We start from the raw sequence: 56,394 nt of genomic DNA on the forward strand, positions 1-56,394 counted from the left end.
CGAGCCAGCCGAGGCCGCCCTCGACGATCGTCCGGAACACGAAGACCTTGGCGAAGAGGCCGGCCAGCCCCGGCGGCAGCCCTGCCAGGCAGACCAGGCAGAAGGCCAGCGCGATGCCGGCCGCCGGGCTGCGGAGGACCAGGCCGCGGTAGTCGTCGAGCTCGTTGCGCGGGGCGGCCCTGGAGACGAGCATGACGACGGCGAAGGCCCCGAGGTTCATGGCCGCGTAGATGACCAGGTACGCGACGGATGTGCCGATCGCGGCCTGAGACGAGGCCTGGGACGGGACCGCCGTGGCGGCGATCGCCAGCGGGGCCAGGATGTAGCCGGACTGGGCGACCGAGGACCAGGCCAGCATGCGGACGGCCGACCGCTGACGCATGGCGAGCAGGTTGCCCACGGTCATGGTCAGCGCCGAGATGACCGCGATCACCGGCCCCCAGGTGGACGACTGGCCGGCCAGCCCGGTGACCAGGACCAGGATGAGCCCCGCGAACCCGGCCGCCTTGGAGATGACCGAGAGCAGGGCCGCCACCGGGACGGGCGCGCCCTGGTAGACGTCCGCCGCCCAGGAGTGGAACGGCACGGCGGCGATCTTGAACGCGAACCCGGCCGCCACGAGGACGACGCCCACCGTGACGACCGCGGGCAGCCCGTGGGCCGTCTCCAGGGCTGTGGAGTGCGTGCCCGCCGCCCCCGGCGCCGGGATCCGGCCGCCCAGGACGGCCGCCACACGGGACAGGTGGACCGCTCCGGAGACGCCGTACAGGAGGGAGACGCCGAACAGCATGACGGCCGTGGACACGACCGACACGACGAAGAGCTTGACCGCGGCTTCGGAGGCGCGGCCGTCGTAGCGTTTGAGCGCGGTGAGGGCGAACACCGGCAGCGAGACCAGTTCGAGCGCCACCACGAGCATGATCAGGTCGCGGGAGGCGGGCAGGGTCACCGCGCCGACGAGGGTGCACAGCAGCAGGAAGTACCACTCACCGGCCGGGATGCCGCCCCCGGCCAGCTCCGTCATCGACATCAGCACGACCACCAGGGCCGCGACGAGCACCAGCCCGGCGAAGACCGTCGTGAACCGGTCGGCGACGAACGAGCAGAGCGTGCCCGCTCCCCCGGTCGCGAGGTCCGGCGGCACGCAGAACGTCGCCCGGGACGTGCCGCCTGCGGCCTGCGCGATCACGAACCCGAGGGCCACGACGACCCCCGCCAGGGTCACCAGCCCGAGCGCGGTGCGGGTACGCGTCGAGGCAGGCAGGAACACGTCGAGCAGCAGCACGAGCCCGGCCACCACCGCCAACGCCAGCGGCGGCGCGATGACGAAGTAGTCGATCTGCTGAGTCATGGCAGGGCTCCCAGCAGGGTCTGCGCCACCGGCGTGGTGAGTGAGAGCAGGAGACCGGGCCAGAGCCCGAAGAGCACGATCAGGACCACCAGCGGGGCCCACGCCGCCGCTTCGTAGGACCGGAGGTCGTCGATGCGCTGCGTGGCGTGGCCGGCTTCGAGGGTCGCGGTCGCCGGCTGCCCCGGGAGCGACTCCGCCGAGCCGAGAGGCACAACGGGACGTTCGTCCGGAGTCTCCCCCTCCGGCGGGGTCTCCCGCTGCCCCGCGGCTCCCGACGGACGGCCATGGGTGACGCGGGACAGCATGAGCACGAAGTACGCGGCCGTCAGGACCGCTCCCAGGCCGCCGATCACCATGTACGTGCGGAAGAGCGCACGTGGCAGGCCGCTCGCCGGCTGGAACGACCCCAGCAGCGCCAGCATCTCCCCCCAGAACCCGGCCAGGCCGGGCAGCCCGAGCGAGGCGATCGCGGCGAACGTGAGCACCGATCCCAGTCGCGGCATCGTGGCCAGCAGGCCGCCGCCCAGGCTCGGCATGTCGGCCGTGTGACAGCGGTCCTTGATCCCACCGGCGAGGAAGAACAGCAGGCCGGTGATCAGGCCATGGGCGACGTTCGCGAACAGGGCACCGTTGACGCCGACCGGGGTCAGGGTGGCGAAGCCGAGCAGGACGAAGCCCATGTGGCCCACGGAGGAGTAGGCGATCATGCGTTTGAGGTCACGCTGTGCCAGGCAGGCCAGGGCGCCGTAGACGATGCCGACCACGGCGAACGCCCCCAGCCACGGCGCCACGGCGGCTGCCCCCTCGGGGAGGACGGGGATGGCGATCCTGGCGAAACCGTACGTGCCCATCTTCAGCAGCACTCCGGCCAGCAGCACCGAGCCGACGGTCGGGGCCTCGGTGTGGGCGTCGGGCAGCCAGGTGTGCAGGGGCCACATCGGCGTCTTGACCGCCAGGCCCACACCGATCGCCACGAACGCCAGGATCTGCACGGACCTGGACATTCCTGCGCCGTGGGCGGCGGCCAGCTCGGCCATGTCGAGCGTGCCGGTCCGCGCCCAGACGAGCAGCAGGCCGAGGAGCATCACGACCGAGCCGAGCAGCGTGTACAGGATGAACTTGACCGACGCCGCCCGGCGCCCGGCGCCGCCCCAGATGCCGATCAGGAAGTACATCGGGATCAGCACGATCTCGAAGAAGACGAAGAAGAGCAGCAGGTCGAGGGCGAGGAACGTGCCGATCATGCCGACTTCGAGCACCAGCAGCGTGAACACCAGCGCCCTCGGCCTGTTCCCCAGGAACCGGCTCGGCGTGCGGGGCCGGCCCCAGGACAGGTAGCCGAAGCAGAGGAACGTCAGCAGCGCGGTGAGCACGATCAGCGGCAGGGAGATGCCGTCGACGCCCAGATGGAAGCGGAGCCCCAGGCCGGGGATCCACGGCTGGTCGACCGCGAACTGCAGGCTCGTCGGCCGCCCGTGGTCGAACGTGGCCGCCATGACCAGGGCCAGCGCCAGCGTGACCCCCGAGAGGATCAAGCCGTACGTGCGCAGGACCGGACGGAGCGCGCCGGGGGCGAGGAGGAGCACGAGCGCGCCGAGCAGGGGCACGGCGAGCAGTGCGACCGACAGCCAGCCCGTCATGTGAGCATCACCGCCCCCACCGCGATCAGGATCACGCCGGCGAGAACGCCGCTGACATAGAGCTGCACGTTGCCGTTCTGGGCCAGGCGCAGCCATCCGGACAGGCCGCGAGCGGTGCGGCCCGACCCTCGGACGGCGCCGTCGACGACCACGTCGTCCGTTCTGACGACCAGCCGGGCCAGGGCCGTGATCGGGCGGACGAACAGCGCCGCGTAGACGTCGTCGACGTAGAAGGCTCGCTCGCAGGGCACCCGTAGAGGGCCCAGCAGGCGGGCCGGGTCGGTGACGGGATCGCCGCGCCAGACGGCGTAGACGACGCCCGCGCCGAGCAGCGCGAGCACGACGCTGATCGCTGCCACCTCCAGCTCGACGTGCGGCTGCCCCGCGAAGCCCAGCAGCAGAGCGGGGACCGCGAGGAGCACGACGGGCACGAGCATGGTCTTGGGGGCCTCGGTGACGTCGACGACGTGGGCCGTGCCGGGCTCGGGCTCGGGGAGCGCCACCACGCGCGGCGGCCCGAAGAACGTGCGGAGCCAGGCTCTGGTGGCGTACGCGCCGGTGACGGCGACGGTCGCGAGGGCGCAGCCGTACAGGAGCAGGGCGGCGGCGTCCGTCAGGCCGCCGCCGGCCAGCGCGCCGTCCATGGCCGCCAGGACGCCGTCCTTGCTGAAGAAGCCGCTGGCCGGTGGGAGGCCCATCAGAGCGGCGAACCCCACCGTCATCGTCACGAACGTGACCGGCAGCTCGCGGCGCAACCCGCCCATCTGGGTCATCAGGTTGGAGCCGACGTGGTGGATCACCACTCCCGCGCACAGGAACAGCAGCGCCTTGAACGCCCCGTGGGTCACCAGGTGGAAGATCGCCGCCCGGTCGGAGCCCGCGGCCAGGCCGCCGGCCATGTAGGCGAGCTGGCTGACCGTGGAGTAGGCGAGCACCCGTTTCAGGTCGTCCTGGGCGAACGCGGCCAGTGCGGCGCCCAGCATGCCGATCGCGGCGATGACGGCCAGGACGTCGAGCGTGGGGCGGGCGGCGAGGAAGGCGGGAAAGAGCCTGGCCACGATGAAGATGCCGGCGGCGACCATGGTGGCGGCGTGGATCAGCGCGCTGATCGGGGTCGGGCCGGCCATGGCGTCCGGGAGCCAGGTGTGCAGCGGCACCTGGGCGCTCTTGCCGGCGACGCCGCACAGCAGCAGCATGGTGGCCGTCGTCAGGGTGGCCGCGGACATGTCGGGCACCTTCGCCAGCACGTCGGCGACCCGGAAGCTGCCCGCCGCCGTGCCGAGGACGAAGATGCCGAACAGGAAGCCGACGTCGCCGAGCCGGGTGACGAGGAACGCCTTGACCGCCGCGCGCGAATTGCCCCGGTCTTCCCACCAGTGGCCGATGAGGAGGTAGGAGCACAGGCCCATGATCTCCCAGCCCACGTAGAGGACCAGGAGGTCGCCCGCGTAGACCACCAGGAGCATGGCACTGGTGAACAGGCTGATGAACGCGCTGTAGGAGGGGTAGCGGGGATCGTCTTTGAGATAGCCGACCGAGTAGACCTGCACGGCCAGCGCCACCAGCGTCACCAGGACGCCGAGGACGGCCGACAGGTCGTCGGCCAGCAGGGTCAGCGAGATCGGGACGCCGCCGGTGATGATCGAGCCGTACGCGCGGCCCACGGGCGCCGAGGGGGTGCCGCCTTCGAGGAACGTGAAGCCCGGCCCCCAGGCCAGCCAGAGAGCCAGGACGGCCGACGCCGCCGTCGGGATGACGGCGATCCAGGCGGCTCGGGTGTTGGCGCGTTCGCCGGCGGTCTTCTCGGCCGCGGCGAGCCGCGCTCCGCCTGGTGGCTGTTCCTGGGCAGCGGGGCGGGCATGCGGCCAGCGGGAGAGCAGCAGGCCGGTGGCGGCGGCGAGAGCGGGCAGCAACACGGCCAGCAGCGGGAACGTCGTCACAGCTCGCCCCCTCGCCGGGCGCTGCGGTCGTCCAGGTGGGGCCGGCCTGCATCGGTCGGCGAGGCCGGATGGTGGTCGTTGAGAGAGGGCGGGGGGGTGCCGGCGGCCTGGCCGGAGGGAGTGGCGGTCGGGACCAGGTCAGGGCGTTCGTCGGCGGGCTCGGACAGGTCGCGGAGGTGGTCGAGGTCGACGGTCCGGCGGTTGCGGTAGAGGGCCAGGACGATCGCCAGGCCGAGGCCGACCTCGGCGGCGGCGATGACGATGACGAAGAGGGTGAGCACCTGACCGCTGTGCAGCCGGTCGCGCAGCCACACGTCGAACGCCACCAGGTTGAGGTTGACGGCGTTGAGCATCAGCTCGACCGACATCAGCACGAGGATCGTGTTGCGCCTGGCGAGCACGCCGTAGACGCCCACGGAGAACAGCAGCGCGGAGACGACCGCCGGGTAGACGATGTGCACTAGTGACCCCCGGTCTGATCGGGCGGCGAGCCGGGAATGTCCGTACGGGACAGCACGATGGCTCCGATCAATGCGGCGAGCAGCAGCACGGACAGCGCCTCGAACGGCAGCACCCAGGTGGCGAAGACGCTGGCGCCCAGCTCCTTCGCCGCCCCCTGGCCCGGTGTGAGCGGGGTGTACGCCGTGCGGAAACCGTCGATCACGACCGTGACCAGGACCGCGGCGGTCGCCACCGCCACCAGGGCGGCCACCGGCCGGTTGCCGCTGTCGAGGTCGGCGGAACGGCCGATCGGGGCACGGGTGAGCATGATGCCGAACAGCATCAGGACCACCACCGCGCCCACGTAGATGAGCACCTGGACCCAGGCCACGAACTCGGCGGTCAGCACCAGGTAGCCGCCCGCGAGCGCGCCGAAGGAGACCACGAGCCACAGAGCGGCGTGGACGAGTTGCCGGGTCGTGACGACGAGCAGCGCCGATCCAACCGCTACCGCTCCCAGCAGCAAGAAGACGATCTCTTGCCCGGTGGGTGACAGGTAGGAGGGCACCGCCTCGGTCACGACTCCTCCTCGGACTCCTCTGTGTCGTCAGGGCCGAGCCGCCCCGGCGGTCGGATGGACCTCGGGTCCGCCATCCGGCGCCTGCGGGGGCTCGCGGAAGAAGTCTGCTCGTCCGGGCCGGGTTCCGGAGACGGTTCACCCGCGCCTGTGGAAAACCCGTTCGAGGGCGGCTCGCCTGTGGATGAAGGCGTTCGCGGCGGGTGCTCGTCCGAGGCCGGGGCGTCCTGGTCGGGCGGGCGGTTCGGCTCCTCGCCCGCCGGAGCTGCCGCGTCGCCGTCATGGGCACGCGGCGCTTCGCCCTCCGCCGTGGGGGAAACGTCGCCCTCCGCCGTGGGGGAAACGTCGCCTTCCTCCGTGGGGGGAACGTCGCCTTCCGTCACGTCTGACGGGCTTGCCGCTGTTGACGGTTTCGGGGTCGTTGTGTCGGACGGGCGAGTGTCTTCCGGCTCTTTGTTCTGTGCATCGGCGGACGGTTCGGCCGCTTGCGGGCTTGGCGGGAGAGCGCCTGGAGGACGGATGCCTCGTACGTTGGACATGGGCCTGCGCGTACGCTCGCGGCGGCCCGCAGGAGACGGAGGCGCGGCAGGGCCTTCGCCGGGCGCGGCTTCAGGAGCTTCCGCGGGGCCGGCCTTCTCACCTGCTCGCTCTTCCCGGTCGGCGCCGGCGCGCGCTTCGACGCCTCCGGCCGACGGGCCCGCGTCGGCGCGCCCGGCAGACGGAGTTGCGCCGGCCTGTCCGGCGTCACCTGCTGCGGCCCCCTCGGGGCCAGGGACGGCTTCCCCGCCTTCGGGACGGCGCGCTGCTTCGGCGCCGGGGGTTGCGCTTACGGCGGAGCCGGTGCCGGGGGTTGCGCTTACGGCGGAGCCGGTGTCAGGGGTTGCGCCTACGGCGGAGTCGGGGCCGGGCGGGGATGTGGCGCCGGCCTCGGAGCCGGGGCCCGCGTTCGCGCCGGAGGCAGCCGCGCCCGGCTCTCCGCTCCCCGGGGGCACGGCTCCCGGCTCGGCGGCGCCCGGCTCGGCGGCGCCCGGCTCGGTCACGCCCTCGCCCGGGACCCCCGTCGCTCCCCTGCGGGCACGCTCGCCCTGCGGGCCGGCACCCGGTCGCGCTGTGCCCGTTCCCCGGGGGGTCGTTGGCGCTGCTTCGCCCGTGGCGCCCTCCCGCTCTCGCGGGGCGCGGCGGGCGGCTCCGGCAGGGCCGGGCGCTTCAGGAGCTGCTCCGGGGCGGGCGGTTCCGGTACGGGCCGCGGGACGGCGAGGGGCCGCCGTGAGCTCCTTGGGCGGTTCGGCGCCGGGATCGTGGGCGGGCGGCGGCGGGACGGTCTGGGTCCAGGACGCCAGCTTGTCCTTCTCATGAAGAAGGTTCCGGATGTCACCCTCGGCGTACTCGAACTCCGGAGACCAGAAGAGCGCGTCGAAGGGGCAGACCTCGATGCAGATGCCGCAGTACATGCACAGCGCGAAGTCGATGGCGAACCGGTCGAGCACGTTGCGCTGACGGGGACGCCCGCCCTCCGGTGCCGGGATCGTCTCCTTGTGGGAGTCGATGTAGATGCACCAGTCGGGACACTCTCGGGCACAGAGCATGCAAGAGGTGCAATTTTCCTCGACGAGGGCGATAACGCCTCGACTGCGCGGCGGAAGAGCCGGCTTGACCTCGGGATACTGCTGGGTGACGGATTTGCGCAGCATGTGGCGAAGAGTGATGGACAGCCCTTTCGCCAGTCCGACTCCCGGTATCCGCGCCATGGTTCAACATCATGACGTACTTGACGGCGGAGGTGAATGAGCCAAGACCGTTGTCCCCAGTTTTTCCACAGCCATCCACAGGTTCGGTGGAAGTTATCCACAGGCTGGGTGACTGTCCGATATGAACGACTGCATGGCGATAGTCTCTCGGCCATGCCGTACAGCCATCCGGTCCGTCCCAGCAGCGGGGCGTGGGCGGCCGCCATCGGGTGGGCCAGCCTGGCCCTGATCTCGTGCGGGCTGGCGACCCCGTTCACGATCGGGTTCGCGGCATTCTGGCTGCGGAGCACCTGGCAGGCCATCGGTGCCTGCGTCTACCTGGTCCTGATCGGCTCGTTCGTCATCGCCATCATGCTGTACGACGACTTCGACAACATCCCCGAGCCGATGTCCACTCTGATCTCGTTCGGGTTCGTGATCGCCTGGATCGGCGGGATCGCCCATTCGGCCGTCCTGGTGCCGGCGATGGCGCGGGCGCGGCACCGGCCACCGGTGCACGCGCAGGCCCCCGTGCGCACGCAGGCGCCCATGCACGCGCCCGCCCAGACGCCCACGCCGCAGCATCGGCCCGCCGACCTGCATCAACGGACCACGGCCCCCACCCATCAGCAGCATCGCGGGCAGCCGGAGTGGATCGGGCACTACCGGGTGCTGCACCAGCTCGGGCGCGGCGGGCAGGGCGCCGTCTACCTGGCCATGGCTCCCAACGGGGCGCGGGTGGCGGTCAAGGTGCTGCACGACCTGGTCGACGAGACGGCCCGCACCCGGTTCGCGCGGGAGGTGGACGCGGCCCGGCGGGTCGCCACCTTCTCCACAGCCCGGGTGCTCGATGTGAACATCAACGGGCAGCACGCGTACATCGTCTCGGAATACGTGGAGGGGCCGTCGCTGGAGCAACTCGTACGGCGCCACGGGCCCCGCGACGAGGACGGCCTGACGCGGCTCGCGTTATCCACAGCCGGAGCGCTGGCGGCCATCCACAAGGCCGGGGTGGTGCATCGTGACTTCAAACCGAGCAACGTCCTGATCGGGCACGACGGGCCGCGGGTGATCGACTTCGGGATCGCCCGGGCGCTCGACCGGATGACCATGACGTCCGGGAAGATGGTGGGGACGCCGCCGTACATGTCGCCTGAGCAGCTGACCGGGGAGCCTGTGGGGCCAGCGTCCGACGTGTTCAGCTGGGCGGTGACGATGATGTTCGCGGCCACGGGGCGTCCGGCGTTCGGCGAGGACACCGTGCCGGCCGTCTTCAACCGGGTGCTCACGGTCCACCCGGACCTGTCGCCGTTGCCGCCCGCCTTGCGCGGCGTGGTGGGGGCATGCCTGAACAAGCGCCCCCAGGAACGCCCGTCGGCTTCGGACGTGATGGTCGCAATCGTCCACTGACCACCGCCCCCGGCACATGCCACGACCACCGAACCAACCGACCGCAGGCGGAGGACCCCCGCTTACCGATCACCCACGGGTGCCACGGCCGAACGACTGCCTACTGGTAAGACCACCGAACGACCGCGAATCGATGATCGGATCGAACCACTGCAGGCCGGTGACCGCCGCCGAACGGCTGTGAACGATGATCGCCACCGACCACCGAAGGCCAGTGGCCGCCCCTGAGGACAATGGACCGATGACCACCGCCGCCTGACCATCCACCAGTGCCGCGAGTCGCCCCACCATCAAGCGCCGTACGACGAAAGCGGGTCACCCCTGCCCAAAGGGACAGGACGGGAGATGGAGTAGGGCGCCCCTCACGATCCGGTCGAGGGGTTCGTGGAGGGCGGCCCGATGAGGAGGGGGTCAGGGGAAGGCTTGGCGGAAGTGGGTGGTGAGGGTCAGGGGAAGGCTTGGCGGGAGTGGGTGGTGAGGGTCAGGGGAAGGCTTGGCGGGAGTGGGTGGTGAGGGTCAGGTATTCCTCGCGGGAGACCCGGTGCATCGCCAGCCCCAGCCCGTGGCGTTCGGTGAAGCGGTGGAGAGAGGCCGGGGGCCAGCGGCCGGGCAGGTGGAGCAGGGGATTCCCCGCGGGGTCGAGGAGGAAGACGCCGCACAGGTCGTCGTGACGGTACCGGAGGAGACTGCTGCCCGGTTCAACCGGAAGTTCGGTGATGACCCCCGAACGGCGGTACACCGACAACGTCCGGGACGACTTCATCCGCAGGTACGGCCCTCCAGGCGGCCCCACGACAAGGCCACGCCTCTCCTGCCACCGATGCACCCCGCCCAGCACAGGCCGTACGACGAGCAACGCGGGACTGAAGGCCACCATCAGCCATTTGGCCTCGATCAGTTCCATCAGGAAACGTCCGAAGGCCGAGAAGCCGCGCCAGGCGACCCACATTCCGGTGACCCCCAGATACACCATCAACGCCAGCCCGGCGATTCCCGCGCACACCCCCAGAGCCAGGTTCCATCGGGCCGTCCGCGGCGCCGGGAATCCGCGGATGCGTTCCCAGCCGGGGGCGCGGGCGGCGAGGATCCGGCGCGCCCGCTCGGAGCTGTCGTCCCGGCCGTCCCGGAGCGGGATGCCGGCCTTGGCGGCGAAGTCCCGCAGGTGGGGCGGGTGCCAGTCGCCAGGCAGGTCCAGCAGGACGAGCCCGTCGGGGTCGAGGGCGGCGACCCCTTTCAGGAATCGCGACCTCTTCCCGGAACCGTCTGTCGAATAGTCGTAACGGTAGAGCGACGCGGGCGACAGGGTCGTGGAACGGCCCCTGGCTTCGTCGGTGACGGTCAAGGTGCGGCCGTCGGAGCTGAGACTGACTTTCGGGCAGCGGGCGCCTTTCATCGCACCCGCGACGGGCAGGATTTGCGCGTTCACGAATCGTCCCCTCCATCCGGGCCCCCTGTGCCGGGCACGACGGATAAGGGCGGCATAAAGTTTCCGCCGGCGCGAAACTCAGATGAGGACCTTCACCACTCCGGTGAGCGCGAGCTGCACGAGCGCCAGCGGCACCAGTCCGGCCCAGGCGAGCTTCTGGAGCTGGTCCTCACGCAGCCGCGGATAGGTGACGCGCAGCCAGATCACCACGAACGCCAGCGCGAAGACCTTGATCAGGGTCCAGATCCAGCCCGGCAGGAACGGCCCGTGCCAGCCGCCCAGAAAGAGCACGGTGGTCAGAAGGGACAGGACGACGATCCCGGCGTACTCGGAGAGCATGAACAGGGCGAACCGCATGCCGGTGTACTCGGTCATCGGGCCCATGATGATCTCGGACTCGGCGATCGGCATGTCGAACGGCGGACGCCGCAGCTCGGCCAGCCCCGCCACGAAGAACACCACGCCGCCGATCGCCTGCCAGGGCAGCCACCACCACTGCCACGCCTCGACGATGCCGGGCATCGACAGCGTGCCCGCCGCCATCGCCACGGACGAGGCCGCCAGCACCAGCGGCAGCTCGTACGACATGAGCTGGGCGGCCGCCCGCATGCCGCCGAGCACCGAATACTTGTTGGCCGACGCCCACCCCGCCATGATCGCGCCGAGCACCCCGACGCCCATGACGGCGAGCACGAAGAACAGCCCGAGATCGAGGTCGACGGCGACCAGGCCGCGGTCGAGCGGAATGACGATCAGGACGACCAGGTACGGGACCAGCGCCACGCCGGGCGCGATCATGAAGACGCGGCGGTCGGCCGCGGCCGGGATGACGTCCTCCTTCTGCATGAACTTCACGCCGTCGGCGATGAGCTGCGCCCAGCCGTGGAAGCCGCCGGCGTACATGGGGCCGAGCCTCGACTGCATGTGGGCCATGACCTTGTGCTCGGTCTGGCCGACGATCAGCGGCAGCACCAGGAACACGACGAGGATGACGACGAAGCTCAGCACCACTTCAAGCATCAGGCGGACCCCAATCGGCCGGTACTCCGGGCGGAAGCGTCTTGCGGCGGCTCGGGGCGCCGTGCCCTGACTCGCCCGGCTCCTTGGCGCCCGGCCACGGCTTGGCCACGCGGGCGGCCAGCACGAAGTCCTTGCGCAGCGGATGGCCCTCGAAGCCGTCGGGCAGGAGCAGCGGCACCAGGTACGGGTGATCCTCGAAGATCACCCCGAACATCTCGTACGTCTCGCGCTCGTACCAGTTCGCCCCCCGGTAGACGCCGACGGCGGACGGCAGGCGCGGATCGGCACGCGGCACCCGGGTGCGCAGCAGCAGCCGCTCGCGGGTGTCCAGGTTGTAGACGTGGGCGACGACGACGAAGGCGTCGGGCGGCTCGTCCACGCCGGTCAGCCAGTCGAAGAAGGCGTGGCCGAGGTCGTCGCGCGCGAAGGTCAGCAGCTCGATCCAGTCGGCGGGGGCGACGTCGACCGTGGTCTCGCCGTAGGACTCGCTGATCTCGGCGCGCTCGCCGAAACGGGCGGCGACGGCGGCGTTCACGCCCGGTCCTCGGAGCCGTGGGAGCGGGACCAGACGTAGCGGTCGCTCAGCTTCTCCCCCGCGATCTTCTCCTGGAGCTTCATGATCCCGTAGAGCAGCGCCTCGGGACGGGGAGGGCAGCCGGGCACGTAGACGTCGACGGGGATGATCTGGTCGACGCCGTTGGTGACGCAGTAGGAGTCCCAGTAGGGGCCGCCGGTGTTGGAGCAGGCGCCGAACGAGATCACGTACTTGGGGTCGGGCATCTGCTCGTAGAGGCGTTTCACGGCGGGGGCCATCTTGTCGGTGACCGTGCCGGAGACGATCATCAGGTCGGCCTGACGGGGGCCGTTGGCGAACGGGATGACCCCGAACCGGATGAAGTCGTGCCTGCTCATGGAGGTCGCGATGAACTCGATGGCGCAGCAGGCCAGCCCGAAGTTGAACACCCACAGCGAATAGCGCCGCCCCCAGTTGAGCACGAACCGCATGGGTTTGGGCGCGAGCCTGGAGACAGGTCCGACGGTGGGCATCGGGAGATCCGTTGCTGCCATGTCGCCCATTCTTGCGCGAATCGCAGGTCAGGCAAAGGACGCACCCGCGGCGCCCGGCGGCTTCCTCAGTAGTACAGAGCCGACTGGGCGTCTTCCTTGAGGCCGCGCGCCACGCGTTCGGCCGGCAGCGCCAGCTCCTCCTCGATCTCCTCCATGGCCTCCGCCCGCACCCGCGCCTCCGCGTACGGCAGCGCCGCCAGATGCGCCCTCCGCAGGTGCGTGGGCGGGTGCGTCCTGTCCATCCGCAGTTCGTCCAGCCCGGCCGCCACGCGCAGCCGTTCGACCTCCGCCTCCGAAAGGCCGGCGACGTGGTCCCGCAGTTCCGCCCACAGGTCCTGCCGGCCCACCGCGAGGGTCTGCGTCATCAGGAAATGGTCGGCGGGCACGACCCGGGTGCTCAGGGCGTCCATCAAGGAGAGCGCCGCCTCGGTCCCGCCCACGCGGGCCTGGATGGCGTCGGCCCGGTACTCGGCCCGCTGCGACGACCGGTGGACCAGCAGCTCCAGGACGACGATGAGCCCTCGCACCGGCAGCCCGACCACCGCGAGCAGGCATTCGGCGGCCAGCCGGGACAGGCCGTCGCCCGGCTGCCAGCAGAACCGGGTCACCTCCCGCAGCTCGCTCAGCGAGTACAGCGCGCCGCCCACGGCGAGCCCGTGCCTGGCGTCGCCGTTGCGCGAGTGGGCCATCTCGTGGGAGATCACCGACACGCGTTCTGCCGGGGTCAGCAGCATCCAGAGGGGGTAACCGATCTCCACCAGGCGGCGTCGGCGCCAGCCGTACGTGGTGAACGCGGCGTTCGCGGTGCCGCTGAGCACGACGAGGTCGGTGCGCGGCGCGCCGACCTCCGCGCCGATCCGGTCGATCAGCTCGTACAGGCGCGGGGCGTTCTGCCGGGTGAGGGTCTCGGCTCCTCCCGGGACGCGCATGACGCGGGGACGCAGCAACCAGGCGACGTCGAGCGCGATCACCCCGAACGGCACGCTGAGGATGGTGAACCTGGTCACCAGGTAGCCGCCGAGGACGACGAAGGCGAACGGGAGCATATGGACCAGCGCGGCGAGCGCGTAACCGGCCGCCCGCGCGGCCCCGGCCGATCCGCCCGCCCGGGCGGCGTCATTCTCGCGGGCGGCTCGCATCACGTCACGGTGGAGGCCGTGGATGATGGCCGCCTGCCGGCGCGCCGCCCATCCCTTGCCCGTGCTCGACACGGCAGACAAATGTGCCGAGGCGGCACGAGAACGTCAAGAGCGATCTACGTCCAGCTGAGGACGCGTTTGCGCCAGGCGTACAGGATGCCGAGGGCGATGAAGCCGAGGAACACGAACATCTCCACCAGTGTCGTCACCCCGTAGCCGGGCGCGTCGAAGATCGTGGCCCACGGGAAGAGGAAGACGGCGTCTACGGCGAAGACGACGTAGAGGTAGGTGAAGACGTAGTAGCGGACCTGCGACTGCGCCCAGCCGTCGCCGACGGGGTCGACGCCGCATTCGTACGTGGTCAGCTTCTCGGGGGTCGGCCTGGTGGGCCGCAGGAGCCGGTTGGCCATGAGGGCCCCGGCGACGATGGCGACACCGATCGCCAACAGCGCGGCGACCAGCACGTAGGACCCGAAGTAGCCCTCCATGACGTGATCGTAACCCAGTCAAACCTCAGACCCCATAACCCCAAGACGGGGCAAAAGGTAAGATCCCCCACATACCCTGACAGACATGCACCAAACGCGATTCTTTGTTGGAATCGCTCTGCTGGCCCTCTCGGCCGGGGGCTGCGGGCTGGCCGCCGCCGCACCCGAGCGGGACGTGCTGGTCCCGGCAGAGCCGACCGCGATCGACTTCGTCGACCCCGCGACAGTCGTCGGCCTGTCCACCGCGACCATCACGAACGAGGACGACGACCACAGCAGATACGTGCACATCAGCTACCCCGAACTGGCCGACGCGCCGGGCCTGAACCGCGCGCTGCGCGCGGACGCCGAGCGGCAGCTGCGGGACTTCCGGGCCGCCAAGAGCGTCAACGGCGACTACCCGCGGCCCGAGCTGAACGTGGACTGGCAGCTCGCCGCCCGTTCCCCGGAGGCGGTCGCCGTTCGGCTGCGCACCGGCGAGTTCCTGGGCGCGAGCTGGGGCAACTCCACCCGTACCTTCTGGTTCGACCCGCGTACCGGCAAGGCGGGCGGGTCCACGGCGCTGCTGGGCGGGTCGCAGGCGCTGGACCGGCTCGCGGTGCTGGTCAAGGAGCAGCTCAAGGGACGCGGGCCGCAGGTCGAGCGGGACGGCGTGCGGGCCGACCCCGGCCAGTTCGACTCCATGGCCTTCAACCGGAGCGGCGACCTGGTGGTCGAGTTCGACGACTGCCAGATCGGGCCGTGCTCGCTCGGCCGGGTCGCGGTGGCCGTCCAGGCGGGACGGGTCGCGCCGCTGCTGTCCGAGCTGGGACGCCGGGCCCAGGAGAGCGTGCGGGAGGCCGCCCGCAGCGCCCCTCCGGCCGGGCCGGCGACGACGCCGAAGACGGCGCCGACGGCGAGCCCCGAGGCGTCCAGCAACCGGGCCGGGAGCGTGAACTGCGCCAGGACCAAGTGCGTGGCGCTGACGTTCGACGACGGGCCGGGGCCGCGGACCGGGCGGCTGCTCGACCTGCTGGCCGCCGGCAAGGCGCGGGCCACCTTCTTCACCGTCGGGACGAACGCCGTCGCGCAGCCGGGCCTGCTGCGCCGGATGAGCGCGGAAGGCCACCTGGTCGGCAACCACTCCTGGTCGCACCGGGACCTGTCGAAGCAGGCGACCAGCAAGATCGCCGACTCCTTCCGGCGTACCGACGACGCCGTCCGGGCGGCGATCGCGCAGGAGCCCACGCTGGCCCGCCCGCCGTACGGCGCGATCAGCAAGGACGTGCGCGACGTCGCCCGCGACCTGGGACTGTCGCTGGTCGGCTGGGACGTGAACTCCAGGGACGAGCCCGGCGCGACGGCGTCGGAGATCACCGACCGCGTCGTGCGCAAGGCCCATCCGGGCGCGATCATCCTGATGCACGACACCAACCCCGAGTCGATCGACGCGATTCCGGGCATCCTGAAAGAACTCAGCGGGAAGGGTTACACCTTCGTGACCGTTCCAGAGTTGTACGGCTCCGCAGCGATGCGCGCCGGACGCCTGTACGAGTCGGGGAACCAGCAGTCGCGTAAGCAGCCCCTGACGTAGCACACGTGTTGGGGGGACGTATCATTGGCGCTCGTGACCCGAACCGTCCTCTTCGCACGCCTGCATGTAGACCTCTGCAGGCTCGCGTCAGGGCTGTGTCGTCGTTCTCCCGCCTCACCCTGACTTCCGACCGCGTTACCCGCTTTCGCGGCTGGCAAACGCGTGACCTTCCGAGGATCTAGCATGGAAACAGAGAACGCGCCCAACGCAACCGCGCCTTGGCGCGTCGAGGAGGACTGAGCTGTGACGAAGCAGGTCCAGCAACTCGACCGCGTGATCATCAGGTTCGCCGGCGACTCCGGCGACGGCATGCAGCTCACCGGCGACCGCTTCACCGCGGGGACGGCGGAGTTCGGCAACGACCTGTCGACGCTGCCCAACTTCCCCGCCGAGATCCGCGCCCCCGCAGGAACCCTGCCCGGCGTGTCGAGCTTCCAGCTCCACTTCGCCGACCACGACATCCTGACGCCCGGCGACGCGCCCAACGTGCTCGTGGCCATGAACCCGGCGGCGCTGAAGGCCAACCTCGGCGACCTGCCGCGCGGCGCCGACATCATCGCCAACACCGACGAGTTCTCCAAGCGCAACCTGCAGAAGGTCGGCTACGCGGCCAACCCGCTGGAGGACGACTCCCTGAGCGAGTGGCGCGTGCACGCGGTGCCGCTGACCTCGCTGACGGTCAAGGCGCTCGAAGGCTTCGAGATCTCGAAGAAGGACGCCGAGCGCGCCAAGAACATGTTCGCCCTCGGCCTGCTGTCGTGGCTCTACCACCGGCCGACCGAGCAGACGATCTCGTTCCTGCAGCAGAAGTTCGCCAAGAAGCCCGACATCGCCAAGGCGAACATCGCGGCCTTCCAGGCGGGCTGGAACTACGGCGAGACGACCGAGTCGTTCTCGGTCTCCTACGAGGTCAAGCCGGCCAGGCTGGCTCCCGGCGTCTATCGCAACATCTCCGGGAACCAGGCCCTCGCCTACGGGCTGATCGCGGCCAGCGTGCAGTCGAAGCTGCCGCTGTTCCTGGGCTCGTACCCGATCACGCCGGCCAGTGACATCCTGCACGAGTTGTCCAAGCACAAGCGGTTCGGCATCCGCACCTTCCAGGCGGAGGACGAGATCGCGGGCGTCGGCGCGGCGCTGGGGGCCGCGTTCGGCGGGGCGCTGGGCGTGACCACCACCTCCGGCCCCGGCGTGGCGCTGAAGGCGGAGACGGTCGGCCTCGCGGTCACCACCGAGCTGCCGTTGATCATCGTTGACGTCCAGCGCGCCGGTCCCAGCACGGGCATGCCGACCAAGACCGAGCAGACCGACCTGCTGATGGCCATGTTCGGCCGCAACGGCGAGTCGCCGGTGCCGATCGTCGCGCCGCTCTCGCCGAGCGACTGCTTCGACGCGGCCGTCGAGGCGGCCCGTATCGCGGTCAAGTACCGCACGCCGGTCATGTTGCTCTCGGACGGCTACCTGGCCAACGGCTCGGAGCCGTGGCGCCTGCCCGAAGTTTCCGACTTGCCCGACATTTCGCAGGAATTCACGACCGAACCCAACGGTGAGGGCGGCGAGTTCCTGCCGTTCAAGCGTGACACCGAGACGCTGGCCCGCCCCTGGGCCATCCCCGGCACCCCCGGCCTCGAACACCGCATCGGCGGCATCGAGAAGGCCGACGGCACCGGCAACATCTCCTACGACCCGGACAACCACGACCTGATGGTCCGCACCCGGGCCGCCAAGATCGCCGGGATCGACGTGCCCGACCTCGCGGTCGACGACCCCGACGGCGACGCCAAGGTCCTGGTCATCGGCTGGGGCTCGACGTACGGGCCGATCGCGGCGGCCGTGCGGCGCATCAGGCGCCAGGGCGGCAAGGTCGCCCAGGCGCACCTGCGCCACCTCAACCCGCTGCCGGCCAACACCGGCGAGGTGCTCAAGAGCTACGACAAGGTGCTGCTGCCCGAGATCAACCTCGGCCAGCTCGCGCTGCTGCTGCGGGCCCGCTACCTCGTCGACGTGATCAGCTACAACCGCGTGCGCGGGCTCCCGTTCAAGGCCGAGGAGCTGGCCGGAGTCATTCAGGACGTGATCGACAGTGACTGAGCTGGTGAACGGGAAGGGCCTGAGCCTGGTTCCCAAGACCGACGTCAAGCAGGGGCTGAAGGACTTCAAGTCCGACCAGGAGGTGCGCTGGTGCCCGGGTTGCGGCGACTACGCGATCCTGGCGGCCGTGCAGAGCTTCCTGCCCGAGCTGGGGCTGCGGCGCGAGAACATCGTGTTCGTCTCCGGCATCGGCTGCTCCTCGCGCTTCCCGTACTACCTCAACACCTACGGCTTCCACTCGATCCACGGCCGCGCGCCCGCGATCGCGACCGGCCTGGCCGCCTCGCGGCCCGACCTGTCGGTGTGGGTGATCACCGGTGACGGCGACGCGCTGTCCATCGGCGGCAACCACCTGATCCACGCGCTGCGCCGCAACGTCAACCTGAACATCCTGCTGTTCAACAACAGGATCTACGGTCTGACCAAGGGCCAGTACTCGCCCACCTCCGAGGTCGGCAAGATCACCAAGTCGACCCCGATGGGCTCGCTGGACAAGCCGTTCAACCCGATCTCGCTGGCCATCGGCGCCGAGGCGTCGTTCGTGGCCCGCACGATCGACTCCGACCGCAAGCACCTGCAGTCGGTGCTGCGCGAGGCCACGGCCCACCGCGGCACGTCGCTGGTGGAGATCTACCAGAACTGCAACATCTTCAACGACAACGCCTTCGAGCAGCTCAAGGACCCGGCGGTGCGCGACGACATCACGCTGCGCCTGGAGCACGGCCAGCCGATCGTGAGCGCGTCCAAGGCCGTCGTGCGCGGCGCGAACGGCGGCATCGAGGTCGTCGCCAGGGACGGCGTGAGCGAGGAGCAGATCCTCGTGCACGACGCCCACAACCCCGACCCGTCGGTGGCCTTCGCCCTCAGCAGGCTCGACGAGCCGGCCTTCGAGCACGTGCCGATCGGCATCTTCCGCCAGGTCGACCGCCCGGCCTACGACGTGCTCATGGCCGACCAGCTGGAGGAGGCCGTGGCGCAGAAGGGCCCCGGCGACCTGAGCGAGCTGCTCATGGGTGGAGACACCTGGCGCATCGGCTAGTTCGTGTATTAGATGGAGCCGTCGGCCCGACGGCTCCATCTTCCACGGAGGTCAATCCACGATGTCGTATTGGCCTGAGGCCGTGGTGCTGGTGACGGGTGCGGCCGGGTTCATCGGATCGCACCTGGCCGCGCGTCTGCGCGTGCTCGGCGCGCAGGTGCACGCGGTCAGCCGGCGGCCCCAGCAGGCCCGCCACGGGGAGATCTGGCACCAGGCCCGGCTCGACGACGCCGGCGACACCGCGCGGCTGTTCCGGTCGGTACGCCCGAACCTGCTGTTCCACCTCGCCGGCGAGGTCACCGGGTCGCGCGGCGACGAGGTCGTCCGGGCCACGCTGGAGAGCAACGTCGTGGGCGCGGTCAACGTGTTGTCGGCCGCGCGCGAGCACGGCGTCCGGACGGTGTTCACCGGCTCGATCGAGGAGCCGCGGCCGGGCAACGACCATGCGCCGCCCTCGTCGGCGTACGCGATGTCCAAGTGGGCCGCCACCGGCTACGCGCGGCTCTACCACCGGCTCTGGGACCTTCCCGTCACCGTGCTGCGTCCCAGCATGGTCTACGGCCCGGCCCAGCCCGACACCACCAAGCTGGTGCCGTACGTGACGCTCAGCCTGCTGCGCGGCGAACGTCCCCGGCTGACCAGGGGCGCCAAGCTCGCCGACTGGATCTACGTGGACGACGTCGTCGACGCGTTCGTGCTGGCGGGCGAGTCCGACAAGGCGGTCGGCCACGCGCTCGACGTCGGCACCGGCGTACGGACCGCCGCCCACGAGGTCGTCGAGCGGCTCTACCGCATCACGGGCGCGGACACGCGGCCCGAGTTCGGCGCCGCGCCCGACCGCCCGCACGACATCACGCAGGTCGCCGACATCGTCCCGGCGGCGGATCGGCTCGGCTGGCGCCCTGCCACGGAATTGGACGAAGGGTTGCGCCGGACGGTCAATTGGTATGCATCCCAAGAATGTCACGAAGAAAGGCCCTCTTAGCCGGACGGGCGAAATTCTGCGAGCATGGGGCTACTTATTCCGGCCGGAGGAGTTGCCTTTATGAGCCGCCTGAACGCCCTGCGCAGTCGTTTCGTGGACGCTCCCGACTCGCTGGGAGCCAAGGCGCGGGCACGCAGGTGGCAATGGTTCGCCGCCCGTTTCCCCGACCTCGACCGGATGAACGTCCTCGACCTCGGCGGCACGGCCGGGGCCTGGATGCGCGCCCCGGTCAGGCCCGCGCACGTGCACATCGTCAACCTCGAACAGCCGCCCGCCGACCTGCCGTCCTGGCTGCGGGCCGACGTCGCCGACGCCTGCGACCTGCCGCCCGCGATCCGCGGCAGCCGCTACGACCTGGTCTTCTCCAACGCCGTCATCGAGCACGTCGGCGGACACCAGCGCCGGCAGCGGTTCGCCGACACCGTGCACGAGATGGCCGATCGCCACTGGGTGCAGACGCCCTACCGGTACTTCCCGGTCGAACCGCACTTCCTGTTCCCCGGCTTCCAGTTCCTGCCGCTTGCCGCGCGGACGACGATCCTGCGCCGCTGGCCGCTCGTCCACACGCCGACCTCCGACCGGGACGCCGCCCGGATGATCGCCATGGAGGTCGAGCTGCTGAGCGTGACCGAGATGCGGCACTACTTCCCCAAGTCGCGGCTGCGCTTCGAGCGGCTGGCCGGGCTGGTGAAGTCGGTCATCGCGGTCCGCAGCTGAGGCCCAGGCTCGCCGGGGTCAGTCCGTGCCCATGATGGCCGCGCCGCCGCCCTCCCACGAGTTGCCCTTCCAGACGTTGCCCGGCCCGTTCGCGTCCCAGTACGACACCGGGCCGGCGTAGCCGCCCTTCGGCCAGACCTTGCGGCTGAAGACGTTGTCGATCACCTTGATGTTGGACGACAGGCCCTGCCGTCCGGCGCCCGCGTACAGCGACCAGCCGCCGCCGGCCAGGAAGTTGCCCTGGACGGTGACGTTCCTGGTGACGCCGAAGTCCTGGAAGAGGGCGATGGCGCCGGTCTGGTCGAGGGTGTTGATCACCGTGTTGTGCCGGATGACCAGCTCGGTGCCGGGGGCGGCGGTGCCGGTGGACATGATCATGTCGGTGTGGTCGCCGGAGTAGTACTTCGGGTCGTGCACGTAGGAGTCCTCGACCAGCCCCTGGTCGGTGAGGATGCCGTTGGAGATCGTGTGGATGTCCACGCGGCGGATCGTGATCAGCTTGCCCTGGTTGAGGATGCCGAACTGGGTGCGCACCTTGCCGTTGCCGAAGATCTCGCTGTCCTCGACCTTCAGGCCGGAGAAGCCCTCGCGCTGGAGGATGCCCCAGTAGTCGCTCTGGCCGCGGACGCGGGTGTTGCGGATGGTCACGTTGTCGGCCTCGACGGTGATGTCACCGGTGACGTCCCAGCCGTCGATGACCTTGCCGTCCTCCTTGATGACGATCGAGCCGGTCTTCTTGACCAGGTCGGTGCCGTCGGGGACGCCGGTGTTGCCCGCCCCGGGCCAGCCGCCGCCGCCGCCGGGGGGCGGGGTGGAGGTGGGGGTCTTGGTGGGGGTCTGGGTGGGCGTCTGGGGCGGGGTCTTGGTGGCCGTGGGGGTCGCCGTATGGGTCGCCGTCGGGGTGCCGGTGGGCGTCTTGGTGGGCGTCGGGGTCGGCGACTCGCTGGGCGGCGTGCCCGTGGGGGTCGGGGTCGGGGTGCGGGTGGCCGTGACGGTCGGCGTGGCGGGAGGGCTCACCGTGGGCGTCGTCGTGGGCGTCGTCGTGGGCGTCCCGGGTGGGGTGCCCGGTGGGGTGCCGGGCAGGGTGCCGGTCGGCGTCGGGCGGTGCGTCGGCCGGTGGGTGGGACGGCGCGTCGGGCGCGCGGTCGGCTTCCTCGTGGGCCGCCTGGGCCACCACCTGGGCTCCTGGCTCCGGGTCCCGGTGGGCCGGGGCTTGTGGGTGGTGGGACGCGGCCGGGCTCGCCGGCCGGCGGCGGCCTGCGGCGAGGCCGCGCTGCTCGCCCCACTGGCCTCCGTCAGGACGGCCCGGGGCTCCAGTACGTCGGAGACGACGAGGCCGTACCCGCCGGCCAGCAGCGCCACCACGGAGACCCCGGCCAGGGATAACCAGCCGGTACGTCTCTTCCCTCTTCGATGCCGCGACACAGGCGACTCCTTCCGATCGTGGCCGAGTCCGAGTCCCCCAAGGGGAGAGAGTAGCCATGCCGAAAGAAGAAGTGGTGCCTTTTACCGAAATAAACTCGTTATCCTCCAAATTCACAACAAGCTCATGTTTCTCATCTATCGCGGCAAATCCGACAGAGAGGCGTCATCCCGGCGTCACAGTGCCGCCGTTTTCCCAGGTGTTCCCCTGCCACCGATTTCCGGGCCCGTCTTTATCCCAATATGAAACCGGCCCCGCCGCTCCGCCCTTGGGCCAGACGCGGCGGCTGAACACGTTCCCGATCACCTTGATGTTGGACGACTTCCCCTTCACCCCGGCCCCGGCGTACAGCGACCAGCCGCCGCCGGCCAGCAGGTTGCCCTCGACCGTCACGTCCCTGACCACGCCGAAGTCCTGGAAGAGGGCGATGGCGCCGGTCTGGTCGAGGGTGTTGATCACCGTATTGCGCCGGATGACCAGCTCGGTGCCGGGCGCGGGCGGCCCGGTGGACATGATCATGTCGGTGTGGTCGCCGGAGTAGTACTTCGGGTCGTGCACGTAGGAGTCCTCGACCAGGCCCTGCTGGGTCAGGATGCCGTTGGAGATGGTGTGGACGTCCACGCGGCGGATCGTGATCAGCTTGCCCTGGTTGAGGATGCCGAACTGGGTGCGCGCCCTGCCGTTGCCGAAGATCTCGGTGTCCTCGACCGTCAGGCCGGTGCGTCCCTCGCGCTGGAGGATGCCCCACCAGCCCTTGGTGCCGCGCACCCGCGTGTTGCGGATGACCACGTCGTCGGCCTCGACCGTGATGTAGCCGGTCACCTCGACGCCGTCGATCACCGTGCCGTTCCTGGTCACCCGGATCGATCCTGACTTGCGCAGCGCCATCCCCTCGGGCACGCCGGTGTTGTGCGCGCCCGGCCAGCCCTGCTCGGCCGGCTTCGACGGCGGCGGCGTGCCCGGCCTGGACGTGGCCGCGGCGGGCGACCGGGTGACCTCGGGCCCGCCGGGGGACCCGGTGCAGCCGCCCAGCAGCACGACCAGGACCGCGACGAGGCACCAGGCCCCTCGGACGTACGGCCTCACTCGCCCTTGGTCCTCCGGCCGCCGACGAGGTCGGCCAGCGCGGGCGGCGTCCAGCGTTTGGCGACCTGGCGCAGGTTGCTCTTCCACGCCTCGCCCGGCCGCTGCTTGAACAGCGTGGTGTGGTCGTCGGTGACCTCGTCGTCGGGCCTGCCGTTGGAGTAGTAGTAGAGCGCCATCGAGCGGCGGGCGCGGTCGTCCGGGCAGGTGAGCGGGTCGGGGTGGCCGTGGTTGGCGTCGTCGGTCGTGGCGAACAGCACGAACCGGTTGAAGACCGGCAGGATCTTGCCCTCGCACTCGGTCATGTCCTTGTTCCACAGCTGCAGGTGGCCGCCGTAGCTCTCCTGCCAGTCCTTGTTGAGGTAGAGCAGGCCGTTGAGCCGGCGGTCGAGGTTGAGCCGGCGGCTGCGGTTGAAGTCGGCGTGCACCTTCAGGAAGCCGCCGGGCCGGATCTGGTGCAGGCCGCCGCCCTCGAAGTGCGGGTCGGAGACCAGTTGCGTGATGCCGGTCAGCCGCTCCAGGAACTCGACGAACACGCCGCTGTTGAACTCGGCCAGCAGACGCCGGGTGGCCGGCCCCATGCGCTCGGTGTCGGCCAGCGCCAGCTTCACCTCGCGCGCGCTGTCGAACCGCTGCCAGGTGGCGTCGCGCGGCTCGGGGAACTCGTCGAGGACGGGCTCCAGCACCTCGGGCGGCAGGAAGTCGTCGATGACGACGTGACGGAACGGCGAGGCGGTACGGAACTGCTCGGAGTACTTGTCCGCCAGCGGGAACAGCTCGTCCCGGTGGAAGGTGAAAGCCTGCAGATCCTGCATGGAATGTGTCTCCGTCTCCTACGACACCCGGCCCCTACCTCCTCATCGCCTCATCAGTGCCTTCTGTTACCTGTAACGATCCATTCCCGGCCGCCGATGGCGACATGTGACGCCCGGCTCTCCCCGAGTCGCGATCGTGATCGTGACCTACAACAGCGCGCCGGTCCTCGGCGGTTGCCTGGCCTCCCTGCCCGAGGGCGCGAAGGGGGTCCGGCTCACCGACGTCGTCGTGGCCGACAACGCCTCCAAGGACGACTCGCTCGCCATCGCCGAACAGGCCGCCGGCCTGCCCGTACGGCCCCTTCAGGTGGGCCGGAACGCCGGGTACGCCGCGGCGATCAACGCCGGGGTCGCCTCGCTCGACCTGGACGACCTCGACGCGGTGCTCATCCTGAACCCGGACTGCCGCCTGCGTCCCGGCGCGCTGGCCGTGCTGGCCGCGGCCCTCGACCGGCCCGGCACCGGCATCGCGGTTCCCCGGCTGGTCAGCACCGAGGGGGTGCTCCACCACTCGCTGCGCCGCACGCCCGCGGTACGCCGCGCGCTGGCCGAGTCGCTGGTCGGCGGCCGATTGGCGGGCCGGATCGGCACGCTGGGCGAGATGGTCGTCGATCCGGCCCGCTACGAACGTCCCGGGCCGGCCGACTGGGCCACCGGCGCCGCCATGCTCGTCTCGGCCACGGCGCTGGCCCGGCTCGGCCCCTGGGACGAGTCCTTCCTGCTCTACAGCGAGGAGACCGAGTACGCGCTGCGCGCCGCGGACGCCGGCTGGACCCTCTGGTACGAGCCGGCCGCCGTGGTCGAGCACATCGGCGGCGAGGCCAAGACCAGCCCGATGCTGGCCGCGCTGCTCACCGTCAACCGCGTCCGGCTGTTCCGGCGGCGCCGGGGCCGGGTCGCGACCGCGGGCTTCTACCTGGCGGTGCTGCTCGGCGAGGCGATGCGGGCGGCGGCCGGGCGGCGTACGGCCAGGGCCTCGGTCGTGGCGCTGCTCAGGCCGTCCCGCCGGCTGCGGGCCCTGCCGGGCTGAACCACGGGCCCTCACAGAGGAGCCGCGGGCCCTTCCACAGGAGAGGAACACGATGAGAGTCGAGCGACTGGGGCTCGAAGGCGCGCTGCTGTTCGTGCCGACGCCGAGCCACGACGACCGCGGCCTGTTCACCAGGACCTTCGACGCCGTGATCGCCGCCGAGCACGGGCTGGACCACACGGCGTTCGTCCAGGACAGCCAGTCGCGCTCGCGGCTCGGCACGATCAGGGGCATGCACGGCCGGTCGGGGCGCGGCGAGGCCAAGCTGGTGCGCGCGGCCCGCGGCGCGGTGCTGGACGTCCTGGTGGACGCGCGGCCGGGGTCGCCGACGTTCGGCTCGCACGTCGCCGTCCGGCTCGACGACGTGACCTTCGCCAACCTGTACGTGCCGCCGGGCGTGCTGCACGGCTACCAGGCGCTGACCGAGCAGGCCGACGTCTGCTACCGCATCGACAGGGAGCACGACCCGGCCGAGGACCTGGCCGTCCGCTACGACGACCCCGACCTCGCGCTGCCGTGGCCGTTGCCGGTGACCGCGATCAGCGAGCGCGACAGGTCGGCGGGCTCGTGGAAGGAGCTCAGGGCCATCCTGGCCGCCTGATCGCGGCGTTCGAACCGCATCAGCGCCCCGGCCGCGCCGACGAGCAGGAACAGCACGCTGGTGATGCCGGGGAAGGACAGCAGGTCGAAGGTGGCCGCGCCGAGCAGCGGGATCACCAGGCAGGCGGCGATGGTCAGGCCGAGGTTGCGCACGTTCGGGTCGGTGCTCATCCGGCGCACCCGCAGGGCGACGACGATCCCGCACCCGATCACGCCGACGAACCCGAGCACGCCGACCACCCCGGTCTCCACCAGGGACAGCAGGTACTGGTTGTCGAACACCTGATGCTTGAAGGGGTACCAGGTGCCGAGGCCGCGGCCGAAGAACGGGCTCTTGGCGAACTCCCGCATCGCGAAGGGGTAGTCGTGGGTGCGGTAGATGACGCTGCTGTCCTCGCCCGCGCCGGCGAACAGGTTGTAGAACGTGCCGATCAGGCCCGGCGCCAGCACCTTCATGAAGCCCAGGAACACCACGAACGCGCCGATGGCGACGATCCGCCGCCGGTTGGACCAGCCGAGCAGCAGGATCAGCCCGGCCCCGGCCAGGCCGAGCACGGCCGTCCTGGAGACCGAGAACATCAGGCCGGCCGCGATGACGGCCGCGCAGATCCACCAGCGGGTCGCGGCCTGGCCCCGGCTGCGCGCCTGGAAGCCGAGGTGGGCGGCCAGCGGCAGCAGCATCGCCGACAGCGCGCCGAACTCGATCGGGTGGCCGAGCGTGCCGGCGACCCGGCGCAGGTCGGACCGGGAGATCACGGTCGGCACCTCCTCGACCGAGGAGTGGCGCAGGCCCGGGACGCGCATGTACTCGGTCAGGTCGAAGTCCAGCCGGAACTGCAGCAACGCGACGATCGCGGCGAACGTGCCGCCGATGACGACCGCCTTGAGCACGAAGTCGAGGCGCTCGCGGCTGCCGATCCCGTCGCACATGACCAGCAGCAGGCTCGCGTACCCCAGGTAGAGCACCAGCGTGTGGTCGGCGAGGTTGAGCTCGTCGGAGGGCAGGTAGCGGTAGGTCGTGTAACCGTAGACGGCCAGCAGCAGCATGCCGTAGACGAAGATCGAGGTGCGGACGGGGTTGCCGCCCTTGGCGACGCCGGTCGTGCCGACCATCTGGGCGCACACCCACACCACGCCCATGAACAGGGCCATGATCTCGGCGGGGGTGAGCGAGAGCGGCAGCCCGGCGACCGCCAGGCGGGCCGGCAGGATCAGCAGGAACAGCACGAACAGGCAGGCCAGGGTGGCGCCGTCGGCGCGCCGCGGCAGGACGGTGCCGGTCATCCTTCGTGTCCCGCCGGCGTCCTGGCGCCGTTGGCGAGCGCGGGCTCGAACCGCACGGGACCGCTCCCGGCCCGGGGGCGCGAACGGCGGTGCCGGGCGAAGCTCTCGACGGCGAAGGCGGCGAACAGGCTCATGAAGAACGCCAGCGCGCCGGTGATGACGGCGCTGCGCATGCGGCTGCCCTTCTTCTCGTCGGGCGCGGTCGGCGGCACCACGACGGTGGCGGTCACGTACGTGGCGGGCGGCGCCTTGACCTGCTGCTGCCGGGCCCGCAGCTCCTTCTGGGCCAGGGCGGTGACCTTCACGACGATGCCGTGGGCCAGCTCGGCGGTCGGCGCCTCACAGATGATCACGATGAACGGGGTCGCGGGCATCAGCTCGGGGTTGGTGCCACCGCTGGTGATCTTGAGGGTGACGTCGCCGCCGATGGGCGCGCCGACCTCGGCGGCCGTCCGGGGCGTGTTGAGCGCCTGGATGAGGATCGAGGAGGTCATGCTGAGCCCCTGGTCGAAGGAGACCAGGGGGTTGGTGCGCGGGTTGGGGAACTTGGGGTCGCTCGGCACGCTGCCGCCGGTCACCGGCAGGGTCAGCACGAGCGCCGAGCTGGAGATGAAGGTCTTGGGCGCGACGGCGAACACGCCGAGGGCCGTGACGACCGTGAGCAGGAACGCGGGGACCGTCACGTACCAGCGCTTGAACAGGATCTTCGCCGTCGCCCAGAAGTCCATGGCGGGCCCTCACTTCTCGCCGTCGTCCTGGTTCGCCTTCCTCGGCCCCGGGACGGGCGACAGCGGGCCGGCCCGGTAGGCGGGGAACTCCATGGTGGCCGAGCTGTCCTCGTCGAGGACCGGGAGCTCGGCGGGCTCGGCCGCCTGGACCTCGACCGGCTCGGGCGCCGGAGCCGGAATCGGAACGGGAGTGGCGGCGGGAGGCGCGGCCGGGGCGGCGGGCTCGGGCTGCCGGCGCTGCCGGGGCTCGCGCCGGACCACCACGCCGTAGGCGATGCCGAGGCCCAGGAACAGGGTGAGCAGCGCGCCGCCGATCGCCCCCTGCCAGTTCGCGCTGTGGTCGGCCTCGGGCTTGGAGGGCGGCACGATGTCGGTGGAGGTGATGAAGGTGTTCGGCGGCGCGCCGAGCGTCTTCTGCCACTTGAACAGCTCGCTCGCCACGCGCTCGCGGGCCGCCATGAGCACGGTCGTGGCCTGCCGCGGGGACTCGCTGTCCACCCTGATGTAGATGTAGGGCCCGTTGATGTCCAGGACGTTGGGGTTGGTGCGCCCGTCGTCGATGGTGATCTCGGTCGGGCCGTCCTTGGGGGCGCCGAGCTCGGTCCAGACGTCCTGGGTGTTCATCGCGAGGATGACGATGCTGGCGCCGGTCTTGAGCGCGTCGTTGAAGGAGAGGAAGGGGTTGGTCAGCCCTTGCTTGGTCTTGTCGCTGTTGACCGTGCCGCCGTTCACCGGGGTCGCGAGGACGAGGGAGACGTCGGTCGTGTAGTGGGCCGGGAGGACGAGGTACACCACGCCGCCCACCAGGATCGACAGGAGGATCAGCGGCGGGCCTATCAGAATTCGTCGGAGAAGACCAAGAATCGCCTTCCAGAACTCCATTTTGGTACGTTCCCCCGCATCAGCGAACTTGCCCTATAGCGGACCATCGCCCAATCACTGGCAGACGTTACATCCCCCCAGATCGGTTACATCGGACGTGATCGCCGCGATAGACCTACGACTACGGCGACGGGGGCTTCCGGTGGGGCTGACAACTGAGCGTCCGGCGACACGGAGCAGGCTCGCCGGGCTCGACGGGTTACGGGGGCTGGCCGCGCTGTTCGTGGTCCTGCACCACTGCTGGCTGCTGTCGTTCCCCGGGTTCCCGGTCAACGACGCGCCCTGGTGGACGGGGTGGCTGCTCTACGGGCACTTCGCGGTCGTGGTGTTCATCGTGCTGTCCGGGTTCTCCCTCGCGGTCTCGCCCGCCCGGTCCGGCTGGCGGCTCGGCAGCATCCCGACGTTCTTCAACCGGCGGGCCTGGCGCATCCTGCCGCCGTACTGGGCGGCGCTGCTGTTCAGCCTGGTGATCGCGTGGACGGTCATCCCGCAGCCGGGCCAGCAGGCGCCCACCGGGCAGTCGGTGCTCATCTACGGCCTGCTGCTCCAGGACGTCTTCGGCTCCCCCAGCCCCAACGGCGCCATGTGGTCGATCGCCGTCGAGGCGCAGCTCTACCTGGTGTTCCCGCTGATGGTGCTGGTGCTGCGCCGGTGGGGGGCGGCGGTGATGCTGGGCGCGGTGACGCTGGTCGTGGTGGCCGTGGGAGCGCTGGCGCCGTACGTGCCGGCCGTGGAGCTGCTGATGCGGCTGACCCCGCAGTTCGCCGCGCTGTTCGCCGTGGGCGCGGTGTGCGCCGGGGTGGTGCGGGCGTCGGAGCGCACCGGGCGGCCGCCCTGGCACTGGCTGGCCGCGGCGGCCGCGCTGCCGGTGCTCGCGCTGGTCGTGGTGGCCGGTCCTGAGTGGGTGGTCGGGCACTTCTTCTGGGTGGACCTCGCGGTCGGGCCCGCCGCCGGCCTGCTGCTGGCCGGCGTGGCGACGGGCCGGCCCTCCTGGCTCGTCCGGCTGCTCGACACCCGTCCGGTACGGCGGCTCGGCTCGTTCTCCTACAGCCTCTACCTGATCCACGCGCCGCTGGTGGTCATGGTCAACCGGCTGGTGGTCGCGCCGCGCGTGCCGCCGGGGATGCCCGCCTTCCTCCTCACGCTCGCCCTGGCCGTGCCGGCGAGCGTGGGAGTGGCGTGGTTGTTCGCGTCCGTCTTCGAGCTGCCCTTCCAGCGGCACAGAGGCTGGCGGAGCCTGCGCGAGGCCGCGCGGGCGCGGTTCAGGTGACCCGGATCAGGTGATCTTCGCCAGCGCCTCGGCCTCGTAGGCCGCCGCGAGCTCCTCGGGGATGCGCGACAGGTCGTCGGCCCGGTGGAAGTCGCGCAGGGTGGTGCCGCGGCAGGCGGCGTCCACGTTGGGGGCGGCGGCGCGCGAGCGGACGTCGTCGATGTGGACGGTGCGGAAGTCGATGCTGAACCGGGTCCTGCCGGAGGTGTTGGCGACGGTGGAGTGCAGGTGCGCACCGGAGAACAGCATCATGCCGCCCGGCTCCGGGACGAGCCGCAGCTCGGGGTCGAGGTCGAGCGCCTCCTCCGGCTTGGGCTGCTCCCTGGTGTCGCTGTGGACGTGCTGCGCGGCGGTGGGCCGGCTCACCGCGGTCCATTCCGCGTAGTCGTAGCGCCCGCTGCCGTTGAGCACGGGACGGTCGAAGTACTGCGGGTGCAGGGCGAAGACGTTCTCCGGGACCACCTCGTAGATGGGCATCCACCAGTTGACCTGGCAGAACGGCGCGGAGTACCAGCAGTCCCTGTGCGCGTGGTAGGCGTAGGAGATGCCCGAGTCGAGGTAGTGGTCGGCGGTCGAGGTGCGCAGCCGCGGCACGTCGAAGTACGTCTCGTCCAGCGCCATGCCGAGCTCCTCCAGCAGGGCGCGGATCAGCTTCTTGCTGGTGGGATGATGGATGAAGCGGGGCTTGAGCTCGGCGAGCAGCGCGGCGAAGTCCTCCACCGGCATCTCGTGCTGGGCGGTCTGCGGGTCGCGTGCTCCGAACGCCTCCTCGATCAGCTCGCGGGCGAACTCGATCAGCTTGGTCGAGGCGGGGGTGGCGGAGTAGAGGAACACGTCCCCTTTGAAGATCATTTGGCGCCGAACATCATCCCGAATTCGGCTATTGGTTAATATAACGGACATAGCGAGATTTACCCCCTCGCGTCGTTCTTTTCCTTTCTCTCGCCGGTGCCCGCTTCTTCGTTACAGGGAATTACAGCGGCAATTGTGTCTCGGTGTCCGGACGGGCGACGTAGGTCGAGTAGTCGGGGTGGTCGAACCGGTGCAGCGCCTGGATGTTGTCGTTCCAGGGGGCGGGGACCGGGCGCTTGTGCCGCAGGCCGTGGATCGGGGCCAGCTTCATCGCCTTGTTGTCCTCGTTGAACTCCCGGATCGCGCTCAGCTCGCCGACGTAGTCGTTGTGGATGACCTGGTCGTCGTCGCCGACGGTGTCGTCCAGGTAGACGAACACGCGGGGCAGGAAGTAGCGGTGGTCGCCGGCGAACAGCCTGAGCGCCGCCGCCGTCGAGGAGTAGAAGTCCACGTCGATCGAGACGAAGCCGATGGGCGCGGGGTGCTCGCCGTCCAGGAACTCCCCTACGGTGTCCTCGATGTTGCCCAGGATCAGCCGCGCCGCTCCCAGGCGGGCGCGCAGGGCCTCGACATCCATGACGAAGTCGCCCTCGCGCCAGATGTAGGGCAGGTCGCGGTAGTCGGTGGGCTTGGGCAGGCCGGCGCCGGTGTCGAAGCCGTACACGTCGATCTTGACGCCGGTCGCCGCCGTCGCCAGCGCCGCCATGCGGTTGAGCTCGACCATGCCCGCGCCGCCGGCGACGCCGAACTCGACCACGCTGATCCGGCCGACGCCGAGCCGCCTGGCCAGCTCGGCCGCCTGCTGGACGCCGTACGCGTAGTGCGGCCGCGGATAGAGGTCGAGCGCGCAGCGCAGCTCGTGGGAGCCGAACGGCAGGCGCCGCAGGACGGCCAGCAGGATGCGGCCCGGCTGCATGAGCAGCCGCACGATGCGAATCAGCACGAGGGTTTCACCCTTTCGAGGAGACGAGTCGGGCGGCCAACCCGGCGATCTTGCGGCTGCGGTGCGTCAGCATCTGCTGCTGACGCCGCCAGTACGTGCGCAGCAGCACGGCCCGCGCGCGGGCGCGTTGCTCCGCCGACAGATCCGTGCCGCCGAGGGCCCGGTGCATGGCCCGGAACTGCAGCGTGGTGGCGAAATGGGCGGTCCAGGCGGGCACGCCGAGCGCCGCGGCGATCCCGGACAGGCGGCGTTCGCGCAGGTTGCGATGGGCCAGCACCCGCGGGACGTGCCCCCAGGGCGCGGTCAGCGCGAGCATGGTGGCGTAGACCTCGTCCTCACGGATCATCAGCGGTCTGGGCACGGCGGCCACCCGCTCGCGCCGCATCAGCCCGTAGAGGGGGTCGAGGCCGTGGTGCTGGGTCGTGACCACGTCCCACAGCTCGTCGAGGCGGTCGACCGGGTCGTCGGAGAGCATCCGGGTGCCGCGGTAGCGCGGCTCGTGGACGGTCCCGTCCGCGCCGGTGTACCGGACGTCGGAGGTGACCAGGATGAGCCGCTCGTCGGCCAGGAACGGCTCCAGCGTGCGCGAGACGTAGTCGGGTTCGAGCAGGTCGTCGTCGCCCATCCAGCGGAAGAACTCGCCGCGCGCGCGGCGCAGCACCTCCACGAAGTTCCCCACCACGTGCAGGTCGTGGGGCTGGCGGTGGTAGGCGATGCGGTCGTCCTGGCGGGCCAGCTCGCGGCAGAGCTCCTGCGTGCCGTCGGTGGAGGCGTTGTCCGAGATCACGACCTCCAGCTCGGCGTGATCCTGGGCGAGCGCGGAGCGCACGGCCGTCTCCAGCCGGTCCGCGCCGTTGCGTACCGGGATTCCGATGGACACCAGCATCGTCTCTCCTCGGGGTCAGCGCGCGCGGGCGGGCAGCAGCCGCACCAGACGGGCGCTCACTAGGTGGAACTGGTCGCGGGTCACCACGACCAGCACGTACGCCAGCAGTCCGCCGCCGCCGGCCAGGGCGAGCTGGACGAACGGGCTGCCGTGGGTCAGGCTCGCCAGGCCGAGCATGACGGCGGCGCAGACCACCGCCCCGACCGCCGGGCGTACGAGACCGGGCAGCACCGGCCCGAGCCGGACCCCCGCCCGCTGCACGGCGATCATCGCCAGCGGCAGCGCGACCAGCACGGCGGCGGCGGCCTGGCCGATCGCGGCGCCCCGGATGCCGTCGAGGTGCGTGCCGGCGATGACCGCCGGGATCATCGCCGCGGCGTGGCCGAGGTTCATCCAGACGGTCGAGCGGGTGGCGCCCTGGCCGTTCAGGATGTCGAGCGCGAAGGCGGTGAGCATGCGCACCACCATCAGGACCGCCAGGAAACGCAGCACCCCGGCGGACTGCTCCCACTGCGGGCCGTAGATGAAGATGATCAGCGAGTGCGCCAGCACCGCCATGAACACCGCCAGCGGCAGCACCATGGCGATGAGCAGCGGCACGCTGCGCTGGACGCCGATCGACAACGACTCCGCGTCCCGCTCGGCCAGCCGGGAGAAGCCGGCGATCGACACCATGCGGATGGCGCTGCCGATGATGCCGGGCACCCAGCTCGACACGTTGAACGCCATCAGGTAGAACCCGAGCCACGCATCGCCCATGATGTTGCCGACGATGATGTAGCCCACGTTGAGCAGCAGGACCTCCAGGGCGATCCCGGCCGCCGAGGGGATCCCGAACCTCAGCAGCCGGCCCGCGACGTTCCGGTCGAACCCCAGCCGGTAGGGCAGCCGGGCGTAGATCAGCATGAAGACGCCGGTGACCACGGCCCCGGCGAGCTGCCCCCAGGCGAAGCTGTAGGCTCCGGCGCCGTTGACCGCGAGCACGATGGCCACCGGCGCGTTGACCAGGAAGCCCGCGAGCACCGCCTTGGCGTTCTTGCCGGTGCGGAACCAGCGCAGCAGGGCCGCGCTGCGCACCGCCGTGACCGCCTCGACCAGGATGACCGCGGTGAGGATGCGCACCACGGAGGTGGCCTCCGCGCTGCCGGCCAGCGCCGAGAAGTACGGCGCACCGACCCAGAAGAGCCCGTACAGGCCGAGCGCGGAGATCATCGTGAGCGTCGTGGCCGTGGGCGCGATGTCCTCCAGCCGGCCGCGCCACTGCACGACGGCCGACATGACGCCGACGTCCTTGACCACCATGACGAACTGGGTGGCCGCGAGCGCGACGGCGTACGTGCCGAAGTCCGCGGGTGCGAGGAGCCGGGCCAGGATCAGCCCGAGGATGAACGAGCCCGCACGGGTGACGAGCGTGCCGAGCAGGCTCCACACCGCCCCTCGACCCGCCTTGCGCCCAATGTCACTGATGTCCGGGCTCGCCTGATCCACCATGCTGTGCCCTACTTTTGCTCGTTGACCCGCTACTTTTGCTCGTTGACCCGCTCCAGCCAGATCTCCCGCCAGAACGGGATGAACGCGCGGGGGCAGTTGGACTTGTACACGCCGTCGCAGATGATTCCGTCCAAGGCGATGCACGGATTTTTCATCTCAAGCAGCTTTCCGGTCTTCTCGTCGATGCAGCGCTCGACCCGCGCGGTCACCCGGGCGACCTTGCCGCACGACCGGGCCATGTCCTCCTCGAAGCCCAGCCCCCGGTTGAACCCCTTGGTGGTGAGCGTGGCGACGATCTCGTCCTTGGACTTGATCCGGACCAGCTCGCCCGGCTGGAGGTCGGTCGTCCCGGTCGGGGCCGGGCCGGTGTGCGGGCCGGGCTGCACGAACCCCCAGTCCAGGCCGCCCCTGAAGCGCAGCGCCCGGGGGAACCTCCTGGACAGCCGCTGGTAGCGGTTGAACAGGCCGAAGAACAACGTCCGGACGGTCGAGGCGATCCCGGCGTTGCCCACCCGGACGTCGGTGACGTACTGGCCCAGGTCGCGGAACGGAAGCAGCTCGGGGGCGGCCCGCAGCAGCTCGGTCGCCTGGCAGCGGAACCGTTCCTCGCCGTCCGGCGCGGGCTCCTTGCGGGTGTTGACCTCCAGCAGCGGCAGCAGCGGCCGCTCGGGACGGACCCGCTCCTCGGCCGTGGGCGGCCCGTCGACCTTCCGCAGCCAGGACGTCTTCCAGTAGAGCAGGCAGGCCGTCTGGCAGCCGCCGTGGGCCGTGCCGTCGCAGCGGGAGCCGGTCAGGTGGACGGCGTCCTCCATCTTCCGCATCCCGGTCCTGGTCATCGTGTCGCAGAGCTTGTTGGCCACCTTGTGGACGGTCAGCCGTTGCCCGCAGAACCGCAGCATCTCCGGCATGAACGGGAGGCTGTCCAGCTCTCCGCGCTCATCGAGGGTCGCCAGGATCTCTTCAGCACTGAGAACCTCGACCACGTCGCCGACTTTCAGCGCCAGGCTCAATCCACCCACTCCTTCAGCAGGCCCGCGTTCTGCAGGGCGTTCGCCGCGTCCGCCAATGCCTGGAACGGCAGGTTCGACCGTTCCGCGATGTCGAGCAGGCTGTGCCGCCCGTCGGAAAGGTTGAGCACCCACAACATCGCCATCTGGGCCTGTTTCGTGTCACTGCGGCCGCCCAGCGAGCCGTACAGGCCGCGCGCCCCGAGCTGGGGCTCGCCGTACGGGCTGAGGTTCTGGTAGCGGCGGTTGCCCTCCAGGACCCGTACGGCGCTCCACAGCGTCTCCAGGGTGTCCTCCATGGCCTCGGGCCGCACGAAGTCCGGATCGTCGGCCGAGGTGTGGTACTCCGGGTAACCCCCGTAGGGCGTCCTGGTCAGCGAGCCCACGGGCAGGTCGAACCCCGGCGAGCAGTACTGCCGCTCGTCGTAGCCGTAGGGCGAGAAGTCCAGGAGGGTGTGCGGCCGGTCCTTGAGCACGTGCGCGAAGACCTGGTCGATCTCGGCGTCGCCGCGCCTGCTGCGCTTGTAGGTGATCGTCCCGGCGTCCCCGGCGCAGGCCAGGGTGAGGCCGTGCCTGATCCGGTCCACGCGCTCGCGGTTGAGCGCCAGCCAGGTGATCGCGCCGATGGTGCCGGGCGCGAACACGAACCGGTAGGTGTACCACGGGTCGAGGAGCCGCTGGGCCAGCGACACCGCCACCGCCACCCCGGCCAGGTTGTCGTTGGCCAGCGAGGGATGGCACACGTGGCAGGAGATCAGCACCTCCTCCGAGCTGCGGCCCCGGATCACGTGCTCGCCGTAGGTCAGGTGGCCGTCGGCGAGCGTGGAGTCGATCCTGACCTCGTACGGGCCTTCCGCCAGCCCGTCCAGGGTGTTCTGGCTCAGGCAGAAGCCCCAGGTCTCGGCGTAGTAGCTGGTCCGGTACGGCACCAGGTCCGGCTGGCCGGGCAGCGTGTGCAGGCGCCCGCGCAGCTCGGCCAGCGACATGGTGGCCTCGACCGGCGCGCTGTAGCCGACGACGTGCAGGTTGCTGCGCCGGAAGTCGACGACCCGGTTCCCGGCGGCGTCCTTGACGTAGGCGTCGCGGATGTTCCACTCGCGGGGGATCGTCCAGTCGAGCACCTGCGTGCCCGTCGGAACCTCGGTGATCTCCAGCGGGATCGAGCCACCGATGATCTCCAGGGTGCGGCGCAGGCCGTCGCCGGTGATGCTGCGGCACAACGGGTAGAGCCGCCGTACCAGGTCGTGCATCTCCGGGCCGGTCATGGCCGCAGGGTGGCGTCGACGGTGCCGGCCTCGCGCCGGTCGGCGAGCCGGGCCAGCCTGGTGAAGCGGCGGTCGAAGTCGTGCCGGGTCAGGCCGTGCTCGCGGTAGGCGTCGATGAGCTCGACGGCGCCCGCCTTGACCGTCCAGCGGGCCTCGTAGCCCAGGGCGGACCTGATCCGGGAGAAGTCGACGCGGTAGGAGCGCGGGTCGGCGCCCGTCTCGCCGGTGATCGTCAGCGTCGAGCCTGGGACGGCCGCGACCACCTCGGCCGCGATCTCGGCCACGGTCACGTTGTTGGCCTCGGTGCCCACGTTGAAGGCCGTGGCGTGCACGGCCTCGCGCGGCGCGGTCAGGGCGGCGGCGAACGCGTCGGCGATGTCCCTGGCGTGCACCAGCGGACGCCACGGGGTGCCGTCGGACAACACCCGGACCTCGCCGGTCAGGTGCGCGTGGCCCACCAGGTTGTTCAGCACGATGTCGGCGCGCAGCCGCGGCGAGAACCCGAAGGCGGTGGCGTTGCGCAGGAACACCGGGGTGAAGTCGTCGTCGGCCAGCGCGGTCAGGTCGTCCTCGACCCGCACCTTCGACTCGGCGTACGGCGTGACCGGGCGCAGCGGGGCCTCCTCGTCCAGCAGGTCCGCGCCGCCGGAGGCGCCGTAGACCGAGCAGGTGGAGGCGTACAGGAAGCGGCGCACGCCCGCGTCCTTGGCCAGCCTGGCCAGCCGTACGGAGGCGTGGTGGTTGATGTCGTAGGTCAGGTCGGGCGCGAGCGCGCCGAGCGGGTCGTTGGACAGGGCGGCCAGGTGGATCACCGCGTCGAACCCGGCGACGTGCTCGGGGCCGGCGTCGCGCAGGTCCACGGCGTGCGCCTCGACCGGCTCGGGCTCGGGCCCGAGCACGCAGTCGGCGAACAGGCCGGAGTCCAGGCCGACGACCTGGTGCCCGGCCTCGGCCAGGACGGGGGCCATCACGCTGCCCAGGTAGCCCTGGTGGCCGGTGAGAAGTACCCGCATCAGTTCTCCAGATCGACGGTCAGCTTGGACACGTGGAACGCCTCGGCGTACCGCGTGTGGCATTCGATGCCCCGGATGCGGGCCAGGCCCAGGAACGCCTCGCGGTCGTACCAGGGGCGGTGCCGCTGCGAGGCGTAGTGGCGCTGGAGCAGGTCCGCCTTGCGCTCGGCCACCTCCGGCGTGAGCGGCTGGTAGACCGCGGGGGCGGCCAGGTCGCCGTCCCACTTGACGATCTCGTAGCCGAGCGTCAGGTGGTCGCGGAAGGCGGTGGGCACCAGCTCGGCCAGCCCCCGGTGGTCCTGGTGGGCGTCGCCGCGCCAGGGCGCCAGGATCAGGCCCGGCTCGGTGCGGGCGCGCAGCTCCTCGACCGCGGCCTTGGCCTCCTCCCAGCGGGCCGGCAGGTAGCCGTCGGGCAGCTTGAGCACGCTCACCCGCAGGTCCGCGCCGGGGCAGAAGTCGGCCAGCGCGGCGCGCTCCTCGTCCTCCCGCTCGGTCCCGCCGCCGGACAGCACCAGCGCGTCCACGCGCACGCCGGGACGGGCGGCGCAGATCGTCAGCAGGCTGCCGCCGGCTCCGATCGCCAGGTCGTCGCAGTGCGCGGCGAGCGCCACGACGGAGGTCACGCCCCCGGGACGCAGTCCGATCACCGGGACCGTTCCCACAGAGCCCACGGGCGCACGCCGCGCGAGTACGCCTCGTCCAGCTCCATGCGCTGGTTGACGGTGTCGGTGGGCCGCCAGTAGCCGCGATGGGGGTAGGCCAGCAAGCGTCCGCGCTTGGCCAGCTCGGCGCAGCCGTCGGCGACCAGGTCGCCGTTCTCCGGGATGTGCTCGAAGATCTCCTGGGTCAGCACGAAGTAGCCGCCGTTGACCCACACCGGCATCTCACTGACCGGCGAGATGCCGCCGACCAGCCCGTTCTCGCCGACGTCCACGCAGTGGAAGGTCTGGGACGGCGGCACCACCATCATCGAGGCGGCCGCGCCGGACTCGGTGAACCGGTCGATGATCTCGGGCAGCGGCGCGTCGGTGAGCACGTCGGCGTAGTTGGCGAGGAACACCTCGTCGTCGCCCAGATGGCTGCGGACCCGGCGTAACCGCTCCCCGATCGGGGAGTCCGTCCCGGTCTGCACGAACGAGATGGACCAGTCGGAGATGTCGCTCGACAGCAGCTCGACCTTGCCGCCGCGCAGCACGAAGTCGTTGGAGGTGGCCTCCTGGTAGCCGAGGAAGAAGTCCTTGATGTGGTGGGCGCCGTACCCCAGGCACAGGATGAACTCCTTGTGTCCGAAGTGGGCGTAGTAGCGCATCACGTGCCAGAGCAGCGGTCGCGGACCGACGAGCGCCATCGGTTTGGGCACCTCGCCCGGCACACCGGTCCGCATCCGGGTGCCGAATCCTCCGCAGAACAAGACAACCTTCACACGACCTCCAGGTGTGGGATCGGGAAGACCAGCCGGCCTCCCCATTCGTGCACATAGGAGAGCTGAGCGGTGAGCTCTTCGCGCAGGTTCCACGGCAGGACCAGCACATAGTCCGGACGGTCCTGGGCGATGCGCTCCGGCGGAGCGATCGGGATCCTGGTGCCCGGCGTGAACCTGCCGTGTTTGTACGGATTGCGATCCACGGTGTAGGCCAGCAGATCCGGCCGGATGCCACAGTGGTTGAGCAGCGTGTTGCCCTTGCCCGGCGCGCCGTACCCGGCGACCGTCTTGCCCTCCTCGGCGGCGGTGATCAGGAATCGGAGCAGGTCGCGGCGGACGCGGGCGACCCGCTCCGCGAACCCCGCGTATCCGGAGAGGTCGTGCAGCCCGGCGGCCTTCTCCCTGGCGAGCACGTCGAGCACGCGGCCGGACGGGCTGCCCGAGGGCCGCGCCCACAGCCGGATCGACCCGCCGTGGGTGGGCAGCAGCTCGACGTCGACCAGGGTCAGGCCGCCGCTCGCCAGCGCCCGCTGCGCGGAGGCCACCGTGTAGTACTGGAAGTGCTCGTGGTAGATCGTGTCGTACTGGTTCAGCTCCACGAGCGTGAGCAGGTGCTGGACCTCGATCGAGACCCATCCGTCGTCGGCCACCAGGGCGCGCAGCCCCTTGGTGAAGCCGATGACGTCGGGGATGTGCGCGTAGACGTTGTTGGCCACCACCAGGTCGGCGGGACCGTTCCCGTCCCGCACCGACGCGCCCGTCTCCGGGGTGAGGAACGCGGTGAGCGTCGGCACGCCCTTGTCCTTGGCCGCCTGCCCCACGTTGGCCGACGGCTCGATGCCGAGGCACCGGATGCCGCGTCCGACCACGTGCTGCAGCAGGTAGCCGTCGTTGCTGGCCACCTCGACCACGAACGACGGCTTCAACCGTTCCACGGCCGTGTCGACGAACCGCCGCGCGTGCTCCACCCAGGAGGCAGAAAATGACGCGAAGTAGGCGTATTCGGTGAATGTCTCTTCCGGTGTGATCAACGGCGGGATCTGGGCCAGCCAGCAGCCCGTGCAAACCCGCAGATGAAGGGGATAGGTGAGCTCGGGCTGATCGAGTTGTTCCGCCGTGAGGAAGAGCTCACAGGGCGGTGTCGCCCCGAGATCCACCACGCCGACCAGGTCCGTCGAGCCGCACAACCGGCACGATGTCATCAACAAAGGGCCCCACCCAGAAATGACAAGATTTCCCCCTTTGGAAACCCACAGCCATACTTCGGGTGAGCGGCAATGAGTGTTACAAGTGTCTTCATGAAACGCCTGAGCATCGATGGAGCATTGCTCTACACCCCCCGCATCCTCAGCGATCCCCGGGGCGTTTTCCTGGAAAGCTTCCGCGCCGCCGACCTGCGGGAGGCGACAGGGCGCTCGATCGAGCTGGCCCAGGTCAACTGCTCGGTCTCCGGCCGGGGCGTGCTGCGCGGCATCCACTTCGCCGACGTGCCGCCCGGCCAGGCCAAATACGTCATGTGCGTGGCGGGCGAGGCCATGGACGTCGTGGTGGACGTCCGCGTGGGCTCGCCGACGTACGGGCGGTGGGAGGCGGTGCGGCTGGACGACGTCTCGCGCCAGGGCATCTTCCTGACCGAGGGGTTAGGTCATGGCTTCATGGCCCTCAGCGAGTCGGCCACGGTCGTCTACCTCTGCTCCTCCCCGTACGACCCGGCCCACGAGCACGGCATCCACCCGCTCGACCCCGATCTCGCCATCGAGTGGCCGATCGACGTGGAGCCGGTCCTGTCGGCGAAGGACGCCGCCGCCCCCACGCTCAAGCAGGCCCGCGACGCGGGGATCCTCCCATCGTGGTGAGCGTCGTGATCCCGGCCCACAACGAGGCCAAGGTGCTCGGCCGGCTGCTGGACGGCCTGCTCGGCGAGGCGGCGCCCGGCGAGTTCGACGTGGTGGTCGTGGCCAACGGCTGCACCGACGGCACGGCGGAGGTGGCCCGGCCGTACGACGTCCGGGTGCTGACCACGCCCGTCCCGTCCAAGAGCGCGGCGCTGCGCCTGGGCGACGCGGCCGCCCGCGGCTACCCCCGCCTGTACGTGGACGCCGACATCGAGCTCAGCACGGCCTCGGCGCGCGCGCTGGCGGCCGTGCTGGCCGCGCCGGACGGGCCGCTCGCCGCCGCGCCGGAGCGGGACCTGACGCTGGCCGACCGCCCGTGGCCGGTGCGCGCCTACTACGCGATCTGGACGCGGCTGCCGCACGTCCGCGCCGGGCTGTTCGCCCGGGGCGTGATCGCGGTGAACGGCGCAGGCAACGAGCGGCTGCGCGCGCTGCCGCCGGTGATGGCCGACGACCTGACCGCCTCGCTGGCGTTCACGCCCGGCGAACGTGTGATCGTCGGCACCGCCCGCGCGGTGATCCATCCGCCGCGCACCGTCGCCGACCTGCTGCGCCGCCGGGTCCGCGCCATGACCAGCGTCACCGAGCTGGAGCGCACCTCGGCCGGAGCGGGCGAGCGCACCGGCCCGCGCGACCTGGCGGCCATCGTGGCGAAGGAGCCGCGCCTGGCGGGCGCGGCGGTGGTCTTCGCCGCGATGGCCGTGCTGGCCAGGCGGCGGGCCGCCCGCGCGATCCGCGCGGGCGACTACACCACCTGGCTGCGCGACGAGAGCAGCCGGAGCTAGCTGACCGGCGTGTTCATGTCGGTGCCGATCTGGGCCCGGGTGAGCACCTTGTTGTAGATCCGCACCTCGTCGATCAGGCCGTTGAAGTAGTCACCGGAGCCGCTGTTCCCGCCGATCCGCAGCGGGCTCGTACCGATGCGCAGGTCGCCGCCCGTGGGGTTGGTGGCCACCTCCACGCCGTTGACGTAGAACCGCAGCGTGGAGCCGTCGTAGGTGGCGGCCACGTGGCTCCAGGCGTTCAACGTCAGGTAGTTCGGCGCCTGCGCGTTCACCCCCGAGGAGGTGTGGATGAAGGCCGACGGGCTGCCGTTGCTGCCGCTGCTCATGATCGCCCAGGCTAGGTCCGCGCCGAACTCCTTCATCAGCACCGTCCGCCAGCCGTCCATGCTGGACGGGCGCACCCACGCCTCCAGCGTCATGGCGTCGGTCAGGTGCAGCGAGGCGGAGTCGGCCACGGTCACCCAGCTCGACGTGCCGTTGAACGACAACGCCTGGCCGTACTTGCCGGCCACCCAGGTCGCCGCGGTGGCGGTGCCGTTGTTGCCGGCGCCGGAGGAGTCGGCGACGGCCGTGCCGCTGCTCGCGTTCATGCCGTACGCGGCCACCAGGCCGCTGACGGCGGGCGGCTGGGTCACGACCGCCGACACCTCGTTGGACGGCGGCCCGGTGTTGCTGGCGGCGTCGAAGGCCACCACCCGGTAGTAGTACGTGCCCGGCGCGACCCCCGAGTCGACGAACGCCGGCCCGCCGGTCGAGCCCACCTGGTTGGCCCCCGACGGGGTGAACCCCGCGGTCGGGGAGCGGTGGACGGTGTACCCGGTCACCCCGACGTTGTCGGTCGCGGGCGTCCAGACGAGCTGCGCGCTGCCCGGGCCGCCGGTCGCGGTCAGCGGGCCGGGCGCGGTCGGCGGCGTGGTGTCGGGCGGCCCCTGGGGGCCGACGGGGGTGTTCATGTCGGTGGTGATCTGCGCCGGGGTGAGCGCCCGGTCGTAGACGCGCACCTCGTCGATCAGGCCGCTGAAGTGCTCGCCGGAGCCGCTGTTGCCGCCGATGCGCAGCGGGCCCGTCCCGGTGCGCAGGTTGCCGTACATCGAGGTGCCGCCCACCTCGCTGCCGTTCACGTACAGCCGCAGCCGGCTGCCCTCGTAGGTCGCCGCCACGTGGCTCCACGTGTTCAGCGGCAGGTTGCCCGGCGCCTGCGCGTTCGTGCCCGCAAAGGTGTGGACGAACGCCGCCGGGCCGCTGCCGCCGCTGGCCATGAGCGCCCAGTCCAGGTCGGCGCCGAACTCCTTCATCAGCACCGTCCGCCAGCCCGTCACGCTGGTCGGGCGCACCCACGCCTCCAGCGTCATCCCGCCGGTCAGGTGCAGCGAGGCCGAGTCGGCCACGGTCACCCAGCTCGACGTGCCGTCGAACGACAACGCCTTGCCGAACCTGCCGCTCGCGCTCCACGTGGTGCTCGCCGCCGTCCCGGCGTTGCCCTTGCCGGAGGAGTCGGCGACCGCCGTGCCCGCGCCCTCGTTCATCCCGTACGCGGCCACCAGCCCGTCGGGGCCCTGGGCCCGCTCGAAGGTGGCCGTGTAGGTCACGCCGGTGGCCGGGGCGGTGATGTCGTGGCTGACCGCGCCGCCGTCGGACCAGGAGGCGAAGGTGTGGGTGAAGCCGTCCGCGCTCTGCGGCGACGGCGCGGAGATCGAGTTGTGGGAGCCCACGATCACCGTCCTGGTGAAGGGGGTCACGGACTGCTCGCTGTTGAAGCCGATCTGCAGGCCGGAGGGCGAGGTCTCGAAGCCGACGTTCACCGTCTTCGGCTGCAGCACCACGCTCTTGATGTCGGTGAGGCCCTGCGCGTCCGTCGCGGTCAGGGAGAGCTTCAGGTAGGAGGGGTATTCGTGGTCGGGCGCGACGAACGTGCCGCTGGTGCCGGTGGTCGAGGTGATCTCGTGCTCGTGGCAGGTGAGCGGGCAGTGCATCAGGCTCAGCTTCCACACCATCCGCGAGCCGGGGATGGTCCCCTCCTGGGCGTCGGTGGCGGTGCCCGAGTAGGCGATCGTGTCGCCTACCGCCCAGGTGAGCCCGGTGGACGGCGTGTTGATCGTCGCCTGCGGCGAGGTGTTGCCCACGTTGATCGTGACGGTGGCGTCCCCCTGTCCGCCGTGGCCGTCGCTCGCCCGCAGCCGCACGACGTAGGAGCCGCGCTGGCTGTAGGTGAAGGACGGCGCGGTCGCGGTGGAGTCGTCGAGCTCGCCGTCGCCGTCCAGGTCCCACTGGAAGGTCAGCGGGTCGCCGTCGGCGTCGCCGGAGTCGGCGGCGGTGAAGTTCACCGTGAGGGGTTCGACGCCGGCGGTGGCGCTCGCCCTGATGACGGCCGACGGCGGGTGGTTGGCGTAGATGTAGCGGACGATCTGCCCGTTGGTGTAGTCGACCGCGAACAGGTCGCCGCCGGGGCCGGTCTGCACCTCCACGGCGGGCATCCCGGAGTCGAACGTGGTCACCGTGGCCGGGTCGGGCAGGCCGTTCGCGCCCTTGGTCATGACCCAGACGCACGACCTGCTGAAGTCGGAGAAGAACAGCGCGCCGTCGTAGGCGTGCGGGTAGGAGCCGCCCTCGTAGAACGCGACGCCGCTGGAGGACGATCCGCCTGACGGGCACGGGTCGTTGGGCGCGGGCTTGGAGGCGTGGTTCCAGGCGAAGTACGGCTGCGTCACGGCCGTCGGGCCCGCGGCGTACAGGTTCTCGCAGAGCGTCAGGTTCAGGTTGTCGTAGCCGCCCTGCCGGGCCGGGCCCTCGTAGCAGGGCCAGCCGAAGTTGCTGACCGGGCCGGTGGGCGAGGCGATCCGGTTGATCTCCTCGTAGGTGTTCCAGCCGACCTCGCCCGCCCAGATCTCGTTCGTGCCGGGCCGTACGGTGATGCGGAACGGGTTGCGCTGGCCGTAGGCGATGATCCTGGCCGCGTTGGGGTCGCTGCTGCCCGCGTTCGGGTTGCCGGGGGCGGCCGCGCCGGTGTCCGGGTCGACCCTGATGATGCTGCCGTTCAGGCCCGCCGGGTCGCCGCCGGTGCGCAGGTCCTGCGAGCGCAGCGCGCCGCCCTCGGCGGCCGGCGGGCTGAGCGCGGTGCCCACGGGCGAGGGCGGGTCGCCGCAGGGGTTGTCCGGCGTGACGTCGGAGCTGGTCACGTTGTCCTGGCCGTAGTCGGCGAAGTTGAAGCTGGCGCCGTCGCCGCCGCTGACGTAGAGCATGCCGTCGGGGCCGAACGCCAGGTCGCCGACGGAGTGGCTGGGGTGCTGCTGGCACCAGCCGGTGATCAGCGGCGTCTCGGCGACCGAGCCGCCCGAGGGCGTCAGCACGGACAACCGCCCGGTGATCAGGCAGCCGTCACCGGTCGCGCCGGGCGGGGTCGGGCACGGGTCGGCGCTCACGCCCGCGGCGCCCCAGCGCGGCGCGCTGCCGCCGGGCACGGCGTCGTAGGAGTACAGCACGTAGATGCGCGGGTCGGCCGGGAAGTCCGGGTGCAGGGCCAGGCCGAGGAGCCCGCGATCCCAGAAGTTGTGCACCTGCGTGCGCAGGTCGGCGTAGATCGCCGGCGTGGTGTCGGTGAGTGAGTCGAAGACCTTGATCAGGCCGCTCTTCTCGGCGACGAACACCCGGCCGTCCGAGGCGAACTCGATGTTGGTCGGATTGGTCAGGCCGCTGAAGACCACCTGTCTTTGGAAGCTGCCCGGCAGTGCCTGCGCGGGCGGCGGCGCGACGATCGCCAGCCCGGTCGTGATCAGCAGGACGGAAAAAAGCGCATGGCGAAGCCGCCGTAACACGGGAACCCCCTTGAAACGGAAAAATCCCCCGAGCCCTGGATCGATCTATCGCACCGATTCAGGGCTAAGTCACGCGCTTTGTCCGCATCTGGCCAGCCACGCGTACAGCAACCACCCCAGCTCGTACGGCCGGCACTCCCGGTCCACGGCGACCGGCGGGTAGACCCGGTCCAGGACGCCGAGCCGCATCTCCTTGTGCACGCCCGTCGCCATCGCCCGCAGCCCGCGCACCAGCTTGCGCGGATCGGCCCTGGCCTCCTTCCGCCAGGTCAGCGCCAGGTCGTCGAGCACGAACGAGGGCCGCTCGATCATCCAGTCGAGCCCCTTGGAGATCTCCGCCACGTACGCCGTGCCGCCCGCGTCGGCCAGGTCCAGCAGCGCCATCGGACCCATGGAGAGCTGGTGCACGCTGTACACCGGATACCCCTCCACCACCGAGCCGGTACGGGCGTCGTAGTGCCACCACCACTCCCCCTCCGGCCCCTGCGCCCGGCAGATGCCCGCGGCCACCTGCTCGGCGGCCCGCAGCGCCTCGGCGTCCCCGGTGGCGGCGTGCAGCCGGGCCAGCGCCTGCAGCGGGTAGACCTGGTCGGCGAAGCAGCCCACGTGGGCGCGGTAGCGCGGCACCAGCGCGCCCCGGCCGAGCGCGTGCGGGTAGAGCCGGTTGCCGGCCAGCCCGCCGAGCAGCCGCTCGCGGGCGCGTTCGGCCCGGCCGTCGCGCACCCCGGCCGCGACCAGGGCGGCCAGCACCCACGCCGCCTCGACGGTGTGGATCTGCCCACCCGCGTCCAGCTCGGCCAGGCGGCTCAGGGCCAGGTCGAGGTCGGCGTGCCCGGCCTCGGCCGCCGCCCAGCAGATCAGCGCCGCGTCACCGGCGCCGCTCACTTCGGGAAGCCGCTTGACCAGGTTCCCCACCAGGTCGAGGACGTCGTCGCCGGCCAGCGCCGCCCGCTGCCGGGCCTCCTCCAGGGTGGCCACGCCGAGCGCGACGATCGCGGAGTAGCGGATGCTGCGCCCCTCGGGCACGGCCGTCCACGTGCCGTCGGGCTGTCGCCGGCCCCGGCGGGTGAAGACGAAGCCGCCGTCGGCGTAGCCGGGAGGCAGGCCGCGTACCGACAGGTCCAGCATGCCCCGCACGAAGTCCTGGTGGCCGGAGCTCAGCAGAGCGATCCGGTGATCCGTCACGTCGTCTCCTCGATCCTGCGTCTGACACCGGCCCACTCCCTGACCACCAGGAGCAGGAAACTGCCGTTGGTGCGCACGTAGCGCGGCCCGAGCCGCAGCGGCTCCTGGAGCATGCGGTAGAGCCATTCCAGCCCTGATCGCTGCCAGCGCACCGGCGCCCTGCGGGTACGCCCGGCCAGCACGTCGAACGAGCCGCCCACGCCGTGGATGATCCGCGCCCCGGTGCGCTCGCCCCACTCGCGGATGAAGATCTCCTTCTTCGGCGAGGTGATGCCCAGGAACAGCAGGTCGGCCCGCGAGGCGGCGATCTCGGCGGCGACCTCGGCCGACTCCTCCGGCGCGAAGTAGCCGTCGCGGGAGCCGGCGACGGCCAGCCCCGGGTAGCGGGCGCGCACCTCGTCCAGCACCCCGGCCAGCACCTCACCGGTCGCGCCCAGGAAGTACGCCCGGTAGCCGCGCCGGCCGCCCTCGGCCATCAGCTCGGTGAACAGGTCGATGCCCGCCACCCGCTCGGGGATCCGGTGACCGAGCGCCCGCGCCGCCCAGACCACCGCCTGCCCGTCGGCCAGCACGAGGTCGCTGTCCAGCACCGACTGGCGCAGGGCGGCGTCCGCGCGCATGTTGACCACCTTGGCGGCGTTCACCACGCCGATGGTCAGCCTGCCGCCCTCCGCGACGGCCGCCACGCAGCGGGCGATCACCTGGTTCATGGTGAGGGCGTCCAGCACGGTGCCGAACACCGTCTTCCGCTCCGGCAACCTCGTCATCCGTCCCCCTGGGTGTCCATGACATATCGGTCTCAGCTCCGGAAACGTCACATCAAGGAAGGACCAGCTCGGTGAGCGTGGCCCGGTGGTCGGTCCGCGGCACCCGCAGGGTCTGGAAGCTCCGGACCGCGATCCGCCGGTCGGCCAGCACGTGGTCGATGGCCACCTTCGGGAACAGCCGCGGCTGCTCGTAGTAGGGCCAGGTCATGGAGAGCCCCTTTCCGGTGACGTCGGCGGCGTCCCGGTAGCCGGTGGCGATCAGGTCGCGCAGCACCGCGTGGTCGAGCGTGGAGTTGAAGTCCCCGGCCAGGATCCGCAGGCGGCCGCCGGCGGGCGGCAGCGCCCGGATGCTCGACGCCCAGCAGGCCGTGCGCCAGCCCTCCGAGGGCGCGCACGCGTGCACGGCGACGATCTCGGCCTCCCGCCCGCCCGGCAGCGTGACGACGGCGGGCAGGTGGCGCGGGCTCTCCTCGAAGGGCGGCGCCGCGATCGGCGAGTCCGCGGCCCGCAACGGGTACCGCGAGTAGATCGCCGCCCCCGACGAGTCCTCCCCCGGCAGCACGATCCGGTACGGCAGCAGCCGCGTCAGCCCCAGCTCCTCCACCCGCTCCCGCATCAGGCCGGTGAACTCCAGCAGGTGCAGCACGTCGGGCCGCTCGCGCTCGACCGTCTCCACCAGCACCGGCGGCAGCACGGAGGAGTGCAGCAGGTTGACCGCCAGCACCCGCAGCACCGGCCCGGCGGCCGGCGGGTTGCCCTCGGGCACCGCGCGCGGCACGACGGCCACCGCGAACGCGCACGTCACGGCGAGCGCGGCGGCGATCAGCGCCCCGGCACGCAGGTAGAGCGCGAACGCCAGCGGCACCACCGACAGCGCCGCCGCGTACGGCGTGAACGACACGAGCTGCGACCACAGGAACTTCGGCTCCCACCCGAGCAGCCGCAGCCCCGCCCAGCCCGCGAGGCCCGCCACCATGATCCACAGCACCGCGCCGCCTACGCGACGCCGCACCGGCGCCCGCGGGTCAGCACCGGCCAGGCCGCGCGCAGCGCCTCGTGCCAGTGCCGGATCGGCTCTCCCTTCGTGTGCGCGAGCACGCTGTTGGCCGGCCGCCGGGCCGGCCGGGGGAAGCCCGCCGAGCTCACCGGGCGCACCCGGTCCGGGTCCAGGCCGAGCAGCGTGAAGATCTCCTTGGCCAGGCCGCACCATGTCGTCTCCCCGGAGCTGGTGCCGTGGTAGACGCCCGGCGGCAGCTCGGAGCGCGCCAGCCGTACCAGGTAGTCGGCCAGGTCGGCGGTCCACGTCGGCTGGCCGTGCTGGTCGTCGACCACGTCCACGGTGTCGCGCTCGGCCGCCAGCCTGATCATGGTCCGGACGAAGTTGGGGCCGGCCGCGCCGTACAGCCAGGCGCTGCGCACCACGTGGTGCCCGTGCTCCAGCGCCGCCCGCTCGCCGGCGAGCTTGGTCCTGCCGTACGCGTTCACCGGCGCGGTCGGCGCGTCCTCCGGGTACGGGCCCGGCGCGGTGCCGTCGAAGACGTAGTCGGTGGAGACGTGCACGAGCCGCGCCCCGGCCCGCGCGCAGCTCTCGGCCAGCCAGCCCACCGCGTGCCCGTTGATCTCCAGCGCCTCGGCCTCGTGGGTCTCGGCGTCGTCCACGGCGGTCCAGGCGGCGCAGTTGACCACCACGCCCGGCCGGTAGGCGGCGACGAAGTCGCGCACCGCGCGCCGGTCGCACAGGTCGAGCTCGGAACGGGCGAGCGCGAGCACCGGCTCGCCGGTCAGCACGGCCCGTTCCAGGACGTCGGCGGCCAGCATCCCGCCGCCGCCCGTGACGAGCCACCTCATGGCAGGCGCCCGGTCACGCGGGCCACCAGTCGCGGTGCTCGGCGTACCAGCGGATCGTGTCCTTCAACCCCTGGTCGAACGGGATCTCCGGGCGGTAGCCGAGCTTGCGCAGCTTGCTGTCGTCCAGGGAGTACCGGCGGTCGTGGCCCTTGCGGTCCTCGACGTGGCGCACCGAGTCCCAGCCGCGGCCGCAGGCTTCGAGCAGGCGGGCGGTCAGCTCCTTGTTCGTCAGCTCGGCGGTGCCGGCGATGTGGTAGATCTCGCCGGGTTCGCCCTTCTCGGCGACCAGGCGGATGCCGGCGCAGTGGTCCTCGGCGTGGATCCAGTCGCGCACGTTCCCGCCGTCGCCGTACAGCGGGACCGGGCGGCCGCGCAGCAGGTTCGTGACGAACAGCGGGATCAGCTTCTCCGGGTACTGCCGGGGGCCGTAGTTGTTGCCGCAGCGGGTGATCGACACGTTCAGGCCGTAGGTGATCGCGTACGAGCGGGCGATCAGGTCACCGCCCGCCTTGCTGGCCGCGTACGGCGACCGCGGGCGCACCGGCGCGGACTCGTCCCAGGAGCCGATGTCGATCGACCCGTAGACCTCGTCCGTCGAGACCTGGACGACCTTCGGCGTGCCCGCCTCCAGGCACGCCTGCAGCAGCGTCTGGGTGCCGAGCACGTTGGTCCGCATGAACTCGGCGGCGGCGCCCTCGATCGACCGGTCGACGTGGGACTCGGCGGCGAAGTTCACCACCAGGTCGTGCCCGGGGACGACCTCGCGCAGCAGCTCGGCGTCGCAGATGTCGCCGTGGACGAACTCGTGCCGCACCCCTTCGAGGTTGGCCCGGTTCCCCGCGTAGGTGAGCTTGTCGAGGACCGTGACGTACGCGTCGTGCAGCCCCCGGACGAAGTGGGAGCCGATGAATCCCGCGCCGCCGGTCACCAGAATTCTTGTCATGTAGTGATCTGTACCTTGCTGTGATCGCCCAGCACGAGACGGTGGGCTCTGGGCGTGTTGGGCGCTCGGGTGACCTCGACGTCGTGGCCGATCAGTGACGCCTCGATCCGGCCGACGCCGTCGATGGACGCCCGGGGCAGCAGGATCGAGTATTCGATCTCGCTGCCGGTGACCACGCACGACGCGCCGACCGAGGTGAACGGCCCGACGTAGCTGTCCTGGACGCGCGCTCCCCGGCCGATGATCGCCGGGCCGACCACGCGGGAGCGCTCGACCACCGCGTCCGGCTCGACCACGACCCGGCCGATCAGCTCGCTGGCCTCGTCGACCCGCCCGCGCACGCCGGGCTCGACCGACTCCAGGACCAGCCGGTTGACCTCCAGCATGTCGGTGACGTTGCCGGTGTCCTTCCAGTATCCCGAGATCACCGACGACTCCACGCGCAGCCCGGCCTCGATCAGCCACTGGATGGCGTCGGTGATCTCCAGCTCCCCCCGCCACGACGGCTTGAGCTCGGCGACGGCGGCGTGGATCGCCGGGCTGAACAGGTACACGCCGACCAGCGCCAGGTCGCTCTTGGGCCGGGCCGGCTTCTCCTCCAGGCCGACCACCCGGCCCCTCGCGTCCAGCTCGGCGACCCCGAACTGGCCGGGATCGCCGACCCTGGTCAGCATGATCTGCGCGGCGGGACGTTCCCTGACGAACCGGTCCACCAGGTCGTTGATGCCGCCGACGACGAAGTTGTCGCCCAGGTACATGACGAAGTCGTCGTCGCCGAGGAACTCGCGGGCGATCAGCACGCCGTGGGCCAGCCCGAGCGGCGCCTCCTGGCGGAGGTAGGTGATCTGCAGCCCGAACGCCGAGCCGTCCCCCACGGCCGTCTCGATCTCCGCCTGCGTGTCCCCGACCACCAGGCCGAGCTCCCGGATCCCGGCCGCCGCGATGGCCTCCAGCCCGTAGAACAGGACCGGCTTGTTGGCGACGGGGACCAGCTGCTTGGCCGAGGTGTGCGTGATGGGCCGGAGCCGTGTGCCCGACCCTCCGGCGAGCACGAGTGCCTTCACTGCTAGTAAGCCCCTTCTCCACGGGTGACGACGGACCAGGTCTTCCACAGGATCTGCAGGTCGAGCAGGAGCGACCAGTTCTCCACGTAGCGCAGGTCGAGCCGGACGGATTCCTCCCACGTCAGGTCGGAGCGCCCGCTGACCTGCCAGAGGCCGGTCATGCCCGGCTTGACCACCAGACGGCGGCGCACGTCGGCGCCGTACCTGGCGACCTCCTCCGGCAGCGGCGGCCGGGGGCCGACGAGGGACATCTCACCACGGATGACGTTGAGCAGCTGCGGCAGCTCGTCCAGCGAGTAGCGGCGCAGGAACGCGCCGACGCGGGTGATCCTTGGATCGTTCCTTATCTTGAACAGCACGCCGTCGAACTCGTTCGCCGCGAGAAGCTGGTGCTTGAGCCGTTCCGCGTCCACCACCATCGTGCGGAACTTCACCACCCGGAACTCCCGGCCGCCCCTGCCCACCCTGGTCTGGTGGAACAGCGCGGGCCCCCGGCTGGTGAGCCTGATCACCAGGGCGAGCGTCAGCAGCGGCAGCGCGAGCACGAGCAGGGCCGCGCCGGCCACCAGCCGGTCGAAGGCCGCCTTCACGAGCTGCCGGGTGCCGTCGAACTCCGGGTGCTCGACGTGCAGCAGCGGCATCCCGGCCACCGGCCTGATGCTGATGCGCGGGCCGGCGACGTCCATGAGCGCGGGCGCGACGAACAGGTCGGTGCGCGCGGTCTCCAGGCTCCAGGCCAGCCGGCGCAGCGCCGCGCCGTCCAGCTCGGGACAGGCCAGGACGGCCACCGCGTCGGCCCGCGAATGGGCCACGACCTCGGCGACGTCGCCGAAGGAGCCCATCACGGGGATGCCGTCGAGGTCGACGTCGAGCGTGTCGTGCGGCAGGCAGGCGCCCACCACCTGCATGCCGTGGTGCGGCTGCCGGCGGAACTGCACGACGAGGTCGAGGATCGACTCCCGGTGCCCGACCGCGATCACCTGCCGCATGTACTCGCCGATCGCCCGCCTGCGATGAAGCCGCTTGCGCATGCGGTAGCGGAAGTAGAGCGTGGCCAGCAGCACCAGCGGCAGCATCGCCATGACGAAGCTGCGCGCGATGGCCGTCTGCGTGGCGTAGGCCAGGATGGCCGTGGTGGCCATCAGCCCGATGCCGCCGGTGAAGACGGCCTTGAACTCCTCGGTGCCCTCGCCGTTGGCGCGCTGACGGTACGCGCCCGCCATCATGAGCGCGACCGGCCAGACGACGAGCAGGCCGAGCCCGAGCACGTACTCGGCGATCGGCACGTACACGCCGGAGGCCAGGCGTACGCCCAGCACGCACGCGCACGCGAACAACGCGCACGCCGTGTCCCCGCCCAACAGGAGCCGCAGATACGCCCGGGTCCAGATGTTGGACTCAAGGCGTGGCGCGGCCTCGAGGAGCACAGCAGTGGACTCCCCAGTCCCCACCCTCATAGCACCACCCTGTGATAACTGCTTTCACCGCGATAACAGGACGTTCCTTGTGCCGCATAGGTTGACAATGACCCATGCGTTATCAAGGGCGGCGGCCCCCACTAAAGAGTAAAGATCGATTCCAACCTGGGGAATAACGGGAAATGTCCACAATCGGACGTCGATCTAGGGGTTTCGGGGGTTGACGGAACGATCCAAAAGTGCAGCATCAGAGCGAGAAAATGTGAGGTTTATGGCGACATTTCGCCAGGTGACCGGGAGGCGGAGCCGCTAGTCGTACTCCAGGTCCGGCAATGCGGACGGCGGATCAGGGCTGCGCCACACGACCACAACTCCGTCACGCACGGAATCGGCGGCCAGGTTCAGCCGGTCGAGATCGAAATCGGGCAAGTAGCGTAGCCGGGCGACAAAGGTGGCATCGGTCGCGGAACGCGGCACCACGCAGCCTTCGCCGTCCCGATCGAGCAGGATGTAGTGGACGTCTTCCCCGGATTCGGTGGCGACCCGGACCTCCACCACGTCCTCCCACGCGAGGGCTTCGACGCTGCCGTCGGCGTAGTGGCGGGTGACGCCCTCTTCGGTGACATATACGTAGGAGTCCGGCATCGGGTTGCCGTGCATGGCCGCGATTCTTGCGAGTTCCGGGGCCGTCCCGCAAGGGTTCGCGCTCAATGACGCACATGAGCCACCCGTTCAAGGAAGCTCGGGACTGCCCCAGTTGTGGCTGAGATGCGCCGCGACGGCCGCCCGCGCCGCCTCCACCGGGCCCGCCGCGATGGCGTCGAGCAGCTCGCGGTGCTCGCGGATCAGGACGTCCCGGTCGCGGTAGACCTGGCGCAGGCGCACCATGCCGAGCCTGGTCTCGGCGGCGAGCGTGGCGTAGAGACGTACGAGCCGGCGGCTGCCGGCCGCCTCGATCAGCGCCTCGTGCAGGGCCATGTGCTCGGCCACGGTCGCCGACCACGGCGCGTCGGCCGGCAGCTCCGCCCACCTGAGCAGCGCGGCCTCGGCGTCGGGCACCCGGCGGCCGGCCACGGCCTGGGCCATCAGGTCCTCCAGGGGGCGGCGCACGTACATGAGGTCCTGAAGGTCCGAGATCGTCACCTCGGGGACATAAGCGCTGCGGTTGCGCTCCCGTCTGAGCAGTCCCTCGTGCACCAGGCCGGCCAGCGCCTCGCGCACGGTCGGCCTGGCCACGCCGTACGACGCGGCGATCTCCTGCTCGGGCAGCGGCGTGCCCGGCGCGATCTCGCCGGAGAGCACGCGGGTGCGCAGGGCGTCGGCGAGCGCGCCGACCGTGGAGACGGGTTTGAGGGGCAACATCACGGCTGTGATGCTAGTGCCGTTTCCCTGCCCTGCTCGCTGCCCTGCTCCCCGCCCCGACCCCTGCCCCGGGCTCCGCCGCGTTCCGGCACGGCCACCGCCACCAGCCCGAGCACCAGCATCACCAGCCCGGCGATCGACAGCGGGGCCAGCCGCTCGCCCAGCACCAGCAGGCCCAGCAACGCGGCGACGGCCGGCTCGGCCAGCGCCAGCGTCGAGGCCGTGGCGACCGGCGTGGTGCGCAGGCCGCGCCCGTACAGGATGTAGGACAGCGCGGTGGTGCCGAGGCCCAGGTAGAGCACGGCGAGCAGCCCGCGCGGCTCCCCCAGCCAGCCGACGCCGTTGACCAGCAGCACCGGCAGCATGACCAGGGCGGCGCCGCCGAACAGCACGCCCATCACGGCGTCCGACTCGGCCCCCTTCTCGATGGCCCTGGCCGCGGAGACCGCGTAGAAGGCGTAGAGCAGGCCGCCGAGCAGCGCGAACAGCACCCCCGACACCATCTGCCCGCCCGCCTGCGCGCCGCCGCCGCCGATCAGCGCCGCGCACCCGCAGACCGCCGCCGTGGTCGCCAGCGCCCACCGCCCGCTCGGCCGCCGGCCGTGCAGCACCCAGGACAGCAGGCCCGTGAACACGGGCCCGCTGCCGATCGCGACCACCGTGCCGACGGCCACGCCCGTGCGGCCGACCGCCGCGAAGAAGCACAGCTGGTACGCCGCCACCGCCAGGGCCGCCGGCACCAGCACCGGCCGGAACGCCCGCCGGACGCCGGCCCGCGCGAGCAGGCCGAGCGCGGCGCCGCCGATGACCAGCCGAGCCGCGGCCAGGGCCACCGAGTCGGCCGAGACCAGCAGCCCCGCGGTGCCTGCGGTGCCCCAGAGCGCGGAGGCGCCCACGACGGCGAGAGGTCCGTTCTTCATGCCGCCATTGTCAGACAATTAGACAATTTCGTCCAGCAGGCCGTCCAGCATGCGGTCAGCGGGGGCGGCGACGTCGCCCGCGTAGTCGTCCAGGACGGCGAGCGCGTCGTGCACGTTCGGCAGGCTCCGGCGCGGCAGTTCCAGCAGCGGCTCGCCCTCCGCGGTGATCCCGCCCGCCACGTGGAAGGCGTCGCCGGAGACGATGAGGGACACCTCGAAGCGCACCTCGCGGCCGTCGGGGAGGACGAAGTCCGCGCCGGTGCGCACCCCCGAGGGCGGGACGAAACAGGAGAAGGGACGGCTGCGCACGAAGGGGTGGCGTAAGCCGGCGAGGATCTCGGCCGCCCTGCTCAGGGCCGCCAGCAGCCCGGCCGCGGCCCGGCTCTCGCTGTCCACCCGAAAAAGGGTAGTTCACCCCGCCACCACGTGACCAGCGCACCCGATCACCCGGCCCTCACGGGCCCTCCGGCCGCCGGGCCCTCCGCAGGGGGATCAGCCGGTCACCAAGCCCCTCCCCGATGCGAGCGTCGCCCCCGGGCCCTGCGCGGCGGGAGCAGGCCGGGCGGGTCAGTCGGTGGCGAGGCGGGCGTGGCGCTCGACGTCGAGGCGCACGCCCTCGTGGCGGAGCTTGCCGCGCTCGATGCCCTCCGCCCGGAACCCCGCCTTGGTCGCCACCCGGCACGACGCGGGGTTGTCGGTGCGGTGCCCCAGCTCCAGCCGGAAGAGCCCGCGCTCGCCGAACGCCCACCGGGCCAGCGCCTCGGTGGCCGCGGTCGCGATCCCGAGCCCCCGGTGCGCGGGCAGGACCCAGTAGGACACCCACCCGTTGTCGTGGGCGTCGATCCCGGCCACGGCCACGTTGCCGACCACCGCGCCGCCCTCGACGGTCACCGCGAACGCGTGCCCGACGCCCGTCCAGGACGTGATCCAGCCCACCGCGTCCTTGAGCGTGACGACGGGGAAGGACGACTGGCGGCGCAGATCGGGCGTACGGAACGCGCGCAGCACGGCCGGGGCGTCGTCCTCGCGCCACTCGCGAAGCCGGATGTCGACGGGGGTCACGCTGCCCGAGACTACCGCCGGCTCACGAGGGCGCGATCTGGTGCTCCGCCTCGAACGCGCTGACCAGCGGCCGGGGCGCGGTCAGGCACCACGCCTCGGCCATCAGCTCGAACAGCTCGTCGATGTCGATCTTGCTGAGGTGGACGACGACCCACCCGAAGCGCCCGGCGGTGAACTGCACCTCGAACACCTCGGGCCGCTCGGCCACCAGCGCGAGCTGCTCCTCGATCGTGGCCTTGACCCCGACGGTCTCGGTCTTCTCCCACAGGTAGCCGAAGCCCTTGCCGTGGACCTTGAAACCGACCCACTCCGCGCTGGGATGCTCGGTCACCTCCGGCAGCCCGCGCACCAGATCGAGGAACTCGTCGACGCTCACACCCATGCCGACCTGTCTACCAAACCCGACCGACAACTCCCGCCGGCTCAGCGGTAGTAGCGGACCTCGATGACGTTGCGGTCCAGGTCGGGGAAGAAGATGGTCTCGGGGGCGATGCCCTGGGCGCCGAAGGAGTTGGAGCCGGTGCCGGTGACCTCGACCCCGTGGTCCTTCAGCCGCACTTTGAGCGCCTCGAAGTCCTCCCTGCTCACCGACAGGCAGAAGTGGTTGATCTGGTGCCCGGCGCTGCCCGTCACCCCCGTGCCCTCCTCCACGCCCTTCGACACGTCCTGCGCCATCAGGTCGATGATCGTCTCCTCGGCGATCCGTACG

General features: G+C 71.1%; 54 protein-coding genes and 1 pseudogene (2 of these 55 running past the window's edge). 12 read left to right on the forward strand and 43 right to left on the reverse strand.

Annotated elements, in window-relative coordinates; genetic code table 11:
* The 6 genes and pseudogenes from ACWEJ6_RS21620 to ACWEJ6_RS21645 form a co-directional block, all read right to left on the reverse strand.
* On the reverse strand, positions 1-1,351 hold the 5' portion of the coding sequence (locus tag ACWEJ6_RS21620; RefSeq protein WP_452425697.1) for an NADH-quinone oxidoreductase subunit N. The gene continues 209 nt to the left of window position 1, outside the view; 1,351 of the gene's 1,560 nt are visible here — the first part of the coding sequence; its start codon is at positions 1,349-1,351; the stop codon falls past the left edge of the window.
* The gene (locus ACWEJ6_RS21625; RefSeq protein WP_452425699.1) at positions 1,348-2,991 is read right to left on the reverse strand and encodes a complex I subunit 4 family protein; all 1,644 of its coding nucleotides are present in this window, start codon (positions 2,989-2,991) and stop codon (positions 1,348-1,350) included. The genes ACWEJ6_RS21620 and ACWEJ6_RS21625 overlap by 4 nt, the downstream gene beginning before the upstream one ends.
* Positions 2,988-4,931: an NADH-quinone oxidoreductase subunit 5 family protein gene (locus tag ACWEJ6_RS21630; RefSeq protein ID WP_452425701.1), complete on the reverse strand. Its 1,944-nt coding sequence runs from the start codon at positions 4,929-4,931 to the stop codon at positions 2,988-2,990. The genes ACWEJ6_RS21625 and ACWEJ6_RS21630 overlap by 4 nt, the downstream gene beginning before the upstream one ends.
* Positions 4,932-5,089: 158 nt before the next feature.
* Positions 5,090-5,392 (reverse strand): annotated as a pseudogene (gene nuoK, locus ACWEJ6_RS21635) (NADH-quinone oxidoreductase subunit NuoK); the annotation flags it as partial.
* Positions 5,392-5,952 carry an NADH-quinone oxidoreductase subunit J family protein gene (locus tag ACWEJ6_RS21640; RefSeq protein WP_352322488.1) on the reverse strand — a complete coding sequence of 187 codons (561 nt, stop codon included), beginning with the start codon at positions 5,950-5,952 and terminating at the stop codon, positions 5,392-5,394. The pseudogene nuoK and the gene ACWEJ6_RS21640, both read right to left, overlap by 1 nt.
* Positions 5,949-7,697, reverse strand: coding sequence for a 4Fe-4S binding protein (locus ACWEJ6_RS21645; protein WP_452425703.1), 1,749 nt, complete (start codon positions 7,695-7,697; stop codon positions 5,949-5,951). Before ACWEJ6_RS21645 ends, ACWEJ6_RS21640 begins: the two co-directional genes overlap by 4 nt.
* Before the next feature lie 153 nt (positions 7,698-7,850).
* On the opposite strand from ACWEJ6_RS21645, the gene ACWEJ6_RS21650 reads away from it, so the two are divergent.
* The gene (locus tag ACWEJ6_RS21650; protein WP_452425705.1) at positions 7,851-9,086 is read left to right on the forward strand and encodes a serine/threonine-protein kinase; all 1,236 of its coding nucleotides are present in this window, start codon (positions 7,851-7,853) and stop codon (positions 9,084-9,086) included.
* Positions 9,087-9,567: 481 nt separating this feature from the next.
* On the opposite strand, the gene ACWEJ6_RS21655 is transcribed toward ACWEJ6_RS21650, so the two are convergent.
* The 6 genes from ACWEJ6_RS21655 to ACWEJ6_RS21680 form a co-directional block, all read right to left on the reverse strand.
* Positions 9,568-10,512 (reverse strand): hypothetical protein, encoded by a 945-nt coding sequence (locus tag ACWEJ6_RS21655; RefSeq protein ID WP_452425707.1) that lies wholly within the window; start codon positions 10,510-10,512, stop codon positions 9,568-9,570.
* A 78-nt stretch (positions 10,513-10,590) separates the two neighbouring features.
* Positions 10,591-11,532, reverse strand: coding sequence for an NADH-quinone oxidoreductase subunit NuoH (nuoH, locus tag ACWEJ6_RS21660; protein ID WP_358290014.1), 942 nt, complete (start codon positions 11,530-11,532; stop codon positions 10,591-10,593).
* A complete protein-coding gene (locus tag ACWEJ6_RS21665; RefSeq protein ID WP_452425709.1) occupies positions 11,525-12,067 on the reverse strand; it encodes an NADH-quinone oxidoreductase subunit C in 543 nt (180 codons plus the stop codon). Before ACWEJ6_RS21665 ends, nuoH begins: the two co-directional genes overlap by 8 nt.
* A complete protein-coding gene (locus ACWEJ6_RS21670; protein WP_452425711.1) occupies positions 12,064-12,600 on the reverse strand; it encodes an NADH-quinone oxidoreductase subunit B in 537 nt (178 codons plus the stop codon). Before ACWEJ6_RS21670 ends, ACWEJ6_RS21665 begins: the two co-directional genes overlap by 4 nt.
* 65 nt (positions 12,601-12,665) lie before the next feature.
* Complete coding sequence (locus tag ACWEJ6_RS21675; protein WP_452425713.1) at positions 12,666-13,811, reverse strand: M48 family metallopeptidase; 1,146 nt, start codon at positions 13,809-13,811, stop codon at positions 12,666-12,668.
* Positions 13,812-13,855: 44 nt separating this feature from the next.
* Entirely contained in the window at positions 13,856-14,227 is a 372-nt protein-coding gene (locus ACWEJ6_RS21680) for an NADH-quinone oxidoreductase subunit A (RefSeq protein ID WP_387678251.1), read from the reverse strand.
* An 85-nt stretch (positions 14,228-14,312) separates the two neighbouring features.
* On the opposite strand from ACWEJ6_RS21680, the gene ACWEJ6_RS21685 reads away from it, so the two are divergent.
* From ACWEJ6_RS21685 to ACWEJ6_RS21710, 6 genes are all read left to right on the forward strand, one after another.
* Entirely contained in the window at positions 14,313-15,800 is a 1,488-nt protein-coding gene (locus tag ACWEJ6_RS21685) for a polysaccharide deacetylase family protein (protein ID WP_452425716.1), read from the forward strand.
* 33 nt (positions 15,801-15,833) lie between these two features.
* Positions 15,834-15,923, forward strand: coding sequence for a putative leader peptide (locus tag ACWEJ6_RS21690; RefSeq protein ID WP_352322479.1), 90 nt, complete (start codon positions 15,834-15,836; stop codon positions 15,921-15,923).
* 120 nt (positions 15,924-16,043) lie between these two features.
* A complete protein-coding gene (locus tag ACWEJ6_RS21695; RefSeq protein ID WP_452425718.1) occupies positions 16,044-17,888 on the forward strand; it encodes a 2-oxoacid:acceptor oxidoreductase subunit alpha in 1,845 nt (614 codons plus the stop codon).
* A complete protein-coding gene (locus ACWEJ6_RS21700; RefSeq protein WP_358290028.1) occupies positions 17,881-18,927 on the forward strand; it encodes a 2-oxoacid:ferredoxin oxidoreductase subunit beta in 1,047 nt (348 codons plus the stop codon). The genes ACWEJ6_RS21695 and ACWEJ6_RS21700 overlap by 8 nt, the downstream gene beginning before the upstream one ends.
* A 61-nt stretch (positions 18,928-18,988) precedes the next feature.
* The gene (locus tag ACWEJ6_RS21705; RefSeq protein ID WP_387678245.1) at positions 18,989-19,912 is read left to right on the forward strand and encodes an NAD-dependent epimerase/dehydratase family protein; all 924 of its coding nucleotides are present in this window, start codon (positions 18,989-18,991) and stop codon (positions 19,910-19,912) included.
* 60 nt (positions 19,913-19,972) lie between these two features.
* On the forward strand, positions 19,973-20,629 hold the full coding sequence (locus tag ACWEJ6_RS21710; protein ID WP_358290033.1) for a class I SAM-dependent methyltransferase: 657 nt from the start codon (positions 19,973-19,975) through the stop codon (positions 20,627-20,629).
* Between the two features lie 18 nt (positions 20,630-20,647).
* Here ACWEJ6_RS21710 and ACWEJ6_RS21715 read toward each other — a convergent pair whose 3' ends face one another.
* From ACWEJ6_RS21715 to ACWEJ6_RS21725, 3 genes are all read right to left on the reverse strand, one after another.
* A complete protein-coding gene (locus tag ACWEJ6_RS21715) occupies positions 20,648-22,054 on the reverse strand; it encodes a hypothetical protein (protein ID WP_452425721.1) in 1,407 nt (468 codons plus the stop codon).
* 163 nt (positions 22,055-22,217) lie between these two features.
* Positions 22,218-23,138 carry a hypothetical protein gene (locus tag ACWEJ6_RS21720; RefSeq protein ID WP_452425723.1) on the reverse strand — a complete coding sequence of 307 codons (921 nt, stop codon included), beginning with the start codon at positions 23,136-23,138 and terminating at the stop codon, positions 22,218-22,220.
* Positions 23,135-23,950, reverse strand: a complete 816-nt coding sequence (locus ACWEJ6_RS21725) for a 2OG-Fe(II) oxygenase (RefSeq protein WP_358290041.1) — start codon at positions 23,948-23,950, stop codon at positions 23,135-23,137. The genes ACWEJ6_RS21720 and ACWEJ6_RS21725 overlap by 4 nt, the downstream gene beginning before the upstream one ends.
* 106 nt (positions 23,951-24,056) lie before the next feature.
* On the opposite strand from ACWEJ6_RS21725, the gene ACWEJ6_RS21730 reads away from it, so the two are divergent.
* Positions 24,057-24,980, forward strand: coding sequence for a glycosyltransferase family 2 protein (locus ACWEJ6_RS21730; RefSeq protein ID WP_452425725.1), 924 nt, complete (start codon positions 24,057-24,059; stop codon positions 24,978-24,980).
* A gap of 52 nt (positions 24,981-25,032) precedes the next feature.
* Complete coding sequence (locus ACWEJ6_RS21735; RefSeq protein WP_452425727.1) at positions 25,033-25,581, forward strand: dTDP-4-dehydrorhamnose 3,5-epimerase family protein; 549 nt, start codon at positions 25,033-25,035, stop codon at positions 25,579-25,581.
* Here the strand turns inward: ACWEJ6_RS21735 and ACWEJ6_RS21740 are convergent.
* From ACWEJ6_RS21740 to ACWEJ6_RS21750, 3 genes are read right to left on the reverse strand one after another with little or no spacing between them, the layout of a single operon-like run.
* Positions 25,470-26,864, reverse strand: coding sequence for an O-antigen ligase family protein (locus tag ACWEJ6_RS21740; RefSeq protein ID WP_452425729.1), 1,395 nt, complete (start codon positions 26,862-26,864; stop codon positions 25,470-25,472). The genes ACWEJ6_RS21735 and ACWEJ6_RS21740 overlap by 112 nt on opposite strands.
* Positions 26,861-27,592, reverse strand: a complete 732-nt coding sequence (locus tag ACWEJ6_RS21745; RefSeq protein ID WP_452425731.1) for a hypothetical protein — start codon at positions 27,590-27,592, stop codon at positions 26,861-26,863. The genes ACWEJ6_RS21740 and ACWEJ6_RS21745 overlap by 4 nt, the downstream gene beginning before the upstream one ends.
* A gap of 9 nt (positions 27,593-27,601) precedes the next feature.
* Entirely contained in the window at positions 27,602-28,474 is an 873-nt protein-coding gene (locus ACWEJ6_RS21750) for a hypothetical protein (RefSeq protein ID WP_452425733.1), read from the reverse strand.
* 142 nt (positions 28,475-28,616) lie between these two features.
* Here ACWEJ6_RS21750 and ACWEJ6_RS21755 point away from each other — a divergent pair, with 142 nt between their 5' ends.
* Positions 28,617-29,744, forward strand: a complete 1,128-nt coding sequence (locus ACWEJ6_RS21755) for an acyltransferase family protein (protein WP_452425735.1) — start codon at positions 28,617-28,619, stop codon at positions 29,742-29,744.
* Positions 29,745-29,750: 6 nt separating this feature from the next.
* Here ACWEJ6_RS21755 and ACWEJ6_RS21760 read toward each other — a convergent pair whose 3' ends face one another.
* From ACWEJ6_RS21760 to ACWEJ6_RS21805, 10 genes are all read right to left on the reverse strand, one after another.
* On the reverse strand, positions 29,751-30,596 hold the full coding sequence (locus ACWEJ6_RS21760) for a hypothetical protein (RefSeq protein WP_387678218.1): 846 nt from the start codon (positions 30,594-30,596) through the stop codon (positions 29,751-29,753).
* A 121-nt stretch (positions 30,597-30,717) separates the two neighbouring features.
* Positions 30,718-31,539, reverse strand: coding sequence for a hypothetical protein (locus tag ACWEJ6_RS21765; RefSeq protein ID WP_397154485.1), 822 nt, complete (start codon positions 31,537-31,539; stop codon positions 30,718-30,720).
* 7 nt (positions 31,540-31,546) lie between these two features.
* Positions 31,547-32,425: a glycosyltransferase family 2 protein gene (locus ACWEJ6_RS21770; RefSeq protein ID WP_452425737.1), complete on the reverse strand. Its 879-nt coding sequence runs from the start codon at positions 32,423-32,425 to the stop codon at positions 31,547-31,549.
* 15 nt (positions 32,426-32,440) lie between these two features.
* Positions 32,441-33,916 carry an oligosaccharide flippase family protein gene (locus ACWEJ6_RS21775; protein WP_452425739.1) on the reverse strand — a complete coding sequence of 492 codons (1,476 nt, stop codon included), beginning with the start codon at positions 33,914-33,916 and terminating at the stop codon, positions 32,441-32,443.
* Positions 33,917-33,945: 29 nt separating this feature from the next.
* Positions 33,946-34,935 carry a hypothetical protein gene (locus ACWEJ6_RS21780; RefSeq protein WP_452425741.1) on the reverse strand — a complete coding sequence of 330 codons (990 nt, stop codon included), beginning with the start codon at positions 34,933-34,935 and terminating at the stop codon, positions 33,946-33,948.
* Positions 34,923-36,188: a DUF4910 domain-containing protein gene (locus ACWEJ6_RS21785; RefSeq protein WP_452425743.1), complete on the reverse strand. Its 1,266-nt coding sequence runs from the start codon at positions 36,186-36,188 to the stop codon at positions 34,923-34,925. The genes ACWEJ6_RS21780 and ACWEJ6_RS21785 overlap by 13 nt, the downstream gene beginning before the upstream one ends.
* Entirely contained in the window at positions 36,185-37,201 is a 1,017-nt protein-coding gene (locus tag ACWEJ6_RS21790; protein ID WP_397213721.1) for an NAD-dependent epimerase/dehydratase family protein, read from the reverse strand. Before ACWEJ6_RS21790 ends, ACWEJ6_RS21785 begins: the two co-directional genes overlap by 4 nt.
* Positions 37,201-37,848 (reverse strand): PIG-L deacetylase family protein, encoded by a 648-nt coding sequence (locus tag ACWEJ6_RS21795; protein ID WP_352364726.1) that lies wholly within the window; start codon positions 37,846-37,848, stop codon positions 37,201-37,203. Before ACWEJ6_RS21795 ends, ACWEJ6_RS21790 begins: the two co-directional genes overlap by 1 nt.
* The gene (locus ACWEJ6_RS21800; RefSeq protein ID WP_364327144.1) at positions 37,845-38,624 is read right to left on the reverse strand and encodes a sugar phosphate nucleotidyltransferase; all 780 of its coding nucleotides are present in this window, start codon (positions 38,622-38,624) and stop codon (positions 37,845-37,847) included. Before ACWEJ6_RS21800 ends, ACWEJ6_RS21795 begins: the two co-directional genes overlap by 4 nt.
* Positions 38,621-39,826: a class I SAM-dependent methyltransferase gene (locus tag ACWEJ6_RS21805; RefSeq protein WP_387678349.1), complete on the reverse strand. Its 1,206-nt coding sequence runs from the start codon at positions 39,824-39,826 to the stop codon at positions 38,621-38,623. Before ACWEJ6_RS21805 ends, ACWEJ6_RS21800 begins: the two co-directional genes overlap by 4 nt.
* Positions 39,827-39,922: 96 nt before the next feature.
* On the opposite strand from ACWEJ6_RS21805, the gene rfbC reads away from it, so the two are divergent.
* Together rfbC and ACWEJ6_RS21815 are read left to right on the forward strand one after the other, a co-directional pair.
* Positions 39,923-40,480, forward strand: coding sequence for a dTDP-4-dehydrorhamnose 3,5-epimerase (gene rfbC, locus ACWEJ6_RS21810; protein WP_364327147.1), 558 nt, complete (start codon positions 39,923-39,925; stop codon positions 40,478-40,480).
* On the forward strand, positions 40,474-41,304 hold the full coding sequence (locus ACWEJ6_RS21815) for a glycosyltransferase (RefSeq protein ID WP_452425746.1): 831 nt from the start codon (positions 40,474-40,476) through the stop codon (positions 41,302-41,304). The genes rfbC and ACWEJ6_RS21815 overlap by 7 nt, the downstream gene beginning before the upstream one ends.
* Here the strand turns inward: ACWEJ6_RS21815 and ACWEJ6_RS21820 are convergent.
* The 15 genes from ACWEJ6_RS21820 to ACWEJ6_RS21890 all read right to left on the reverse strand — a co-directional run.
* Positions 41,301-45,116, reverse strand: coding sequence for a LamG-like jellyroll fold domain-containing protein (locus ACWEJ6_RS21820; protein WP_452425748.1), 3,816 nt, complete (start codon positions 45,114-45,116; stop codon positions 41,301-41,303). The two genes, ACWEJ6_RS21815 and ACWEJ6_RS21820, sit on opposite strands and share 4 nt — an antisense overlap.
* A 69-nt stretch (positions 45,117-45,185) precedes the next feature.
* Positions 45,186-46,301 (reverse strand): hypothetical protein, encoded by a 1,116-nt coding sequence (locus ACWEJ6_RS21825; RefSeq protein ID WP_397154503.1) that lies wholly within the window; start codon positions 46,299-46,301, stop codon positions 45,186-45,188.
* Positions 46,298-47,068, reverse strand: coding sequence for a WecB/TagA/CpsF family glycosyltransferase (locus ACWEJ6_RS21830; RefSeq protein ID WP_364327159.1), 771 nt, complete (start codon positions 47,066-47,068; stop codon positions 46,298-46,300). Before ACWEJ6_RS21830 ends, ACWEJ6_RS21825 begins: the two co-directional genes overlap by 4 nt.
* 52 nt (positions 47,069-47,120) lie before the next feature.
* Positions 47,121-48,080: an endonuclease/exonuclease/phosphatase family protein gene (locus ACWEJ6_RS21835; protein WP_397154507.1), complete on the reverse strand. Its 960-nt coding sequence runs from the start codon at positions 48,078-48,080 to the stop codon at positions 47,121-47,123.
* Entirely contained in the window at positions 48,065-48,916 is an 852-nt protein-coding gene (gene rfbD, locus ACWEJ6_RS21840; protein WP_452425751.1) for a dTDP-4-dehydrorhamnose reductase, read from the reverse strand. The genes ACWEJ6_RS21835 and rfbD overlap by 16 nt, the downstream gene beginning before the upstream one ends.
* Before the next feature lie 13 nt (positions 48,917-48,929).
* On the reverse strand, positions 48,930-49,859 hold the full coding sequence (gene rfbB, locus ACWEJ6_RS21845) for a dTDP-glucose 4,6-dehydratase (RefSeq protein WP_364327168.1): 930 nt from the start codon (positions 49,857-49,859) through the stop codon (positions 48,930-48,932).
* Positions 49,856-50,923, reverse strand: coding sequence for a glucose-1-phosphate thymidylyltransferase (locus ACWEJ6_RS21850; RefSeq protein ID WP_452425753.1), 1,068 nt, complete (start codon positions 50,921-50,923; stop codon positions 49,856-49,858). Before ACWEJ6_RS21850 ends, rfbB begins: the two co-directional genes overlap by 4 nt.
* A 2-nt stretch (positions 50,924-50,925) precedes the next feature.
* A complete protein-coding gene (locus ACWEJ6_RS21855; RefSeq protein ID WP_397154513.1) occupies positions 50,926-52,380 on the reverse strand; it encodes a sugar transferase in 1,455 nt (484 codons plus the stop codon).
* Positions 52,381-52,650: 270 nt separating this feature from the next.
* Entirely contained in the window at positions 52,651-53,001 is a 351-nt protein-coding gene (locus tag ACWEJ6_RS21860; RefSeq protein ID WP_397154515.1) for a hypothetical protein, read from the reverse strand.
* Between the two features lie 72 nt (positions 53,002-53,073).
* Complete coding sequence (locus tag ACWEJ6_RS21865; protein WP_452425794.1) at positions 53,074-53,703, reverse strand: GntR family transcriptional regulator; 630 nt, start codon at positions 53,701-53,703, stop codon at positions 53,074-53,076.
* On the reverse strand, positions 53,703-54,623 hold the full coding sequence (locus ACWEJ6_RS21870) for a DMT family transporter (RefSeq protein ID WP_452425756.1): 921 nt from the start codon (positions 54,621-54,623) through the stop codon (positions 53,703-53,705). Before ACWEJ6_RS21870 ends, ACWEJ6_RS21865 begins: the two co-directional genes overlap by 1 nt.
* Positions 54,624-54,641: 18 nt before the next feature.
* Entirely contained in the window at positions 54,642-55,019 is a 378-nt protein-coding gene (locus ACWEJ6_RS21875) for a hypothetical protein (RefSeq protein WP_452425758.1), read from the reverse strand.
* Between the two features lie 171 nt (positions 55,020-55,190).
* Entirely contained in the window at positions 55,191-55,685 is a 495-nt protein-coding gene (locus ACWEJ6_RS21880; RefSeq protein WP_387678168.1) for a GNAT family N-acetyltransferase, read from the reverse strand.
* 22 nt (positions 55,686-55,707) lie between these two features.
* Positions 55,708-56,067 (reverse strand): MmcQ/YjbR family DNA-binding protein, encoded by a 360-nt coding sequence (locus ACWEJ6_RS21885; RefSeq protein WP_452425760.1) that lies wholly within the window; start codon positions 56,065-56,067, stop codon positions 55,708-55,710.
* 41 nt (positions 56,068-56,108) lie between these two features.
* A protein-coding gene (locus ACWEJ6_RS21890; RefSeq protein WP_452425762.1) for a VOC family protein crosses the window boundary here: on the reverse strand, positions 56,109-56,394 show its 3' portion. It continues 134 nt past the right edge of the window; the window shows 286 of its 420 coding nt (coding positions 135-420); its start codon lies off the right edge, out of view; its stop codon occupies positions 56,109-56,111.

The sequence above is a fragment of the Nonomuraea sp. NPDC004702 genome, from assembly GCF_053601695.1.

Bases quoted from the DNA above. Each gene is read 5' to 3' on its own strand.
- ACWEJ6_RS21625 (WP_452425699.1), bottom strand. From the start codon at position 2,991: ATGACGGGCTGGCTGTCGGTCGCACTGCTCGCCGTGCCCCTGCTCGGC.
- ACWEJ6_RS21645 (WP_452425703.1), bottom strand. From the start codon at position 7,697: ATGGCGCGGATACCGGGAGTCGGACTGGCGAAAGGGCTGTCCATCACT.
- ACWEJ6_RS21650 (WP_452425705.1), top strand. From the start codon at position 7,851: ATGCCGTACAGCCATCCGGTCCGTCCCAGCAGCGGGGCGTGGGCGGCC.
- nuoH (WP_358290014.1), bottom strand. From the start codon at position 11,532: ATGCTTGAAGTGGTGCTGAGCTTCGTCGTCATCCTCGTCGTGTTCCTG.
- ACWEJ6_RS21670 (WP_452425711.1), bottom strand. From the start codon at position 12,600: ATGGCAGCAACGGATCTCCCGATGCCCACCGTCGGACCTGTCTCCAGG.
- ACWEJ6_RS21680 (WP_387678251.1), bottom strand. From the start codon at position 14,227: ATGGAGGGCTACTTCGGGTCCTACGTGCTGGTCGCCGCGCTGTTGGCG.
- ACWEJ6_RS21685 (WP_452425716.1), top strand. From the start codon at position 14,313: ATGCACCAAACGCGATTCTTTGTTGGAATCGCTCTGCTGGCCCTCTCG.
- ACWEJ6_RS21705 (WP_387678245.1), top strand. From the start codon at position 18,989: ATGTCGTATTGGCCTGAGGCCGTGGTGCTGGTGACGGGTGCGGCCGGG.
- ACWEJ6_RS21710 (WP_358290033.1), top strand. From the start codon at position 19,973: ATGAGCCGCCTGAACGCCCTGCGCAGTCGTTTCGTGGACGCTCCCGAC.
- ACWEJ6_RS21725 (WP_358290041.1), bottom strand. From the start codon at position 23,950: ATGCAGGATCTGCAGGCTTTCACCTTCCACCGGGACGAGCTGTTCCCG.
- ACWEJ6_RS21735 (WP_452425727.1), top strand. From the start codon at position 25,033: ATGAGAGTCGAGCGACTGGGGCTCGAAGGCGCGCTGCTGTTCGTGCCG.
- ACWEJ6_RS21740 (WP_452425729.1), bottom strand. From the start codon at position 26,864: ATGACCGGCACCGTCCTGCCGCGGCGCGCCGACGGCGCCACCCTGGCC.
- ACWEJ6_RS21745 (WP_452425731.1), bottom strand. From the start codon at position 27,592: ATGGACTTCTGGGCGACGGCGAAGATCCTGTTCAAGCGCTGGTACGTG.
- ACWEJ6_RS21750 (WP_452425733.1), bottom strand. From the start codon at position 28,474: ATGGAGTTCTGGAAGGCGATTCTTGGTCTTCTCCGACGAATTCTGATA.
- ACWEJ6_RS21760 (WP_387678218.1), bottom strand. From the start codon at position 30,596: ATGATCTTCAAAGGGGACGTGTTCCTCTACTCCGCCACCCCCGCCTCG.
- ACWEJ6_RS21770 (WP_452425737.1), bottom strand. From the start codon at position 32,425: ATGCTGGTGTCCATCGGAATCCCGGTACGCAACGGCGCGGACCGGCTG.
- ACWEJ6_RS21775 (WP_452425739.1), bottom strand. From the start codon at position 33,916: ATGGTGGATCAGGCGAGCCCGGACATCAGTGACATTGGGCGCAAGGCG.
- ACWEJ6_RS21785 (WP_452425743.1), bottom strand. From the start codon at position 36,188: ATGACCGGCCCGGAGATGCACGACCTGGTACGGCGGCTCTACCCGTTG.
- ACWEJ6_RS21790 (WP_397213721.1), bottom strand. From the start codon at position 37,201: ATGCGGGTACTTCTCACCGGCCACCAGGGCTACCTGGGCAGCGTGATG.
- ACWEJ6_RS21805 (WP_387678349.1), bottom strand. From the start codon at position 39,826: ATGACATCGTGCCGGTTGTGCGGCTCGACGGACCTGGTCGGCGTGGTG.
- rfbC (WP_364327147.1), top strand. From the start codon at position 39,923: ATGAAACGCCTGAGCATCGATGGAGCATTGCTCTACACCCCCCGCATC.
- ACWEJ6_RS21830 (WP_364327159.1), bottom strand. From the start codon at position 47,068: ATGACGAGGTTGCCGGAGCGGAAGACGGTGTTCGGCACCGTGCTGGAC.
- rfbD (WP_452425751.1), bottom strand. From the start codon at position 48,916: ATGAGGTGGCTCGTCACGGGCGGCGGCGGGATGCTGGCCGCCGACGTC.
- rfbB (WP_364327168.1), bottom strand. From the start codon at position 49,859: ATGACAAGAATTCTGGTGACCGGCGGCGCGGGATTCATCGGCTCCCAC.
- ACWEJ6_RS21855 (WP_397154513.1), bottom strand. From the start codon at position 52,380: ATGAGGGTGGGGACTGGGGAGTCCACTGCTGTGCTCCTCGAGGCCGCG.
- ACWEJ6_RS21860 (WP_397154515.1), bottom strand. From the start codon at position 53,001: ATGCACGGCAACCCGATGCCGGACTCCTACGTATATGTCACCGAAGAG.
- ACWEJ6_RS21865 (WP_452425794.1), bottom strand. From the start codon at position 53,703: ATGTTGCCCCTCAAACCCGTCTCCACGGTCGGCGCGCTCGCCGACGCC.
- ACWEJ6_RS21870 (WP_452425756.1), bottom strand. From the start codon at position 54,623: ATGAAGAACGGACCTCTCGCCGTCGTGGGCGCCTCCGCGCTCTGGGGC.
- ACWEJ6_RS21885 (WP_452425760.1), bottom strand. From the start codon at position 56,067: ATGGGTGTGAGCGTCGACGAGTTCCTCGATCTGGTGCGCGGGCTGCCG.